The following is a 55,161-nucleotide window of genomic DNA, read 5'->3' on the forward strand; positions in this document are numbered from 1 at the left end:
GGGGGGCGCGTGACTGGGGGGGGGTGGGGGGCTCGTCCCCACCCCCCCCCGCGCCTCGCCTCAGCGCAGCGCGGGCTCCGCCGTGACCGGGGCGTCCCAGTCGATGACATGCCGCTGTTCGTCGGCGACGGTCTTCTCCGGGTCCATGGCCGTGCGCACCAGCAGCGGCATGAGCAGTGGCATCAGCGTCCGGGCGACCGGCCCGGGTGCCTTGGCGTGGTTGATCCGCGCCGCCCGGGCGGCGATCTTCTCGACCCGGGCGCGGCGCAGCCGCACGTACGCGGCAAACGCCGACTCCACGTCGGGCAGGTCACGCAGACAGCGGGCGAGCTGCACCCCGCTCTCGATGGCCAGCGACGCGCCCTGCCCGGAGCTGTTCGACGGCGCGTGCACGGCGTCGCCGACCAGCACCATCCGCCCCCGGTGCCAGTGCGGGACCGGCGGCATGATCTGCAACGAGCCGACCGCCTGGAGTTCGTCGGCCGTGCTGGTCGCCATCAACTGCCGGCCCGGATCGTCGTCGCCGTAGCTGGCGCGCAGCGTCTCCAGCCACTCGTCGGCCGGTACGGCCCGGGCCTCGACGAGGCTCATCGGCCGCTGCTGGGGCAGGTTGGCCCCCCACCGGGTGCCGCCGCCGGGCTCCGGCCAGTACAGGTAGTAGCCGCGTCGCCCGAACGCGAACGTCATCGTGCCCGGCTCGACGTCCACCTCGTGCCGGGCGACAGCCTCGAAGCTGAGCAGGCCGGTGAACCGGGGGCCGGGTGCGGACGGGTCGATGAGCCCGCGGACCGTGGACCGGATGCCGTCCGCGCCGACGAGGATGTCGGCGGAGGCGGTGCTGCCGTCCTCGAAACGGGCGGTCACCCCGCTGTCGGTCTGCTCGGCGCCGATCAGCCGGCTGCCGTACACGAAGGAGACGCCCTCGGCGCTCGCCCGGTCGTGCAGGACGCGGTGCAGGTCGGCCCGGTGCACCACCCGCAGCGGCGGTACTCCGGTCAGCGTGGGCAGGGCGATGCGCCGATTCCCGACGGCCATGGCGCTGCGGTGGATGGGGGTGGCGATCGCCGTCACCGCCTCGTGCGCGCCGACCGCGCGCAGGGCCGCCACGCCGTTGGGCGCGAGCGCGAGGGTGCCGCCGATGCCGCCGGCCCCGCTGGCGGTGGCCGGGTACGCCTCGTGGACGGTGGCGGTGATGCCGGCGCGGGTCAGCGCCAGCGCGGTCACCGGTCCGGCGATACCGCCGCCGATGACGATCGCGGTTCGTACCGTGGTCATGCTCTCTCCCTGGGTGTCGTTGTCCGCGCACGGGTGCGCGGACCTGACCTGGGAGGGGAGCCCGGTTATCCTCGTGGTTGCCGCTTCGGGCCGGGCGCCTTCCCAGGTGTCGGTTCGGGGTAAGGGCTCCGGCGGGGTGTTGGCGCACCCCGCCGGAGCCGTCCGTCAGTCGGTGGTGTCGGGGTCGCTGATGGTCCTCTCGGCCAGTTCGGTCAGTTCGGCGGGCATCACGCCGGTCTCGTGGAACGCCCGCCAGGTGTCCAGCCCCGGGTAGCTGCCCGAGGTCAGCTCGGCGAGCAGCCCCCGCAGCCAGGCGGCCTCCGCGTCGCGCATGGCGAGGTCGTACTCCGACTCGACAAGGAACAGCCGGGGGATGTCCCGCAGGTGCGTGTCGAGTGTTCCGCGGTCCTGGTGGATCGCGTCCTCCAGGCGGTCGAGCCGCTGCCGCAGCAGGTCGGTGGCCTCGTCGGGGTGCAGGGCGGCGAGGACGGACAGGCCGGCCCGGAAGCGGGGATGCTCCGGCATCGGCGTGGAGACCAGCTCGCGGGCCCAGTCGACCAGCTCGGCCCGCCCGACGTCGGTGATGCGGTAGACGGTGCGTTCGGGGCGTCGGCCCTCGCGGACGCTCTCCACGGCCTCGATCATGTGGTGTTTGTCCATGTTGCGGATGACCGTGTAGAAGGATCCCCACTTGAACTCCATGTCCTGGTCCTTGCCCCAGGAACGCAGTGCCGTGGCGATCTCGTACGGGTGCATCGGCCGCTGGACCAGGGCGGACAGCACGGCCAGCGCCAGTAGGTTGCCGACCTTGCGCCGTTTGCCCATGGGACACCTCCCGTCTACTCGTTGACGAGTATATGCCAACGAGTATCGGTGCGGCGACCCCGCACCTCCACGGCGGACGCCCGGCCTACGATCACGGGGTGGAGGAAGATATCCGGCGGATCGGGATCATGGGTGGCACCTTCGACCCGATCCACCACGGGCACCTCGTCGCGGCCAGCGAGGTGGCCGACCGGTTCGGCCTGGACGAGGTGGTCTTCGTCCCCACCGGCCAGCCCTGGCAGAAGGCCGACGAGCCGGTCAGCCCCGCCGAGGACCGGTACCTCATGACGGTCATCGCGACCGCCTCCAACCCCCGCTTCCAGGTCAGCCGGGTGGACATCGACCGCAGCGGCCCCACCTACACGGTCGACACCCTGCGCGACCTCCAGGCCGAGTACGGCCCCAAGGTGCAGCTCTTCTTCATCACCGGCGCGGACGCGCTGCAACGCATCCTGTCGTGGAAGGACCTGGACGAGATCTTCGAGCTGGCCCACTTCATCGGGGTGACCCGGCCCGGCTTCCAGCTGACCGACAAGCACCTGCCGGCGGACACGGTCAGCCTGATCCAGGTCCCGGCGATGTCGATCTCGTCGACCGACTGCCGTGCCCGGGTCGCCCGGGGTGAGCCGGTCTGGTACCTGGTGCCCGACGGTGTGGTGCAGTACATCGCCAAGCGGCGCCTCTATCAGCCCTGATCGCGCCCGGTATACACCGGATCGTGCCCCGGACCGACCAGAACTGACAGGTCGAGGCGTCGCCGGGTGTGAGACGCTTGGAGCATCGCACGGTTGATCGAAGGAGAACGGTGACAGTTTCCGAACGCGCTCACGAGCTGGCAATCGCGGCCGCCCAGGCCGCCGCCGACAAGAAGGCGCAGGACATCGCGATCATCGACGTCGGCGACCAGCTCGCCATCACCGACGCGTTCGTGCTCGCCGCCGCCCCCAACGAGCGTCAGGTGCTGGCCATCGTCGACGCCATCGAGGAGCGCCTGCTCGAGCTACCGGAGAAGGCCAAGCCGATCCGCCGCGAGGGCGAGCGTGGTGGCCGCTGGGTGCTGCTCGACTACGTCGACATCGTGGTGCACGTCCAGCACACCGAGGAGCGCGAGTTCTACGCGCTCGACCGGCTCTGGAAGGACTGCCCCACCATCCCGTTCGTCGACCGCGACCTTGTCGAGGCCGACGCCGGCGGGCCCGCCGCAGCCGAATGACCCGACTGATCGTCTGGCGGCACGGCAACACCGACTGGAACGCCGCCAACCGCGTCCAGGGGCAGACCGACGTACCCCTCAACGACCTGGGCCGCGACCAGGCTCGCGCCGCCGCGCCGCTGCTCGCGGCGCTGCGGCCCGACGCCATCGTGTCCAGCGACCTGAGCCGCGCCACGGAGACCGCGGCCGCGCTGGTCGCGCTGACCGGGCTACCGGTACGCACCGACGCCCGGCTCCGCGAGCGGCACTTCGGCCAGTGGCAGGGCCTGCACCTCACCGAGGTCGCCGAGCGCTTCCCCGAGGAGTACGCGCGCTGGCGGGCCGGCGACCCCGATCCGGGCGCGGATCTGGAGCCTCTGCACGACCTCGGCGAGCGGGTCGGCGCGGCGTTGCGGGAGGCGGCCGGCGCGGCACCGGGCGGCACCGTGGTGATCGCCACCCACGGTGGCGGCTCCCGGCAGGGCATCGGCCACCTGCTCGGTTGGGACACCAGCGTGCTGCGCACCATCGGCTCCCTGGCCAACTGCCACTGGAGCGAGCTGCGGCACGACGACCGCGCGCCGGACATCGGACGTCCGCAGGACGTCGGAGGCTGGCAGCTGCGGGCACACAATGTCGGCCTGGTCACCGCCCCGGTGGTCGTCGACGCGATCTGAACGCTTCCGCCTCGGCGTTCGACGCCTCGATCGGCTAGCGTGCCGGGCATGCCCGTCGCGGTTGTCATCGACTCCACCGCCTACCTTCCGCCCGAGCTGGTGCGGGCGCACCGGCTGACCGTCGTCCCGTTGACCGTCGTGCTCAACGGTGCGGAGGGGCTGGAGGGGGTGGAGACCCAGCCGGCCGACGCCACGCTGGCGTTGAGCGCCCGGCGGGTCACCGCCACCACCTCCCGGCCGGCACCCGAGCAGTTCGCCCGCACGTACCGTCGGCTGCTCGACGACGGCGCCGACGGCGTCGTCTCGGTGCACATCTCCGCCGCGCTGTCCGGCACGGTCGAGGCCGCGCGGCTCGCCGCCGCCGCCTTCGACGGCCGCGTCGAGGTCGTCGACAGCCGCTCCACAGGCATGGGCCTCGGCTTCCCGGCCATCGCGGCGGCCACCGCCGCCGAGGCCGGCGCCGACCTGACCGGGGTACGCGACGCCGCGCTGGCCGCCGTCGCCCGGACCACCGTCTGGTTCTACGTCGACACGCTGGAGTTCCTCCGCCGGGGCGGCCGGATCAACGCGGCCGAGGCGCTGCTCGGCACCGCGCTGTCCGTCAAGCCGATCATGCACATGCCGGACGGGGCGATCGTGCTGCGCGAGAAGGTCCGCACCGCCAGCCGGGGTGTGGCCCGGCTCGTCGACCTGGCCCTCGAGGCGGCCGGCGACGACGACGTCGACCTCGGCGTGCACCACCTGGCCGCGCCGCAACGGGCCGAGGCGCTGCTCGCCGCGCTGACCGAGCGGTTCGGTGACCGGCTGCACGACACGTACGTCTCCGAGGCGGGCGCGGTGGTCGCCGCGCACGCCGGCCCGGGGCTGGCCTCGGTGGTCGTCCACCGCAGGCCGGCCGGCTGAGCCGGTGTCCACCTCCTGCGTGGTCACCGGAGGCGGTCGTGGCATCGGACGGGCCGTGGTGCGACGGCTGGTGTCCACCGGGTCCACGGTCGTCGTCGTGGAGCGGGACGCGGACGCCGTCGACTGGCTGGCCGGGCACCCCGCCGCCGACCGGCTCGTTCCGGTGGTCGGCGACGCCGGTGACGAGCGGGTCGCCGAGCACGCCGCCGACCTGGCCGAACGGGCCGCCCCACTGACCGGCTGGGTCAACAACGCGGCGGTGTTCCGTGACGCCGCGCTGCACTCCGCGTCGGCCGACACGATCCTGGACCTGATCGGGCTGAACCTGCGTCCCGCCGTGGTGGGCGCCGCCGTCGCCGTGCGTCGCTTCCGCGCCGCCGGCACCGGCGGCGCGATCGTCAACGTCTCGTCGCACCAGGCCCGCCGGCCCGTGTCCGGCGCCCTGCCGTACGCCACCGCGAAGGCCGCCGTGGAGGGGCTGACCCGGGCGCTGGCCGTCGAATACGGGCGGCACGGCATCCGCGCCAACGCCGTCGCGCTCGGCTCGATCGCCACCGAACGGCACGCGGAGTTCCTCGCCGCCCAGGACCCCTCCCAGGCCGAGTGGATCGACGCCGAACTCAACCGGCTGCACCCGGTGGGCCGGATCGGGCGGACCGACGAGGTGGCGGAGGCCGTCGCGTACCTGCTGTCGCCGGCCGCGAGCTTCGTCAACGGCGTCATCCTGCCGGTGGACGGGGGACGGGCCGTTCTCGGCCTCGACCCGGAGGCCCGCTGACCCCGCCCCGCTAGCACAACGAGGCATGATCAGGGCGTTGTCCACAGTGGCGCTGTCGTCCACAGGACGCAGGTCTGCGCGCCCCGACGCGCCGTCCGCCGCCATAGCGTCGGGCCGTGTCGCACGACGAGGAGACAGAGGTACGCCAGCGGCTTCGCCGGCTGACGTCCCCACCGGTTGCCGTGCCGTCGCCCCGGGCCGCGGTGCTGTCGCCCCGGGCCGAGGCGCCGTCCCCACCGGTTGCCGTGCTGTCGCCCCGGGCCGAGGTGCCGTTCGCGGGCGTAGCGCCTGTCGACGTGCCGTCCGTCGAACCGGACGCGGGCGCGGGCGCGGCCCGGCTCGCGTCGCGGCTGCCCGGGCCCGGGGCGTTCGATCCGGGGCGGCGCGGGGTGCGGGCACTGGCAGTCGTCGCCGTGGTGGTGGTGCTGGCCGCGGCCGGTTGGGCCTGGCGCTCCCGGCCGCACGCCGAGCCGGTCGCCCCGCTGACCGACGCGGTCACGTCGACCGCCGAGGTGGTGGCCCCCGGCGCGGCCGAGCCGAGCGTCCCCGGCGCGTCCAGCACGGGTGAGGTGGTGGTGGCTGTCGCCGGCAAGGTCCGCAGACCCGGGCTGGTGCGACTGCCGGCTGGGTCGCGGCTCGCCGACGCGGTGCAGGCGGCCGGTGGTGCCCTGCCCGGCGTCGACGTGGCGCTGCTCAATCCCGCCCGCAGGGTCACCGATGGCGAGCTGATCGTCGTCGGGGTGACGCCACCGCCGGTGCCGGGCGGCGCGGCGGGCCCGGCGGCGGGCGGGGCGCCGACGGCCGCCGGGCCGCTGAACCTCAACACCGCCACCCTCGCCCAGCTCGACGCGCTGCCCGGGGTGGGCCCGGTGCTCGCCCAGCGCATCCTCACCCACCGCGAGCAGCACGGCGGGTTCAAGGCCGTCGGCGACCTGCGCCAGGTCGACGGGATCGGGGACGCCCGCTACGAGCAGCTGAAGGACCTGGTGACGGTGTGAACGACTCCGTCGCGCCAGCACCAGGAACCGAGGCCGAGCCCACGCCGCCGGACCTGCGGCTGGCCGGGCTGGCGGTGGGCGCCTGGCTCACCGCGCTCGCCGGCCTGCACGTCGGCACCCGCCCGCTGGTGGTGGTCACCGGGGCGGTGGCGACCGTGACGGCAGCGGGCGTCCTGCACCTGCTCGGCCGCTGCGGCCGGCCCCGGGCCGTGGTACGCCGCCACGGCTGGATCGTCGTCGCGGTCGGCCTCGGCGTGGTCTGCGGCGGGGCGGCCACCGCGGCCCGGCTCGCCGTACGGGACGCGCCGCCGATCCGCGCGCTGGCCGAGCAGCGCGCTCCGGTCAGCGCCGACCTGGTGGTCCGGGACGACCCGCGTCCGATCCGGAGCGCGGGCCGTCCCGGCATGCTGCTGGTGTCGACGGACCTGGTCCGGCTCACCGGTCCGGAGGGCCGACGGATCCACGCGCCGGTGCGGCTGCTCGTCCTGGCCACCGACCCGGCATGGCGGGGCCTGCTACCCGGGCAGCGCCTCACCGCCGAGGGGCGCCTCGGCGTTCCACGCGGTGGTGACCTGACCGGTGCGGTGCTCAGCACCAACGGCCCGCCCACCCGGCACGGGTCGCCGTCCTGGGCGCAACGCGCCGCCGGGACGCTCCGCGCCGGCCTGCAACGGGCCTGCACGCCGCTGCCCGACGACCCGGGCGGGCTGCTACCGGGGCTGGTCGTGGGGGACACCAGCCGGTTGCCGCCCGCCGTCGAAGAGGACTTCCGGGCCACCGGCATGACACACCTCAATGCCGTCTCGGGCAGCAACGTGGCGATTGTCGTGGGGGCGGTGCTGTTGCTGGCCCGCTGGACGCGCGCCGGTCCGTGGCTCGCCACCGGCCTCTGCGGGGTGGCGCTTGTCGGCTTCGTCATCCTGGTCCGCCCGTCGCCGAGTGTCGTACGGGCCGCCACGATGGGCGCGATCGGGCTCGCCGCGCTCGCCGCCGGTCGTCCCCGGGCCGCACTGCCCGCGCTGGCCGCGGCGATCACCGTGCTGGTCCTCGCCGACCCGGAGTTGGCGGGCGATGCCGGGTTCGCGCTGTCCGTGCTTGCCACCGGCGGCCTGCTGCTGCTCGCGCCGCGCTGGCGTGACGGGCTGCGCCGGCGCGGCGTTCCGCCGGGCCTGGCCGAGGCGCTGTCCGTGCCGGCGGCGGCGCAGCTGGCCTGCGGGCCTGTCGTCGCGGGCATCTCCGGCACCGTCAGCCTGGTGGCCGTACCGGCGAACCTGTTGGCGGTGCCGGCCATCGCGCCGGCGACCATTCTCGGCGTGGTGGCGGCGACGGTGTCGCCGCTGTGGCCGGCCGGCGCCGAGTTCGCCGCGTGGCTGGCGAGCTGGCCGGCGTGGTGGCTGGTCGTCATCGCCCGCCACGGTTCCCGGCTGCCGGGCGGCACCCTGCCCTGGCCGGGCGGAGCGTCGGGAGCCCTGCTGCTGGCCGCGTTGACCGTCGCGTTGCTGGTCGCGGTGCGCCGACGCCCCGTACGACGACTGGTGGCGGTGATCGGCGTCGCCGGGGTGCTGGGTGCCCTTCCGGTGCGGCTGGTTGCTGCCGGCTGGCCGCCGCCGGGCTGGGTGGTGGTGGCCTGCGCGGTGGGGCAGGGCGACGCCCTGGTCCTGTCCGTCGCGCCCGGACGGGCGGTGGTGGTGGACGCCGGACCGGAGCCGGGAGCGGTGGACGCCTGCCTGCGTCGGCTCGGCGTACGGGAGGTGCCGCTGCTGGTGGTCAGCCACTTCCACGCCGACCACGCGGGTGGGGTGGCCGGAGTGTTCCGGGGGCGGAGGGTGGGGGCCGTGCTGACTCCACCCTCGACGGATCCGGAGAGCGGTCGCGAGCTGGTCGTCCGGGAGGCTGCCGGTGGTCGGGCGGCGCTGCTGAGCACCGTGGCCGGTGCCCGCCATCCGGTCGGTGCCGTCGACCTGCTGGTGCTCGGCCCGCCGTACCCGCTCGCCGGCACCAGATCCGACCCGAACAACAACTCGCTGATGCTGCGTGCCACGGTCGCCGGGGTGCGGATCCTGCTGCCCGGCGACGCGGAGACCGAGGAGCAGCACGCGGTGCTGGCTCGGACGGCCCCCGGGCAGTTGCGGGCGGAGGTGTTGAAAGTCGCCCACCACGGTTCGGCGTACCAGGATCCGGGGTTCCTCGACGCCGTCCGTCCGGCCGTCGCGCTGGTGCCGGTCGGTGCCGGCAACACGTACGGGCATCCGAACCCGGGGCTGCTCGCCCGGCTGGGCAGGGGCGGCGCCCGGGTGCTGCGGACCGACACCGACGGTGACCTGGCGGTGATCCGCACCGGCTCCGGCCTGGGGGTGGCCCGCCGAGGGGTGCCGGCAGGGCGTCGGTCGTGAGCGGACCGTGGTTCCCGGTGGAAATTGCACGGCAGGGCCGGAAAGAACAGCACTATTGCCAATTAGATGGTGAATTACGGTGAATGTCTGGATTTGCACTGTGTGCGGGCTGCGCCGACTGAGCGCCGGATGAGCAGGCCCGATCGCGCCGTGGGGCGTGCGAACATGGGCGGCGTGACCCCCGCCAGCCTCGCCCCCATTCTGCTCGTCCTCGGCGACGAGGAGCTGCTCGCCACGCGCGCGGTCACCGAAGCTGTCGCGAAGGCCCGTGCCGTCGACCCCGAGGTGGACGTCCGCGAGTACCAGGCGAGCGCGCTCACCGTCGGCGAGATCGCCGAGATGCTCAGCCCGTCGCTGTTCGGCGGACGGCGGCTGCTGATCCTGCGCTCCGGTCAGGACGCCCGCAAGGACCTGGTCGCCGCCCTGCTGGCGTACGCGAAGAACCCCGACCCGGACGTGCAACTGCTGGTGCTGCACCTGGGCGCGGCCAAGGGCAAGGCGTTCGCCGACGGACTGCGGTCGGCCGGCGCGACGATCGTCCCGGCGGCCAAGCTCAAGGGGCACCGCGACCGGGTCGCCTTCGTCCGCGACGAGATCCGCCGGGCCGGCGGCCGGTGCGCCGACGACGCCGCCGAGGCGCTCATCGCGGCCGTCGGCAATGACCTGCGCGAACTGGCCGCCGCCTGCTCCCAACTAATCGCCGACACCGACGGGCGGATCAGCGCCGACACGGTCTCCCGCTACTACCGGGGTCGGGTCGAGGTGACCGGCTTCACGGTGGCGGACGCCACAATGGTCGGCGACGTGCCGGCAGCCCTGGAGGCGCTGCGGTGGGCCCTGCACGTCGGCGTCGACCCGGTGCCCATCGCCGACGCCCTGGCCGACGGGGTGCGGACGGTGGCGCGGGTGGCGTCGGCCGGGCGGGGCAACGCGTACCAGCTCGCCAGCAGCCTCGGAATGCCTGCGTGGAAGATCGAGCGCGCGCAGCGGCAGGGACGCGGCTGGACGCCCGAGGGCCTGGTCCGGGCCATGCAGGTCGCCGCCGAATGCAACGCGGCGGTCAAGGGCGGCTCCGACGACCGGGCGTACGCCCTGGAGCGTGCCGTCTTCTCGGTCGCGGCGGCCCGGCAGGGCAGCATCCGGTGACGGGGCCGAACCGTACGGCGTGGGCCACCATCCCCGCCGAGGAGGAGCGGTACCGGCCGCTGTACGCCAGACTCCTCGGCCTGCGGTTCGTCAACCCTGGGGGCGTGCTCTGCTTTCTCTTCTTCGAGGGCACCATCGCGCTGGCGGTGCTGCTGGCCCTCGCCGAGCTGGTCACCTGGTGGTCGGTGCTGGTGCTGCCCGCCGTGGTGGCGGCGATGGTCAAGCTCAACGACATGGTGGCCGCGACGGTCGTCCGTTCCGCCGCGCTCGTGCCCGAGCAGGAGCGGGACCGTTTCCGCAGGCAGATGGAGCCGGTCGTCGGTCGGGCCCGGGTCGAGTGGGTCAGGCACAGCGTGCCCGGGGTCGTCGTGACGATGGACGCGTCGGCCGCGCAATCCCACGCGCCGCAGAGCCCACCCACCCCCGGGTCGCAGTAGACCCTGGAGGGCAACCGCCCCTGCGGGGGGTACGGTCCCACGATCGCCGCCGAGTGCACCACGGGCCGCAGATATGCGGAAGCCCCGGACCGGAGTCCGGGGCTTTCCGAATTCAGTCTGACAGCGAGCGTCAGGCGGAGAGCGCAACCACGCGCTTGGCGATCGCGGACTTGCGGTTCGCGGCCTGGTTGGAGTGGATGACGCCCTTGCTGACGGCCTTGTCCAGCTTGCGCGAGGCCTCCTGCATCAGCGCGGTGGCCTTCTCGACGTCACCGGCCTCGGCGGCCTCGTTGAACTTCCGGACGGCGGTCTTCAGCGACGACTTGACCGACTTGTTGCGCAGCCGGGCCTTCTCGTTCTGCCGGTTGCGCTTGATCTGGGACTTGATGTTCGCCACGCGACAGCCTCGTCTTGATAGCTCGGGTTGGTCAGCTTAAGTGCGCGGGATGACGAACAGGCGTCAACGCTGCGCGAAGAGCCAGGTTACCAGGTCGCCCGGGACGAGCCAAAACGGCTCGACCACCGAGCGGCCGACCCCGGCTCGCCGGGCACCACGATACGCCCTCGGGCCTGCCGGTTGTGTCACCGCCAGCCCTGACGGCGGGCGAGCCAGTCGAGCGCCTGCCCGCCGCTGCGTCTCCGGTGCGCCGTCAGGTGCGGGGAGACCGTCGGCGGTGCCGCGTCCGCCCCGGTGAGGTAGTAGCCGGCCAGCGCGGCCAGGGTGACGTCCAGCGCGTCCGGGGGCGCGTCGGCGGTGCTCGGGTGCGTGGCGAAGAGCCGGTCGGTGTCCAGCCCGTCGGCGTACGCGGTGAGCAGCAACCCGGCCAGGTCGAACCAGGCCGGCCCGGCACACACCCACGTCCAGTCGCAGAACCAGGCCCGGCCGTCCCCGTCGACGAGGACGTTGTCGACCCGCAGGTCGCCGTGGATCAGGCCGGTCGACCCGGCGGCGTACCGGGGAAGGCGGGACTCCAGCTCCACCAGGTCGGGCAGCCGGTCCCGCACGGCCAGGGGCAGCGCCGGGGCGGGCTCCCGGCCGGCGGCGACCTCCTCCCACCACAGGATGTCCGAGCGGGCCAGGTCGGCGAGGTGCGGCAGGCCGAGCACCGTCAGCCCGGCCGGCGGGTCGGCGAGCGCGGCGGCGACCTCGGCGTACCCGGCGAGCGTGGCCTCCAGTTCGGTCGGCGTCCACGGCCGGTGTGGGGTGTGCCCGTCGACCGCGTCGGTGCCGAGCACGAACCAGCCGGCCTCGTACAGCGTCCACCGCAGGCGGGGCGCGGGCAGGCCCACCGGCAGCCGGTCGAGGATCGCGGCCTCCCGGGCGTACGAGTCGGCCAGGTGTGCCTGCCCCGCGCTGGCCGCCGCCTTGACGAAGACCCGGCCTCCCTCGGCGGTGTCGAGCACGGCGGCGAAACCCCCGGTGAAGCCGGCGGAGGCGACCCGGGCGGCGACCACCGGCGAGCCGAGGCGACCGGTGATCGCGTGCCGCAGCGCCGCGGGCAGCGCCGACCACGACGGGCGCGGCGCGCCCGCATGGTGCGCGGACGGCGGGGAGGACACCCCACCATGCTGCCCCGGGGTACGTGCGCGGCGCGCGGCGACACTGCCAGACTGCCAAGTCATGAGGACCGAGGACTTCTGGCAGCTGATCGACCAGGCGCGGGCCGGGGGCGGGGGAGAGCCCGGCCCGGTGGCCGCGCGGGCCGTCGCGCTGCTCGCCGAGCGTGACCCGGAGGACATCGTCGGGTACGCCCGGCACCAGACGCGGGTGCTGGCCGCCTCGCACAAGGCGGATCTGTGGGGCGCCGCATACCTGATCAACGGCGGTGCCTCGGCGGAAGGGTTCGAGCACTTCCGGGGCTGGCTGATGGCCCAGGGCCGGGCCGTATTCGCCTCCGCGGTCGCCGACCCGGACTCGCTCGCCGAGTTGCCGCAGGTGCGGGCGGCCTCGCTCAGCGGGGAGGAGTTCTCGGCCGAGCAGATGCTGTCGGTGCCCTGGGACGCGTACCGCAAGGCCACCGCTACCGAGTTGCCGGCGGACCGCGACCCGGTGCGGACCCCCGACCTCAACGACTTCTGGGACTTCGACGACGAGGAGGAGGCCCGCCGGAGGCTGCCCCGACTGGCCGCGCTCTTCGTCGAGCCGCCGCTGGAGTGAGGGTTCCTCGGGCCGATCCGTCGCCCGCGCAGCGGGGGTGCCCCGGCGGCGTGGGAACATGGAGGGGGTCGGCGGCGCGCCGGCCTGTTCACGTCAGCCGACCAGAACGGACCGCTGTGCCACCGAAGCTCGATCCCGGCGCGAACGCCCCTGGTGCCACCGACCCCGGTCGCATCCGGAACTTCGGCATCATCGCCCACATCGACCACGGGAAGTCGACCCTGGCCGACCGGATGTTGCAGCTCACCGGAGTGGTCGACCCGCGGCAGATGCGCGCCCAGTACCTGGACCGGATGGACATCGAGCGCGAGCGCGGCATCACCATCAAGAGCCAGGCCGTCCGCATGCCGTGGACCATCGCCGAGGGTGAGCGGGCCGGTGAGCACGCCGTCCTCAACATGATCGACACCCCGGGGCACGTGGACTTCACCTACGAGGTGTCCCGGTCGCTGGCCGCCTGCGAGGGCGCCGTGCTGCTTGTCGACGCCGCGCAGGGCATCGAGGCGCAGACCCTCGCCAACCTCTACCTGGCCCTCGAGAACGACCTGCGCATCATCCCGGTGCTCAACAAGATCGACCTGCCGGCCGCGCAGCCGGAGAAGTACGCCGAGGAGTTGGCTCACCTCATCGGCGGCGACCCGGCGGACTGCATCCGGGTCTCCGGCAAGACCGGCGAGGGGGTGCCGCACCTGCTCGACGAGATCGTCCGGCAGTTCATCCCGCCGGTCGGCGACGCCGAGGCGCCCGCCCGGGCGATGATCTTCGACTCGGTGTACGACGTGTACCGAGGCGTCGTCACGTACGTCCGGGTCATCGACGGGCGGATCAGCGCCCGCGAGCGGATCAAGATGATGTCCACCGGAGCGGTGCACGAGCTGCTGGAGATCGGCGTCATCTCACCCGAGATGGTCAAGGCCGACGCGCTCGGCGTCGGCGAGGTCGGCTACCTGATCACCGGCGTGAAGGACGTCCGCCAGTCCCGGGTCGGTGACACGGTCACCATCAACAGCCGGCCGGCCGCCGAGGCGCTGGGTGGCTACAAGGACCCGAAGCCGATGGTCTACTCCGGCCTCTATCCGATCGACGGGTCCGACTACCCCAACCTGCGTGAGGCTCTGGACAAGCTCAAGCTCAACGACGCCGCCCTGGACTACGAGCCGGAGACCTCGGGGGCGCTCGGCTTCGGTTTCCGCTGCGGCTTCCTCGGCCTGCTGCACCTGGAGATCATCCGGGAGCGCCTGGAGCGCGAGTACAACCTCGACCTCATCTCCACCGCACCCAACGTGGTCTACCGGGCCATCCAGGACGACGGCGTCGAGATCGTCGTGACGAACCCCAGCGAGTACCCGACCGGCAAGATCGCCGAGGTGTACGAGCCGGTGGTCCGGGCCACCGTGCTGACGCCGAACGACTACGTGGGCGCGGTCATGGAGCTGTGCCAGGGTCGACGCGGCACCCTGCTCGGCATGGACTACCTCTCCGCCGACCGGGTGGAGCTGCGGTACACGCTGCCCCTCGCGGAGATCATCTACGACTTCTTCGACCAGTTGAAGAGCCGTACCAAGGGCTACGCCTCGCTCGACTACGAGCCCTCCGGCGAGCAGGCGTCCGACCTGGTCAAGGTCGACATCCTGCTGCACGGCGAGCCGGTGGACGCGTTCAGCGCGATCGTGCACAAGGACAAGGCGTACAACTACGGCGTCACCATCGCCGCCAAGCTGCGCACCCTGATCCCGCGCCAGCAGTTCGAGGTGCCCATCCAGGCGGCCATCGGCAGCCGGGTCATCGCCCGGGAGACCATCCGGGCGATCCGCAAGGACGTGCTGGCCAAGTGCTACGGCGGTGACATCAGCCGTAAGCGCAAGCTGCTGGAGAAGCAGAAGGAAGGCAAGAAGCGGATGAAGATGGTCGGCCGGGTCGAGGTGCCGCAGGAGGCCTTCATCGCCGCCCTCTCCTCCGACTCCGGTGACGGCAAGGCCGCCGGAAAGAAGTAACCCGCCGGCGCCGGTGCGCCGCACCGGCCACCAGGATCCGCGCACTTTCGGGGACGGACCGCCTGCGCCGAGGCGCCGGTCTCCCCGACGTTGCGCGGATCCTGTCGGTTCCGGCAACGTCCCGCGCACCGGGCCGCCGCGCGGAGGTCGCGCGGTGAAGGTCCCGGGTGCCCGGGTGCCGGTCCCGGGTCCGGGGTGCCCGGGTCCGGGGTGCCCGGGTCCGGGGTGCCCGGGTCCGGGGTGTCGGGCGTGGGGCGCCGGGTCCCGGGTCCCGGGTTCCGGGTTCCGGGTTCCGGGTGCCCGGCGCCGGGTCCCGGTGCGGGTTTCGGGGTGCCGGCGTTCGCCGGCGTCGCCGGGGTGGAGAAATTTTTCGGCTACCGCCCGGGGGTTGGCGGGGCCGGCCAGAAGGCCTCCTACCTGTGTGGATGCGTGTGTCACCAACCGACGCAGCCCTTGGACATCGACGGCTGGCGCTGTCTTTTGCCGTGAGTCGGTTTGGATTTTCGACCCGTCGGGCACTTAGCGGTCACGACAGGAAGCACACACCTCGTGTGTCGGACATCTTTGAAGGAGGGCGACCGTGGAGCTCACCGTGTGGGGCATCATCACTGCGCTCGTTGTTGGTCTCATCGTCGGCGCGCTCGGCCGTCTGGTCGTCCCGGGCCGGCAGAACATGCCCATGTGGCTGCACATGCTGATCGGTGTCGGCGCCGCGCTGCTGGGCACCGTGCTGGCCCGTGCGATCGGCATCGCCACCGAGACCAGCGGCATCGACTGGGGCGAGCTGCTGGTGCAGGTTGTCGTGGCGGCCATCGCGGTCGCGCTGGTGGCCGGCGTGGGTCGCCGCCGCAGCGTCACCCACTGACACCCGCACCACAGGTAACACCGCGACACCTCCGATGGGCGCCCGACCGACAGGTCGGGCGCCCATCGGCGTTCGTACCGCGCGCCGACCTCCCGGAGCCGACGGGAACGGGAGGGCGGCAGGCGAGGACGCGACCCGGCGCGTACACCGCTCATGATCGTGCTGGATCCATGAAGTAGTGGCCTCGGTGGATGGACGAGGCCACTACTTCCGTGTTCGAGCGCGATCTTGGTCGGGGACCGCCCCGGACGGGGGCGAGCGCGAGCGGCCACCCGCGCGCGGGGCAGCGCGGAACCTGCCCAGGTATGCCAACTCGTGATCGTCTGGTGGACAAAGTCGGTTTGGATTTTCCACCGGTCGGGCACTTAGCGGTCACGACAGGAAGCACACACCTCGTGTGTCAGACATTCTTTTGAAGGAGGGCGACCGTGGAGCTCACCGTGTGGGGCATCATCACTGCGCTCGTTGTTGGTCTCATCGTCGGCGCGCTCGGCCGTCTGGTCGTCCCGGGCCGGCAGAACATGCCGATCTGGCTGCACCTGCTGATCGGCGTGGGCGCTGCCCTGCTGGGCACGGTGCTGGCGCGGGCGATGGGCATCGCCACCGAGACCAGCGGCATCGACTGGACCGAGCTGCTGGTACAGGTCGTCGTGGCGGCCATCGCGGTCGCGCTGGTGGCCGGTGTGGGTCGGCGTCGCCACGTCACCCGATAACAACCCGGTATCACCTGGTTCCATCGCACAGCTCACGAAAGAGCGCCCGGCCATCGGCCGGGCGCTCTTTCGTGCGGTGTTGCCCGACTTCGGCCCGGTGCCACGGCGGTCGGCGTCACGGGGCTGCGGTACGGTCGCGACACCTCCCACTGTCGTAAAGGAATTCTTCGTACTAAGGTGCGGCGGAGAAGGTTAGTTCCAAGCGGCGCGAGGGGAGAACTGGCGTGAACAGGTGGAAGCGGCTGGCCCCGGTCACCGCCATGGTGGCCTCGGCCGCGATGGTGCTGACCGGTTGCGGGGGCTCCGGTGACGAGGCGTCCGACGACAGCAAACTCACGGTCTGGATGATGGGCGAGGGCGGCGACGCCCAGAACAAGTTCCTCGACTCCGTCGAGACCGAGTTCCGCCAGAAGCACCCCGACACCGACGTGGTCGTGCAGTACATTCCCTGGCTCGAGGCGCCCAAGAAGTTCCAGGCCGCGCTCGCTGGCGGCGAGGGCCCGGACATCACCGAGCTGGGCAACACCGAGACGCAGGGCTGGGCTGCCCAGGAGGCGCTCGCCGACGTGAGCGGCCGGATGGGCGGCTGGGCCGACGGCAAGGACCTGCTGCCCGACCTGGTGAAGAACGCGCAGCTCGACGGCAAGCAGTACGGCGTGCCGTGGTACGCGGGCGTGCGGGCGATCTACTACCGCACCGACTGGTTCGCCGAGGCCGGCGTGCAGCCACCGAAGACCTGGGACGACCTGGTCACCGTCGCCAAGGCCGTGCAGGCGAAGAAGCCTGGCACGTACGGCATCGCGCTGCCGGGCAACTCCGAGCTGCCGTTCTACTCCTTCCTCTGGGGCGCCGGCGGTGAGATCGCCAGCAACCAGGGCGGCACCTGGAAGTCGGGCTACACGACTCCTGAGGCGCAGCGGGCCGTCAAGTTCTGGACCGACCTGGTGACGGTGCACAAGGTGGCCCCGCCGGCCGCCGCCGGCTGGAACGAGATCGACGCGCGTACCCAGTTCGCCACCGGCAAGGCCGCGATGGCGTTCGCCGGCAGCTGGCAGCAGGGCGCCATGAAGAAGGACAACCCCGAGATCGAGAAGGTCTGGGGTACGTTCCCGATCCCCGGTCCGGACGGCAAGGCCGCGCCCGGTTTCGCGGGCGGCTCGGACGTGGCGATCTGGAAGGACAGCGAGCGTCAGGACCTGGCCTGGGACTACCTGACCGTGCTGCTGAACAAGAAGAACTCGCAGGCCTTCGCGAGCAGCCTCGGCTTCTTCCCGGTCTACCAGGATCTGGTGGCCAGTGACACGTACGCCAACGACAAGGTGATGTCGGCGTTCGCCACCACCATGCAGAACACCAAGCTCACGCCGCTCAGCCCGAAGTGGGTGGAGGTCAGCCGGACCAAGACGGTGACCCAGGCGATGAACAGCTCGGTCATGAAGGGTCAGAAGACGGTCGAGAAGGCTACCGCCGACGCGGCCGGTGAGATGGAAAGCATCCTCAACGCCAAGTGACCACGCTGACCGAGGTGCCGGAGACGGCCGCCGCGCGGGAGAACCCCGCGCGGCGGCGTCGCCGGGTGGACCGCCTGCCCTACCTGCTGCTCCTACCCGCCCTGGTGATCATCGGGGTGTTGCTGCTCTGGCCGCTCGGTCAGGTCGTGGCGATGTCCTTCTACCGCCTCAACAGCGTCCGGCAACTGCGCGGCGACCGGGAGTGGCCGTGGGTGGGGCTCGGCAACTACACGGACATCCTGTCCGATCCGTTCTTCCTGACGGTGCTGCGCAACACGGTCCTGTTCGCCGCGGCGAACGTGCTGCTCACCATGGTCCTCGGCACCCTCGTCGGGTTGCTGCTCAACCGGCTGGGTCGCAAGATGGCCACCTTCGTGGCGAGTTGCGTGATGCTGGCCTGGGCCACCCCGGCGCTGACCGGAACGATCGTCTGGAAGTGGATTTTCGACGACACGAGCGGCCTGGTCACGTGGCTGTTCAACGCGTTGCCGGACGGGCTCTCCAACGGTCTGTTCGGCCGTAGCGACTGGACGGGCTACGGCTGGTTCAACTCGCCGCTGCTGTTCTTCGCCATCCTCACCCTGGTGGTGGTCTGGCACTCGTTCCCGTTCATCGCGGTGAGCGTGCTCGCCGGTCTCAAGAGCGTGCCGAGCGAGCTGCACGAGGCGGCCCGGATGGACGGCGCGGGCTCGTGGCGGGTCTTCTGGAAGATCACGTTCCCGCTGCTGCGCCCGGTCTTCGGGATCCTGATCGTGCTCTCCACCATCTGGGACTTCAAGGTCTTCACCCAGCAGTTCGTGCTGGCCGGCGGCACCCAGGACCGGCCGACGTTCATGCTCTCCATCTACTCGTACGCCGAAGCCTTCTCGCCGCCCCCGAAGTACGGGCTCGGCGCGGCCATCGCGGTGATCCTCACGCTGATCCTGCTGGTGGTCACCGGCTTCTACGTACGGATGGTGCTCAGGCAGGAGGACGAGTCGTGAAGAAGATCGCCCTCAACGGCGCCGGGCTGCTGGTCGCGCTCTTCGCGGCGTTTCCGGTCTACTGGATGATCTCCACTTCGCTCAAGCCGAGCAGGGAGATCTTCTCGTCGACCCCGCAGCCGGTGCCGGCGCACCCGACGCTCGAGCACTACCGGGAGATCCTGACCGGCAACCTGATCCCCGGCGTGAGTTTCCTCGACTTCTTCGTCAACAGCGCGATCGTCGCCGTCTGCACGGTGGTGCTCAGCGGCCTGGTGGCGCTGCTCGCCGCCACGGCGGTGGCCCGGTTCCGCTTCAAGCTGCGGACCAGCTTTCTGATCATGCTGCTCGTGGTGCAGATGATCCCGCTGGAGGCGCTTGTCATCCCGCTGTTCCTGATGATCCAGCGGCTCGGGCTCTACAACACGCTGCCCAGCCTGATCCTCACGTACCTCGGCTTCTCGCTGCCGTTCGCGGTCTGGATGCTGCGTGGCTTCGTGGCCGCGGTGCCGAAGGAACTGGAGGAGGCGGCGGCGATCGACGGGGCGAGTCGTGCCCAGACGTTCCGCCTGGTGCTGTTCCCGCTTGTCGCGCCGGGCCTGGTGGCGACGAGCATCTTCTCCTTCATCACGGCCTGGAACGAGCTGATCTTCGCGTTGACGTTCATCAACGACCAGGGCCGTTACACGTTGCCCGTGGCGATGACGTTCTTCTTCGGCCGCGACGACACCAACTGGGGGCCGGTGATGGCCGCGTCCACCCTGTTCACGCTGCCGGTCATCATCTTCTTCCTGCTGGTGCAGCGGCGGATGGTCTCCGGTCTGGTGGCCGGCGCCGTCAAGGGCTGAGTGCCGGGCCGCCACTAGGCTGGCCGTCATGACGGGCAGGGTGGCAGCGGTGAACCTCGGCATCGTGACCGAGGCGGAGTGGGCCGGCGACGCGAGCGGTCGCAGCGGCATCGACAAGCGGCCGGTCGACGGGCCGGTGCCGGTGCTCGCCGAGGGCCTCGCCGGCGACTTCATCGGCGAACGGGCCCACCACGGCGGGCCGGACAAGGCCGTCTACGCGTACGCCGAGGAGGACGCCGCGTGGTGGTCGACCGAGATCGGCCGGTCGATCCGCGCGGGGGGTTTCGGCGAGAACCTGACCACCTACGCGGTGGACGTGACCGGTGCGGTCATCGGCGAGCAGTGGGCGGTCGGCTCGGCGGTGCTCCAGGTGACGATGCCGCGTACCCCGTGTACGACGTTCGCCGGCTTCTGGGGCGTGCCGGACCTGATCCGGCGCTTCACCGTCCGTGCCACGCCGGGGGCGTACCTGCGGGTGCTGCGCGTGGGCGAGGTGGGCGCCGGTGACCCGGTCGAGGTGGTGGACCGCCCCGCGCACGGGGTGACGGTCGGCGAGGTGTTCCGGGCGACCAGTCTGGAGCCGGAGTTGCTGCCCCGCCTGCTCGACGTGGAGGACCTGCCGGAGAAGATCCGGGAGAAGGCCCGCCGCCGTCTCGCCGGTCACGCCTGAGACGCCAGGAAGGCCCCCGGCGGACCGGGGGCCTTCCTGGTGAGCGTCGGATCAGCGGAGCCAGGGGATGTTGCGGTCGAGCAGACCGCGCTCCTTGAGCTCCTTGCGCAGCGGGATCTCGTCGTCGACGTACCCGTCCCAGTTGATGCCCCAGTAGTTGGCGGTGTGGGTGCCCTCACCGATCAGCTGGCGCTGCACGGGCGTGCGGTTGCGGTACCACTCGCCGTTGAGGTCCGGGTGCAGCTCGTCGAGCGGGCGGATCCACCGGTAGGTGTAGCCGACGAACAGCATCTTGCGGGTGATCGTCGACAGGTTCGTCGAGCGGGAGTGCCACTGCCGGCGGTCGAAGATGAAGGCGTCACCCGGGTTGGCGGTGATCTCCACCGTGCCCTCCGGGTCGGGGTTGTGCACGCTGAGGTCCTTGGGCCGGTCCAGCGAGTTCCACAGGTGGCTGCCCGGGATGACCTTGGTGGCGCCGCGACCGGTCTCGGAGAGGTCGGACAGCACGTACGCGACCTTCAGCGAGAACATCGGCCGGGGCAGGTTCGGGTCCATCGTCTCCGGGTCGGAGTTCTGCCGGTACCCGTCCTGGTGCCAGCCCCAGTAGGGCTTCTCCGGCTCGGCGGCCGGCGGGGTGACGTCCAGGTGGTTGTGGTGGGTGTAGATGTTCCAGCCGGCCAGGCCCCACATGTACGGGAAGGCGATCGGGTGGGTCAGCAGCTCGCCGAAGAGCTCGTCGCGCTCCAGGAAGCCCAGCAGGTGCAGGGTGCCGTCCTTCTTGGTGGTGCCCTTGGCCTGCTCCTCCGCGTAGACGCGGTCGACCGCCGCCTCCAGCGCCGCCCGGTGGTCCTCCGTCAGGACGTTGCGCAGCAGGAGGAAGCCCTGCTCGTGGAACTCCTTGCGGTCAGTGTCGCTGATCGGTTCGTAGCCGGTCCGGTCGCCGTAATCGAACACCGCGTCGTACCCCTCCCCATGAGGTGAATCCTTTTCTGGCACAGGCCGCCGATCGTAACGCGACTGTCCAGACATCGGGGAGGTCCCGTGGCGCCGGTGGACCCGGGCCGGACCTTGTGCAGCGGCTCTACTGCGCAGAGTGATATCGGGATAACCAATTGGGCGTTAGGTAGATCTTTGCCCGATTGTGCGGTGACTGCCGGTTAAGAGATCCGGGCAGCTCACCCCTCGGCGAAGACCTCCGCCAACACCTGCCCGGCGGGGCCCCGCTCACCGTCCACCCGGCCCCACGTGCCGTCCCGGGCGGTCCACTCCAGGTCGCCGAAGCGGACCCGCTTCACGCCGTGGTCCTGGGCGTGCGAGACCAGCCAGTGCGCGTACCGCCAGCCGTCGCGCTGGTCGGCCGCCGGCACCGTCAACCCGGTCAGATCGGCCGCGTCGGTGCCGGACAACCCCCAGTCCAGGTTCAGGTTGCGGGTCAGCTGCGCGGCCGCGGCCGCCCCCCGCATCACCGGCGTACGCCCCACCGTGCAGGCGACCGCGCTGGTGGCCTCGCCCAGCAGGGCCCGGCTGAGCACCTCGGACTCGTCGGCCCACTTCTGGTACGCCTCGGGGAACGCCGAGCGCTGCACCCGCTGGGCGGCGTCGGTGACCCGCATCTCCTCCCAGCCGCGCACCTTCTTCAGCGCCGCGTAGAAGCGGTTCGCCGCGTACCGCGGGTCGCGGATCTGCGCCTGGGTGCCCCAACCCTGGCTCGGCCGTTGCTGGAACAGGCCGACCGAGTCCCGGTCGCCGTCGGCGAGGTTGCGCAGCCCCGACTCCTGGTACGCGGTCGCCAGCGCGACCACCACCGCCCGCTCGGGCATGCCCCGCTGCGCGCCGATGGCGGCGATGGTGGCCGCGTTCGCCATCTGGTCGGCGTCCAGCGCCACCCGGCCGTCGGCCTGGACTGTGCACTTGCGGGCCAGTGGCAGTTGCAGACGGTCCCCGGCCTGCCGTACGACAAGCCAGATTCCGATCACGGCGACAAGGATGAGCACCACTCCACCCGCCACGGCTGCCCGAGTTCGCACCCACACCCCCTGGTCGACACAGTTCGACAAGCGTACGTCCCGTTGGCGCCGTCCGGGTCGTCCGACCGGTTCGGGGCCGGCTCTGCCGGCGCGTACCCGATCGGAAAGTTCCCGGTTCAGCGCGGATCTCACCTCCCCGCCGGCCTGTCTCCCGCGTCACCGGACCCCTGGTCGCGGGAAGCCCGCGACCGGCCGACGGCTTAGGCGATTGACACGTCAACAGCCGGGAGTCGGCGACGGCTCCCGGACCGGCAGGGAGGGGTTTCAGATGGGCACGCTTGACGGCAAGGTGGTGCTGGTCACCGGCACCGGCGGTGGACTCGGCCGCGTCTCGGCGCTGGCCTTCGCCCGCGAGGGCGCCAAGGTCGTCGGGGCCGACCTCCAGGTCGACGGCAACAACGAGACGGTCGAACTCGTGCGGGCCGCCGGCGGCGAGATGACAGGCATCGCGCCTGTCGACCTCACCGATCCGGAGCAGGTACGCGGGCTCGTCGAGGACGCCGCCGCGACCTACGGCGGGCTCGACGTGGTCTACAACAACGCGGCCGCGCTGCGCTTCGGCCCGATGCCCGACTTCTCCGTCGAGGACTGGCGGTACACCATCACCGGGGAGCTCGACATCCCGTACTTCGTGTCGAAGTTCGCCTGGCCGCACCTGGTCCGGCGCGGCGGCGGCGTCATCATCAACGCCGCCTCGATGGCCGGGACGATCGCGGGTCAGGTCCCCCCGATGGTCGGCCACACCGCCGCGAACGCCGGCGTCATCGGCCTGACCCGGCAACTCGCGCTCGAGGGCGCGCCGCACGGGATCCGTTCGGTGGCGGTCAGCCCCGGGCCCATCCTCACCCCGGCCAGCGAACGCGACCTCGGCGACAACCAGGCGGCCCGGGACGCGATCACCGGCAAGACGCTCCTCAAGCGCTTCGCCCGCCCCGAGGAGGTCGCCGAACTGGTGGTCTTCCTGGCCTCCGACCGGGCGTCGTACATCACCGGAGCGAACTACCCGGTCGACGGCGGCGCGACCGCCTGGTGACCCGACAGGCGACCGGGACGCCACCGCTCGCGGCGGCGTCCCGGTCGGGCGGACGGCCTCGGTCCTAGCCGGCGTGATCGCCGTCCGGGGCGGGCACCCAGCTCGCCTGTCGCTTCTCCCGGAAGGCCATGATCCCCTCGCGCCCCTCGTCGGAGAGGAAGAAGCCGGTCGAGAGGGCGGAGAGGCGGGCCAGGTCGGCGCGCAGTTCGGCGGTGCCCGGCCGGCGCAGCAGCTCCTTCGCGCCGGCCAGCGCGGCGGGGGCGCCACGTACCAGCGAGTCACAGTAGCGCCGCACCGCGTCGTCCAGCCCGTCCGCCGGCACCGAGGCCGTGACCAGGCCGACCTCGGCGGCCCGCCGCCCGTCGAAGGTGTCGCCGGTCAGGTACAGCTCGGCGGCGGCACGCGGGTGCAGCCGGGGCAGCACGGTCGCCGAGATCACCGCCGGGATCACCCCGATCCGTACCTCGGTGAACGCGAACGTCGCCTCGTCGGCGCAGACCGCCAGGTCGGCGGCGGCGATCAGACCCAGCCCACCGGCCCGCGCCGGACCGCCCACCCGGGCCAGCACCGGCTTCGGGCAGTCCCACAGCGCGGCGAGCACGTCACCCAGCATCGCGGCGGGGACCGTTCCGCTGGCGTACGCGGCGGCGGTCTCCTTCAGGTCGGCCCCCGAGCAGAAGACCGGGCCGGCGTGGTCGAGCACGATCGCCCGGACCGCGTCGTCGGCGACTGCGTCGGCCAGCCCCGCCAGCAGTTGGGTCATCAGGGCCGTGGAGAGCGCGTTGCGGTTGTGCGGGCTGTCCAGGGTGAGCGTGGTCACCCCACGGGCCGTGGCGACCCGCACGAGGACGTCGGGAGAGGTCATGCCGGGCACACTAGTGGCCATGCCCGGCGTCCTTCCAGATGGTGAGACCGTCCCCGTCGACGGATCGCTGCCCGCCTCCGCCACCACGGCGGTCGGTGCGCGCGGTTTCGGCGTGTACGTCCACGTGCCGTTCTGCGCCAGCCGCTGCGGCTACTGCGACTTCAACACCTACACGGCCGCCGAGTTGGGTGGCGGCGCCAGCCGCGAGGGGTACGCCGACACGGTGCTGGCCGAGTTGGCCCTCGCCGCCCGGGTACTCGGCGACACCCCGCCGCCCCGGGTCGACACGGTCTTCGTCGGCGGTGGCACCCCCACCCTGCTCCCCGCCGACGACCTGGCCCGCATCCTCGACGGCATCGACCGCACCTGGGGGCTGGCAGCCGACGCCGAGGTGACCACCGAGGCCAACCCCGAGTCGGTCACCCCGGAGTCGTTGCGGCTGCTGCGGTCGGCCGGCTACACCCGGATCTCGCTGGGCATGCAGTCCGCCTCCCCGGGCGTGCTGGCGATCCTGGACCGCAAACACAGCGCCGGCCGGGCCACCGCCGCCGCCCTGGAGGCGCGCGACGCCGGGTTCGCGCACGTCAACCTGGACCTGATCTACGGCACGCCGGGGGAGCGGGCCGAGGACTTCGCGGCCTCGCTGGAGCAGGTCGTCGCCGCCGGGGTGGACCACGTCAGCGCGTACGCCCTGATCGTCGAGGACGGCACCCGGCTCGCCGCCCGGATGAAGCGCGGCGAGCTGGCGTACCCCAGTGACGACGTCGCCGCGGACCGCTACCTGGCCGCGGAGGCCGCGCTCGACGCGGCCGGCCTGTCCTGGTACGAGGTCTCCAACTGGGCAGGCGGCGAGGACGCCCGGTGCCGGCACAACCTGCTCTACTGGACCGGCGCGGACTGGTGGGGGCTGGGCCCGGGGGCGCACAGCCACGTCGGCGGGGTGCGCTGGTGGAACGTGAAGCACCCCTCGGCGTACGCCAAGCGGCTGGCCGACGGGACGTCTCCCGGCCTGGCCCGGGAGGTGCTCACCGCCGGCGAGGCGCACATGGAGGACGTCATGCTGCGGCTGCGGCTCGCCAGCGGGCTGCCGCTGGCGGTGCTCGACGCCACCGGTCGGGCCGGCGCGGAACGGGCGTTGGCCGACGGTCTGCTGGACGCCGGGAGGTACGCGGCCGGTTGGGCGGTGCTCACCCTGCGCGGCCGGCTGCTCGCCGACGCCGTCGTCCGCGACCTGCTGCCCTGAGCGGGCGCGCCGCCCCGACCGGTGGCGCCGGACCGGCCGGGGGAGCGGCCGGCCCGGGTCACTTGATGAAGCTGGCGGAGAGCGGGTAGCGGTAGAGCTGCCCCTCGTTGGCCTTGATGCCGGCGATGATGCCGAACACGGCGCCGAGGATCACGGCCGCCGCGACCGGGATGAACCCGATCACGATGCAGGACAGCACCCAGCCGACCAGGCCGATGATCGACCACAGGAGCTGGAAGTTGAGCGCCGCGGCGGCGTGCGCACGGACCGTGGGGGACTGGTTGCCCCGGGCCAGCAGCGCCACGAGCGGCCCGATCCAGCCGAGCACGCCACCGCTGAGGATCATGCCGGCGGCCCCGCCGAAGTGCGCGACGAGCGCCCAGGTCTTGTCCTCGTTGTTGGCGTAGCCGCCGCCGGGGCCGCCGTAGGCGCCGCCGGTCGGATATCCGCCTCCGGGATGACCTCCGGGCGGGGGATAGCCACCCGGCGGGTAGCCACCGGGCGGAGGGTAGCCGCCCGACGGCGGTTGGTCACCGGTGGGCGGCGGATAGCCACCGGGCGGGGGATAGCCGGCCGGGCCGGGTGCCCCGGACAGTGGTGCGGTGGGCGGCTCCGACGACGGGAACGGGCCCGGGGAGGTCGGCTCCGGCGGGTAGTTACCGGGGTCACCCGCGCCGGGAGGGCGAGGAGGTTCAGTCATGGGTGTCACGGTAGGTGCCGTTGGCAACGCGGCACCAGAGCGACACCGCCCGGCCGGCCGGACCGATCGGCCCGAGCGGGGTGGTACGGACCGCACCGACGAGCTGTCGTTGATCATCGCGCTCGCGGGGGCGCCGACGTAGACTGGCACTCGTTACAGTCGAGTGCCAGGACGGTCCGCCGGCTTGAGGTCGCGCCGGCGGCCGACGTGCGACAGGAGGTGCGGAGGATGGGTCTGGACGACCGCAAGCTCGCCGTGCTCCGCGCCATCGTCGAGGACTACGTCTCCACCCAGGAGCCGGTCGGCAGCAAGGCGCTGGTCGAGCGGCACCAGCTCGGCGTCTCCCCGGCCACGGTCCGCAACGACATGGCCGTGCTGGAGGAGGAGGGGTACATCCGGCAGCCGCACACCAGCGCCGGCCGGGTGCCCACCGACCGCGGCTACCGGCTCTTCGTCGACCGGCTGTCCCGGGTCAAGCCGCTCAGCCCGGCCGAGCGCCGGGCCATCGAGCGCTTCCTGGTCGGCGCGGTCGACCTCGACGACGTGGTGCACCGCACCGTACGGCTGCTCGCGCAGCTGACCCGGCAGGTGGCCGTCGTGCAGTACCCGAGCCTGGCCCGTTCCTCGGTGCGGCACCTGGAGCTGGTGCCGATCTCCACGACCCGGCTGATGCTCGTCATGATCGCCGACACCGGGCGGGTGGAGCAGCGACTCGTGGAGCTGCCCGGGCCGGTGCCCGCCGACGACGTCACCGACCTGCGCCGGCTGGTGAACGAGAAGCTCGCCGGCGCCCGACTGTCGGACACGCCGCCGCTGGTGCAGGCGCTGGTCGAGGACGCCCCGCCCACGCTGCGCCCCGCGATGACGACTCTCTCCACGGTCCTGCTGGAGACGCTCGTCGAGCGGCACGAGGAACGCATCGCGCTGGCCGGCACCGCCAACCTCACCCGGGGCGGCCTGCTCGACTTCCAGGGTTCGCTGCGGCCCATCCTGGAGGCGCTGGAGGAGGAGGTCGTGCTCCTGAAGCTGATCGGCGAGACCGAGCCGAGCACGACCCGGGTGCTGATCGGCGACGAGAACGAGTTCGACAACCTGCGCGCCGCCTCGGTGGTCAGCACCGGGTACGGCCCGGGCGCCACCATCGTGGGCGGCCTGGGGGTGCTGGGGCCGACCCGGATGGACTACCCCGGCAATATCGCCATGGTGCGCGCCGTGGCACGCTACGTGGGCGAGCTGCTGGCCCAGAACTGACCAGTCAGGGCCGACGGCCGGCTACGGCCGCCGGTCGGCGTAACGCGAGACGAACATGAGGACACGGAACGCAGTGGCCAGGGACTACTACGGCATCCTCGGTGTCAGCCGGGAAGCCTCCGATGACGAGATCAAGCGCGCCTACCGCAAGTTGGCGCGCCAGTTCCACCCGGACGTCAATCCGGACCCGGAGGCTCAGGAGAAGTTCAAGGACATCAACGCCGCGTACGAGGTCCTCTCGGACGACCGCAAGCGGCAGATCGTCGACCTGGGTGGCGACCCGCTCGCCCCCGGTGGCGGTGGCGCCGGCGGTCCGGGTGGTCCCGGTGGGGCCGGCCCGTTCGTCGGCTTCCAGGACATCATGGACGCGTTCTTCGGCGGTGCCGCCGGAGGCGCGCGTGGTCCGCGTCCGCGTACCCGGCCGGGCGCCGACGCGATCCTGCGACTCGAGCTGGACCTGCACGAGACGGCGTTCGGCGTCGAGGCGCCGATCACCGTCGACACCGCGGTGCTCTGCACCACCTGCTCGGGCGCCGGCACGGCCGCCGGCACCCACCTGGCCACCTGCGAGGCGTGCGGCGGTCGGGGCGAGGTGCAGTCGGTGCAGCGCACCTTCCTCGGCCAGGTCGTCTCCGCCCGGCCGTGCACCGTGTGCCAGGGCTACGGCACCACCATCCCGCACCCCTGCCCGACCTGCGCCGGCGACGGCCGGGTGCGTACCCGCCGGTCGCTGACCGTCAAGATCCCGGCCGGCGTCGAGGACGGCATGCGGATCCGGCTGGCCCAGCAGGGCGAGGTCGGCCCGGGTGGCGGCACCGCCGGCGACCTCTACGTGGAGATCCACGAGCGTCCGCACGACGTGTACTCCCGCAAGGGCGACGACCTGCACTGCCGGGTCACCGTGCCGATGACCGCGGCGGCGCTGGGCACCCGACTCACCATCAAGACGCTGGACAGCGAGGAGACCGTCGACGTCAAGGCCGGCACCCAGCCGGCCAGCACGCTGCGCCTGCGCGCCCGGGGCGTGCCGCACCTGCGCGGCACCGGCCGGGGCGACCTCTACGTGCACCTGGACGTCCGCACGCCCACCAAGCTCGACCCGGACCAGGAGAAGATGCTGCGCGACTTCGCCAAGACCCGTGGTGAGGAGGTCGCCGAGCTGTCCAAGCAGGGCGGCTTCTTCTCCCGGATGCGCGACGCGTTCAACGGGCACGCCTGAGGTGTCCGCGCCGCTGTTCCTGGTCGAGGCGCTGCCCACCGGCGACGCACTGACTTTGGACGGCCCGGAGGGGCACCACGCCGCCACCGTGCAACGACTGCGGGTCGGCGAGGAGCTGCTGCTCGCCGACGGCCGGGGTGGCACGGCCGCCGCCGTGGTTACCGCCGTCGGCCGGGGCAGCCTGGAGGTCGGCATCACCTCCCGGGGGTACGCGGACGCGCCCGTACCCCGGATCGTCGCCGTGCAGGGCATCGCCAAGGGCGACCGGGGCGAGCTGGCCGTGCAGGCGATGACCGAGGTCGGGGTCGACGAGATCGTGCCCTGGGCGGCGTCCCGCTCGGTGACCCAGTGGCGCGGTGACCGGGGCGTACGCGCCCGGGAGAAGTGGGTGGCCACCGCCCGGGAGGCCGCGAAGCAGGCCCGCCGGCCGTGGCTGCCGGTGGTGGCCGGCGCGCCCGACGAGTCCACCACGACAGTGGCCCGCCGGATCGCCGGTGCCGCCGCCGCGTTCGTGCTGCACGAGGAGGCCGAGGAGCGGCTGACCACCGCCGAGCTGCCCACCGCCGGCGAGATCGTCCTGGTGGTCGGCCCGGAGGGTGGCATCGCCCCGGCCGAGCTGACCGCCTTCCGCGAGGCCGGTGGCCGGCCGGTACGCCTCGGGCCGGCGGTGCTGCGGACCTCGACGGCCGGGGTGGCGGCGCTGAGCGTGCTCGCCACCCGCCTCGGCCGCTGGTGACCGTTCAGGGCCTCGGGAACACCGGTACGACCTCCTCCTCCGGCCCCAGGTCCAGTCCGGCCGGCCCGATGATCTGCGGGTCTGGTGTGCCGACCACCTCGGGGTCCTTGCCGGTGTAGTCGAAGCGGTGCAGCACGTGCCGCATCGCCTCCAGGCGGGCCCGCTTCTTGTCGTTGCTCTTCACCACCGTCCACGGCGCGTCGGCCGTGTCGGTCCAGAAGAACATCGCCTCCTTGGCCTCGGTGTACTCGTCCCACCGGTCGAGCGAGGCGATGTCCATCGGGGACAGCTTCCACTGCCGGACCGGGTCGACCTGGCGGATCGCGAACCGGGTGCGCTGCTCGTTCTGCGACACCGAGAACCAGAACTTCACAAGCCGGATGCCCGAGCGCACCAGCATCCGCTCCAACTCCGGGGCCTGGCGCAGGAACTCCAGGTACTCCTTGCGGGTGCAGAAGCCCATCACCCGCTCGACGCCGGCCCGGTTGTACCAGGACCTGTCGAACAGCACCATCTCACCGGCCGCCGGCAGGTGCGCCATCCACCGCTGGAAGTACCACTGGCCGGCCTCGCGCTCGTCCGGCTTGGCCAGCGCCACCACCGACGCGCCGCGCGGGTTCAGATGTTCCATGAACCGCTTGATGGTGCCGCCCTTGCCGGCCGCGTCCCGGCCCTCGAACAGGATCACCAGCCGCTCACCGGACTCCTTGATCCAGTCCTGGAGCTTGAGCAGCTCGATCTGGAGCAGCCGCTTGTGGTGGTCGTACTCGTCGCGGTCCATCCGCTCGTCGTACGGGTAGTCCTCACGCCACGTCTCGACGGGGGTGCCGTCGGGGCGGAGCAGGACCGGATCGTCGTCGTGCCCGTCGACCACCCGGTAGTCGGCGGCGAGGTCCAGCAGCGTGGAGTCGGCCATGCCACAGACACTTACCCGCCGGCGGGCGGCGACACCCTCGAAGCGCCGGTGATTCCGGTCAACTCCGCAGGTAGGAGGCGCCGTTGAGGTCGACGATGGTGCCCGAGGCCCACTCGGCCTGCGGCGAGGCCAGCCAGTGCACGGCGGCGGCGATCTCCTCCGGCCGGGCCACCCGGTCGAACGGGCTCTGCGCCCGGATCGCCGCGCCCTGCTCGCCGCGCAGGTGCTCGGTGACCATGTCGGTCGCCACGAAGCCCGGCGCGACGGTGGCCACCGCGATGCCGTACGGCGCGAGCGCCACCGCGAGGGACTGGCCCAGCGCGTTCAGTCCCGCCTTGCTGGCCCCGTACGCGGGCTGCTCCGGCTCGCCCCGGAAGGCGCCCCGGGACGAGACGTTGACGATCCGCCCGCCGCGCCCGCGCATGTGCTGCGCGGCGCACCAGGTGACGTTGCCGGCGCCGGTCAGGTTGGTCTCCAGCACCTGCCGCCAGCGCCGCTGCCACTCCTCGTAGGTGGCGCCGAAGATCGGGTGCGGGTCGTCCCGATCGCCGTACATCCCGGCGTTGTTGACGAGCACGTCGAGCCCGCCGAGCAGTTCGGCGGCCCGGTCGACCATCGTGCGGACCGCGTCCGGGTCGGTGAGGTCCGCGCGGACCACGACGTGCCCGGTGCCGGGCAGGTGGGCGCGGACCTGCTCGGCCGCGTCGGCGGAGTCGCGGTGGTGGATCGCCACCCGGTCCCCGCTGGCCGCGAACGCCTCCGCCACCGCCCGGCCGATGCCGCGCGAAGCTCCGGTCACGAGTACCGCTCGATCCGTCATGCCGGCCATCCTGCCGTAGCCCTCTTCTCCTTACACTGCCCGGATGGGATCCGACTGCCTGTTCTGCCGCATCGTCGCCGGGGAGATCCCGGCCACCGTGGTCCGGGAGACCGCCACCACCCTCGCCTTCCGCGACATCACCCCGAAGGCCCCGGTGCACGTCCTGGTCATTCCGAAGGAGCACTACGCGGACGTCGCCACCCTCGCCCAGGCCGACCCGGGGCTGGCCGGTGAGGTGCTGGCCACGGCCGCCGTCGTCGCGGACGACGAGGGGCTGCTCGGCGACGGGTTCCGGCTGATGTTCAACACCGGGGCGTACGGCGGTCAGGAGGTGTTCCACGTGCACGCGCACCTGCTCGGTGGCGCGCCGCTCGGTCCGATGCTCGCCCGGGACCTGGCGTGACGGCCGGCCCCGACCGGTTGGAACGGCTGGTCCGCCGGGTGCAGGCCGACGCCCGCGTGCCGGCGGTGTCGGCGGCTCTGCACCGGGCCGACCGGCCGTTGTGGAGCTGCACCGTCGGCGACACCGGCACCGACCACACGCTGGGGCCCGGCACCCGGTTCCGGATCGGCTCGGTCACCAAGACCTTCACCGCGGTGCTCACCCTCCAGTGCCGCGACGACGGTCTGCTGGACCTGGACGACCCGGTGGGTCGGCACCTGGACCTGCCGGCGCACGGCGAGCTGACCGTGCGCCGCCTGCTGTCGCACACCGCCGGCCTGCAACGCGAGCCGTTCGGCGACGTGTGGGACTCCCTGAGCGCGCCGGACGACGCCCGGTTGGTGGCGGAACTGGACCGGGCCGAGCGGGTGCTGCCGCCGGGCCGCCGGTTCCACTACTCCAACCTCGGCATGGCCGTGCTCGGGCAACTGGTGGCCCGGCTGCGCGGCGGCACCTGGGCGCAGGCACTCGACGAGCGGGTCCTGACGCCGCTGGGGCTGGCCGACACCACCGTGCACCCCGGGCCGGGCGCGGCCACCGGCTATCTGGTCGACGCGTACTCCGACGAGGCGCACGCCGAGCCGCCGACCGACTTCGGCGCGGTCGGCCCGGCCGCCCAGCTGTGGAGCACGGCGACGGACATGGCCCGCTGGGCCGCGTTCCTGGCCGACCCGCAGGCACTGGACCCGGCCGGCGCGGTGCTCGCCCCGGCCACCCTGGACGAGATGCGCTGGCCGGTGACCACCGCCGACGAGACGCTCTGGGGGGCCGGCTTCGGGCTCGGGCTGATCCTCGTTCCGCAGGGCGAGCGGGTGATGCACGTGGGGCACGACGGCGCGATGCCCGGTTTCCTCGCCGGCGTGTACGGCCGGCGGGGCGGCGACGGCACGGCCGGCGCGATGGGCGCGGCGGTGCTCGGCTCCTCCGGTACGGCGGCCGAGCTGTTCGAGCTGCCGCACCGGCTGCTGGCCGAGGCGGTCGAACACGACCCGGCCGAGATCGCACCGTGGCGTCCCGGCGCCCCGGCCCCGGCCGCCCTGCGGGGCATGCTCGGCCGCTGGTGGGGCGAGGGCACCGAGTACGTCTTCTCCTGGCACGACGGCACGCTCCAGGCGCGCGCGGAACGGGACCCGGTCGGGCGCCCGCCGGCGGTCTTCGCCGCACTGCCGGACCGCGCGGACGTGTACCGCACGGTCTCCGGCCGGGAGGTCGGCGAGCTGCTGCGGCTGACCCGGGACGACGCCGGCACGGTGATCAGGATGCACTGGGCGACGTACCGGTTCACCCGCCACCAGGAAACGTTCGACAGGTACGACTTCCGGGCCGGGAGTTGATCGCGGCCAGCGGAAATGGGCGCGATGCGGCCCGCGTTGAAACGATACGATGGGTGTAACGTCCGCACGCCGTGCCAGCAGGGCCGGCGCCGAGATCGAGAGCAGGTGGCGCAGGGCCCTTCGGCCCGACCTATGACCGGCACCCCACCTCCCGGCCCGCCCCGGGTGCAGACCAGGATCACCGTGCCCGACTCGAAGATCATGGTCAACCTCCTCGGCGCGGGTGACGAGATCCTGCGACTCGTCGAACGCTCGGTCACCAGTGACGTGCACGTCCGTGGCAACGAGATCACGATCACCGGCGCCCCGGCGGACAACGCCCTCGCCGAGCGGCTCTTCAGTGAGCTGCTCGAACTCATCGAGAAAGGCGAGACCCTGACCACTGACGCCGTCCGGCGTACCGTCGGCATGCTCGAGCAGGGCAGCGCCGAGCGTCCCGCCGAGGTCCTGACGCTCAACATCCTCTCCCGTCGCGGCCGCACCATCCGCCCCAAGACCCTCGGGCAGAAGCGGTACGTCGACGCGATCGACTCGAACACCATCGTCTTCGGCATCGGCCCGGCCGGTACCGGCAAGACGTACCTGGCGATGGCGAAGGCCGTCCAGGCGTTGCAGGCCAAGCAGGTCAACCGGATCATCCTGACCCGGCCGGCCGTGGAGGCCGGCGAGCGGCTGGGCTTCCTGCCCGGCACCCTGAACGAGAAGATCGACCCGTACCTGCGTCCGCTCTACGACGCGCTGCACGAGATGCTCGACCCGGAGACGATCCCGAAGCTGATGGCCCAGGGGACGATCGAGGTCGCCCCGCTGGCGTACATGCGGGGCCGGACGCTCTCCGACGCGTTCATCATCCTGGACGAGGCGCAGAACACGACGCCCGAGCAGATGAAGATGTTCCTCACCCGGCTCGGCTTCAACTCCAAGATCGTCGTCACCGGTGACGTCACCCAGGTGGACCTTCCCGGCGGGACGACGAGCGGTCTGCGGGTCGTCCGGGAGATCCTGGAGAACGTCGAGGACGTGCACTTCGCCCAGTTGTCCAGCTCCGACGTGGTCCGCCACCGGCTGGTCGGGGAGATCGTCGACGCGTACGCCCGCTGGGACGCCGAGCGGGAGACCCAGCAGGCGCAGGGCGTCCACGCCGTACCCGGGCGACCCGCCCAGGGCGGCCGGGCCGGCCGCCGCCGCTAAAGCAGAGGAAAGCAGTTGTCCATCGAGATCGCCAACGAGTCCGGTGTCGACGTCGACACCGACGCCGTGCTCGCCGTCGCCCGGCACGCACTCGACGAGATGGGGGTCAACCCCCTCGCCGAGCTGTCCGTGCTGCTTGTCGACATCGACTACATGACCGAGCTGAATCACCGTTGGATGGGCGGCGACGGCCCGACCGACGTCCTCGCGTTCCCCATGGACGAGGGCAGCGTCGACCACGGCCCCGGCGAGAGCGCCCCGGCCGGCGGTGAGCCGGCCCTGCTCGGCGACATCGTGCTGTGCCCCGAGGTGGCGGCCAAGCAGGCGGCCGCCGCCGGGCACACCCCGGCCGACGAGCTGCACCTGCTCACCGTGCACGGCGTGCTGCACCTGCTCGGCTACGACCACGCGGAGCCGGAGGAGGAGCGGGAGATGTTCGCGCTCCAGGCCCGGTTGCTGTCGAGCTGGCGGTCGACCCGCACCCAGTGATGTCCACTCCTCCGTTACTCGCGGCCGGCCCCACCGCCGGCCTCCCCGATGTGCAGCTGGTCGTCTTCGCCGCCGGTCTGGTGGTGCTGGCCGGTGTGATCGCGATGACCGAGGCGGCGCTCGCCGCGGTCTCCCCGGCCCGTGCCGCCGAGCTGGCCCGGGACGGCGTACGCGGCGCCCGGACCCTCCAGGTCGTGGCCGGCGACGTGGTCCGGCACCTCAACCTGCTCCTGCTGTTGCGGCTGCTCGCCGAACTGACCGCCACCACGCTCGTGGCGCTCGTCGCGGTGGACAGCTTCGGCGCCGGCTGGCGGGCCGCGCTGGTCACCGCCGGCGCGATGACCGTGGTCAGCTTCGTGGTGGTCGGTGTCGCCCCGCGCACCATCGGCCGGCAGCACGCGTACGCCGTGGGGCGGGCGGTGGCGCCGCTGGTCCGCTGGCTGGGCCGGGCGCTCAACCCCCTCGCCTCGCTGCTGATCCTCATCGGCAACGCGGTCACACCGGGCCGTGGCTTCCGGGAGGGCCCGTTCGCCACCCAGGTCGAGCTGCGGGAGCTGGTCGACCTGGCCGAGCAGCGCGGCGTGGTCGAGCACGGCGAACGCCAGATGATCCACTCGGTCTTCGCGCTCGGCGACACCATCGCCCGTGAGGTGATGGTGCCGCGTACGGAGATGGTGTGGATCGAGGAGGGCAAGACGCTCGCGCAGGCGCTGGCGCTCTTCCTGCGGTCCGGCTTCTCCCGCATCCCGGTGATCGGCGAGAGCGTCGACGACGTGCTGGGCGTCCTCTACCTCAAGGACCTGATCCGGCGCTCCCGCGGCGGTGACCCGTCGGCCGAGCAGTTGCCGGTGGCCGAGCTGATGCGCCCGGCGACCTTCGTACCGGAGTCCAAGCCGGTCGACGACCTCCTGTCCGAGATGCAGGCGGCCCGCAACCACCTGGTCATCGTGGTCGACGAGTACGGCGGCACCGGCGGCCTCGTCACCATCGAGGACATCCTGGAGGAGATCGTCGGCGAGATCACCGACGAGTACGATGTCGAACGCCCGCCGGTCGAACGCCTGCCCGACTCCTCGGTGCGGGTCACCGCCCGCCTGCCGGTGGAGAACCTGGGCGAGCTGTTCGACACCGACCTGCCCACCGACGAGGTGGAGACGGTCGGCGGTCTGCTCGCCCAGTCCCTCGGGCGGGTGCCGATCCCCGGCGCGGAAGCCGAGGTCGCCGGTCTCCGACTGGTCGCCGAGGGCACCACCGGCCGGCGCAACCGGATCGACACGGTCCTGGTCAGCCGGGCCGAGCCGGGCGACGAGCAGGACACCGCGGGGCACACCGGCCCCGGAGACGACCAGGGTCACAACCGAGACGACGAGAGGCAACCCGCCGATGCCTGACACGCCCACCGCGCCCGCCGCCCAGCCCACCCCCACCGCGCCGGCCCCGCTGAGCGCCGAGGACGCCAAGCTGGTCGTCCTCGCCCGGGGAGCTCGCGGGCGGGTCGCCGCGGTGGAGGGGGCCGCCGTCCGGGACCAGGACGGCCGGACGTACGCGGCGGCCAGCGTCGCCCTGCCCTCGCTGACCCTCACCGCGTTGCAGTTGGCGGTGGCCTCGGCGGTGGCGGCCGGGGCGAGCCGGTTGGAGGCGGCGGTCGTGGTGACCGAGGCGTCGACGCTCGACGGCGCCGGCCACGCGGCGGTTCGGGACCTCGCCGCGGACGCGCCGATCCACGTGGCCGCCCCGGACGGCTCGGTCCTCGGCACGGTGACCGAGTGAGTCCGGTGCAGGACCCGCAGGCGCGTCCGTACCGGGCCGGGTTCGGCTGCTTCGTCGGCCGTCCCAACGCCGGCAAGTCCACGCTCACCAACGCCATCGTCGGCACCAAGATCGCGATCACCTCGAACAAGCCGCAGACCACCCGGCACGTGATCCGGGCCGTGCTGCACCGTCCCGACTCGCAGCTGGTCCTGGTCGACACGCCGGGCCTGCACCGCCCCCGTACGCTGCTCGGCGAACGCCTCAACGACCTGGTCCGGTCGACCTGGACCGAGGTCGACGTGATCGGCCTCTGCATCCCGGCCGACGAGCCGGTCGGGCGCGGGGACCGCTTCATCTCCGGCGAGCTGGCCGAGTTGAAGGCGACGGTGCTGGCGGTGGTCACCAAGACCGACCTGGTGGACAAGCGCCGGCTCGCCGAGCAGTTGCTCGCGGTCAGCGAGATGGGGGAGTTCGCCGAGATCGTGCCGGTGAGCGCCGTCTCCGGGCACCAGGTGGACACGCTCGTCGACGTGATGACCAAGTACCTGCCGCCGTCCCCGCAGCTCTACCCGGACGACATGCTGACCGACGACCCGGAGCAGGTGCTGGTCGCGGAGCTGATCCGGGAGGCCGCGCTGGAGGGTGTCCGCGACGAGCTGCCGCACTCGATCGCGGTGGTCGTCGAGGAGATGGTTCCCGAGGGTCAGGTCATGAAGATCTACGCCGACCTGTACGTGGAACGGCCGAGCCAGAAGGCGATCGTGCTCGGTCACAAGGCGAGCCGGCTCAAGGAGGTGGGCACCACCGCCCGCCGCCAGATCGAGGAGCTGCTGGGCACCCGGGTCTACCTGGACCTGCACGTGCGGGTGGCGAAGGACTGGCAGCGCGACCCGAAGCAACTGCGCAAGCTGGGCTTCTGATCCACCTCGTGGGCCCGGCCGGACGGGTCCATGATCTTTTCCGGTCGTACCGATGGCCGGGCTCACGTTTGGTCGGGGTGCCGGCCGTTTGGCGTCGGTGCCGCGCAGGGTAGGGGAAGTACACCCCCGCGCCCCCGACCCAGATGCAGGCTGATGCGCAACAGGTACCTCGATCTGCTCCGCTTCCTGGCCATTGTCCGAGTGGTCGTCTACCACGTCACCGGGTGGGCGACCCTGACCCTCGTCTTCCCCGCCATGTCGGTGATGTTCGCGCTGGCCGGCTCGTTGATGGCCGCGTCGCTCACCCGGTCCGGACCGGCCGCGGTCGGTCGCCGGCTGCGCCGGCTGCTGCCGTCACTGTGGGTACTGGCGGCGGTCTTCGTCCCGGCCATGCTGTTCAGCGGGCTGGCCGTCAGCCCTCGCCTGCTGCTGTGGCTGTTCCCGATCGCCGACCCGCCGGCCAACAACTGGGGCGCCCTGGCACTGAGCATCATCTGGTACCTGCGCGACTACCTGTGGTTCGTGCTCGCCTCACCCGTCGCGTTCTGGCTGTTCCGCAGGGCGCCGCTGCCCACCCTGCTGGCCCCGTACCTCCTGCTGGTGGCCATCGAGGTGGGCATCTACCCGGCGCCGCCGGTGCTGCGGGAGTTCGGCCTGTACTTCGGTGCGTGGCTGCTCGGCTTCGCCCACCACGCCGGGATGCTGCGCCGACTCGCGGGCCGGGTGCTGTACCCGCTGGCGCTGGCGCTCGCGGTGGGCGGCGGCGCGTGGATCGTCGCGCATCCCGGCCCGCGCGGGTACGACCTCAACGACAACCAGCTCGGCAACGCCCTCTGGTCGACGGCGTTCATCCTGGTCGTGCTCGGCCGGGCGCCGGCCGGGATCCCCTGGCTGGAGCGCAGCCGGCTGGCCGACCGCGCGGTCACCGTGCTCAACCGACGCGCGTTGACGGTCTACCTCTGGCACATGCCGTTCGTGGTGGCGCTCACCCCGCTCGTCGACGTGGTCGGCTGGTCGCACCAGAACCTGGTGGGGTTGGCCATCCGGATTCTGCTCGTCTTCGCGCTGGTCGGGATCGTCACCCTGGCCGTCGGGTGGGTCGAGGACGTCGCCGCCCGGCGGCCACCGGAGCTGATCCCGGGTGCCCCGCCCGTGCCGACCGGGTCGGCTTCCCGGCCGGGTGCCGTGCCGGCCGGGTCGGCTGCCCGGTCCGCTGCCGCGCCGGCCGGACCGACTTCCCGGCCGGGTGCCGCGCCGGTCGGCTCGGCTGCCCGGTCCGGTGTGCCGCCGCCGGCCGGCGGAACGGGTGCCGCGCCGGCCGGCGGACCGGCCCTCGTGCCCGCGCAGCGGGTGCCCGGGAAAGCGACGACCGTCGACCTCAACGCTGGCTGATCGTGACGTTGCCGCTGCCGGCCGACCCGTCGAGCACCAGGGACGCGGCCGGATCGTCGGCGACTGTCACCTTGGCGTCGCCGGAACCGGTGCTGGAACGAACCTGGTAGCTGCCCTGCGGCACCAGCAGCGTCACGTCGCCGCTGGACGCGTGCGCGCGTGCCGCCGCCGGCGTGTCCAGTTCGACTGTGACGTTCCCGGAGCCGGCCTCGGCGTCCGTCGAACCACCCAGCCGTCGCGCCGTGATGTCACCGGACCCGGCGCGCAGACGGACCGCCCCGCTGGCCTCACTGACCTCGATGTTGCCGGAGCCGGTCTCCACACCGACCGCTCCCGTGGCGCCGGTGATCCGCACGTCCCCCGACCCCAGCCGGAGATCGACCGTACCGATCTTGCTCAGTTCGACGTCCCCGGAACCGGACTCGCCCTGCACGGTCACGCCCTCCGGCACGGTCACCTCGTAGGAGACGCTGCACCGGTTGCCGCAGTCGCTGTCCAGGATCAGCTCACTGCCCTTGATCTCGTACCGGGCCTTGGGCTCGCCCCCCTGGTACCGCACCACCCGCTTGATCCGCGCCTCACCGGCCGGGCCGGTGCCCCGCACCACCATGTCGCCGGAGCCCCCCAGCATCCGGATCGTGGTGATCTTCACCATCTCGGTGTCGTCGTAGTCGAGCCGGCGGAACGAGAGGTTGTCGCACCCGGCGAGGAAGATGAGGGCGGTGGTCATCCCCAGCGCGACGGGGGCCGCGGCGCGACGGCGGACGGCTGCGGTGGTTTCGAGCAGTGCCATGGCCAGCACGCTACGGCCGGGCAGGCGCGCGGCGCATCGGGGTTCCTCCGCGCGTCCACCCCGAACCGACCCTGATTTCACACCCCGAGGGAGAATGGCCCGATGGCCGGGTATCGCCGACAGCTCTACCGCGACGACGCGGTGGTGCTGCGTGTGCAGAAACTCGGCGAGTCCGACCGGATCATCACGCTGCTCACCCGCCGACACGGCCGGCTGCGCGCGGTGGCCCGCGGGATCCGCCGCACCACAAGCAAGTTCGGCGCCCGGTTGGAGCCGTTCGGCCACGTCGACCTCCAACTCGCCGGCGACCCGAAGGGCAACCACGGCAGCTCGCTGCACACGGTCAGCCAGGTCGAGGGCATCGACCTGTACGGCAAGCGGTTCCTCGGCGACTACCCGCGCTACACGGCGGCGAGCGCGATCGCCGAAACCGCCGAGCGGCTCACCCCGGTCGAGCGGGAGCCGTCGCTGCGGCTGTTCCAGCTCACCGTCGGCGCGCTCAAGGCGCTGTCCCGCGGCGAGCACGACACCACCCTGGTCCTCGACGCGTACCTGCTGCGCGGCATGGCCCTCGCCGGCTGGGCGCCCGCGCTCATCGCGTGCGCGGTCTGCGGCACCCCCGGGCGGCACCGGGCGTTCTCCGTACCGGCCGGCGGCGCCGTCTGCCCGGACTGCCGCCCACCCGGCGCGGCCCACCCCGCCCCGGCCACCATCGACCTGATGTCCGCGCTGACCACCGGCGACTGGGTGATCGCCGACGCCACCGACACCGGCGTACGACGGGAGTGCAGTGGGCTGGTCGCGGCGCACCTGCAGTGGCACCTCGAGCGCGCGCTACGCTCGCTGCCGCTGGTCGACCGGGGTCCCTCGGTCGCCGGCACGGCCCCGCCGCCCGGCGGTGGTGGGGCGGCGATGCTCCGGCCGCGCGGCGGCGACGTCGAGGCCGGAGCGGACGGTGCGAGCAGGGAGAGAGCCGAGTGATCCGACGATCCACCAGGGCCAGCCGGCGTGAGCCGACGCCACCGACACCCCACCCGTCCGGCGCCCGGCCACCGGCCCTGCCCAGCGAGGCGGTGCCGCGGCACGTGGCGGTGGTGATGGACGGCAACGGGCGGTGGGCCAAGGACCGCGGGCTGCCCCGCACCAAGGGTCACGAGGCGGGGGAGCACAGCCTCTTCGACACCATCGAAGGCGCCATCGAGATGGGCATCCCCTACCTGTCGGCGTACGCGTTCTCCACCGAGAACTGGCGGCGTTCGCCGGACGAGGTCCGGTTCCTGATGGGCTTCAACCGGGACGTCATCCGCCGCCGCCGCGACCAACTCGTCGACCTCGGCGTCCGGGTGGTCTGGTCGGGTCGGCCCGGACGACTGTGGAAGAGCGTCATCTCCGAGCTGCAGACCGCCGAGGAGATGTCCCAGGGCAACTCGACGCTCACCCTCCAGTTCTGCGTCAACTACGGCGGTCAGGCCGAGATCGGTGACGCTGCCGCCGCGATCGCCCGGGACGTGGCGGCTGGCCGACTGGACCCGGCGAAGGTCACCGAGAAGACCGTGGCGAAGTACCTCTACCACCCGGAGATCCCCGAGGTGGACCTGTTCCTGCGCCCGTCGGGGGAGGAACGGATCTCCAACTTCCTGCTCTGGCAGACCGCGTACGCCGAGCTGGTCTTCCTCGACACGCTCTGGCCCGACTTCGACCGCCGCCATCTCTGGTACGCGTGCGAGCTGTACGCCCAGCGCGACCGGCGGTTCGGCGGTGCGCTGCCCAACCCGGTGGCCCCCACGGTCTGAGGCTTACCAACCGGTCACCCTGGGTACCAGAGATGTCAGAAGCCACTGACGGAGGTGAACCCACATGATCCAGAAGCGCATTGCCCAGTGGGCGGTGATGGCGGTCGCAGTTCCCCTGGCCGCCGCCGGCGCCCGCAGGCTCAGCCACACCCTGGAGGCCCGGCGTGGTCCCTCCGGGGCGACCCGGCTGCTGACCAGGGGTGCGGACATGATCCGCCCCCAGAAGGCCAAGCGCCGCCGATTCTTCTGACCCAACCCCGCCCGAGACACCCAGCGCCGCCCCGCACGCAAAGTGCGGGGCGGCGCTGCCGTCGTGCCCGGTCGCGCTGCCGTCGTGCCCGGTCGCGCTGCCCGTCGTGCCCGGTCGCGCTGCCCGTCGTGCCCGGTCGCGCTGCCCGTCGTGCTCCGTCGGGCTCCCTTGGTACTCCGGTCGTGCTCCCGTCGCGCCGCCGTGGTGCTCCCGTCGTGCTCCGGTCGCGCCCCCGTCGTGCCCCGTCCCCGTTCTGCCCTTCGCCCCCGCCCTCCCCGGCCCCGCCCGGTTGATCATGGAGTGGTGGTCGTCGGCTTGGTCGCTTTCGCTACTTTCGTCACCACCACAATTCCTTGATCGACGGCGAGGGGGCGCGGGGTGGGACGCGGCGAGGCGGCGCGGGGTGGGACGCGGCGAGGCGGCACCGGGCGGGCGGGGAGGGCGGGGAGCGGAGCGGGGTACGGGTGCGGGCGGGATGGGGTGGCGGGGTGCGGGCGGGATGGGGTGGCGGGGTGTGGGCGGGGGTTGGTTGTTCGAGGGCTGGAGAGGTGGGGGCGGCGGTAGGGTCCGGAGGTGGTGGCACTCGGTGGTGGGGGTAGGTGTGCGGGATCTCCGGTACAAGATGATCATGGCGTTGAACGCGGCGGATCTGGGTGACCCCATCTGCGAGCAGGTGGCCGACATCTGCGCCGAGATCGCCGAGCAGCACTGTGCCGAGTTCGGCCACACGCCCCAGGTGCGTACCGGTGAGATCGCCGAGCTGGCCACCGGCGAGCCGGCGCTGACCTGGGCGCCATCCACCCCCGACTCCGGGCGGCGTGCCTGGTGACCGCCCCCGCTCCGGCGGTCGACGTACGTCGTGCCGACGACCGGTTCGCCACCCGGATCTCGTGGCTGGATTCCAAGCACTCCTTCTCGTTCTCCCGGCACTACGACCCGGCGAACACCCACCACGGGCTGCTGCTGGTCAACAACGACGACGTGGTCCGGCCGGGTGCCGGCTTCGAGACCCACCCGCATGAGGACATGGAGATCGTCACCTGGGTGCTGCGGGGCTCGCTGGTGCACCAGGACTCCACAGGCCACTCGGGGGTGATCTACCCGGGGCTGGCCCAGCGGATGAGCGCCGGCACCGGCATCCTGCACTCGGAGAAAAACGACGCCTGGCGGCTCAACAACCAGGAGCCGCACAGCGACCCGGTGCACTTCGTGCAGATGTGGGTGCTGCCCGACGAGCAGGGTGTCGACCCCGGCTACGAGCAGTTGGAGATCGAGGACGAACTGCTCCGCGGCGGGCTGGTGCCGATCGCCTCCGGGATGGAACGGTACGACGGCGCGTCCGCGATCCGGATCCGCAACCGGTACGCGACCCTGCACGCCGCGAGGCTCGCACCCGGCGACGAGGTCACCATTCCGGACGCGCCCTTCGTGCACCTGTACGTGCCCAACGGCACGGTGACCCTGGAGGGCAGCGGCCCGCTCGGCACCGGCGACGCGGCCCGGCTCACCATGACCGGCGGCCGGCGGGTCACCGCCGACGAGCCGGCCGAGATCCTGGTCTGGGAGATGCACGCCACCGTCGCCTGACGCCGGCGCGTCGTCGCCTCCCATGATCTCGCTCGAACAGGGATGTAGTGGCCTCCCGACAACGGGAGGCCACTACATCCAGGATCAAGCACGATCTTGCGGTGCGCGGTGCGCGGTGCGCGGTGCGCGGTGGGGCACCTCGTGTGTGCGGCGCGCCGGTCCGCGGGTGTGGCGTCAGGCGGGGGATTCGGTGCGGTCGCCGGCCCAGGTGGTGTGGAACGTGCCCTCGCGGTCGACCCGCTGGTAGGTGTGCGCGCCGAAGTTGTCCCGCAGACCCTGGATCAGCGCGGCGGGCAGCCGCTCCGCGCGGAGTGCGTCGAAGTACGCAAGCGACGACGAGAACGCCGGCGTCGGCACTCCGGCTCGCGCCGCGTCGGCCACGACCCGTCGCCAGCTCGGTACGCCGGCGCCGACCGCCTCGGCGAAGTAGGGCGCCACCAGCAGCGTCGGCAGGTCCGGCTGCTCGTCGTACGCCTCACGGATCCGGTCGAGGAAGCGGGCCCGGATGATGCAGCCGCCCCGCCAGATCGTCGCCGTGCCGCCGAGGTCGATGTCCCAGTCGTACTCCTGGCTGCCGGCGCGGATGTGGTCGAAGCCCTGGGCGTACGCGACGATCTTGGAGGCGAGCAGCGCCCGGCGGACGTCCTCGACGAACGCGTCCCGGTCGGCGACCTGCCATTTCTCACCGGCGTCCGGGAATGCCCGGCGGGCCGCCTCGCGCTGGTCGACGTGCCCGGAGAGCGAGCGGGCGAAGGTCGCCTCGGCGATCCCGGTGATCGGGATGCCCAGGTCCAGCGCGCTCTGCACGGTCCACCGGCCGGTGCCCTTCTGCTCGGCCCGGTCCTGCACGACGTCGACGAACGCCCGGCCGGTCGCCGCGTCGGTGTGTGCCAGCACGTCGGCGGTGATCTCGATGAGGAACGACTCCAGCTCGCCGTCGTTCCAGTCCCGGAAGATCTCCGCGATCTCGGCCGGCGTCGCGTCCAGGCCGGCCCGCAGCAGGTCGTACGCCTCGGCGATGAGCTGCATGTCGGCGTACTCGATGCCGTTGTGCACCATCTTCACGAAGTGCCCGGCGCCGTCCGGTCCGACGTGGGTGCAGCACGGCACGCCGTCCACGTGCGCGGCGATCTTCTCGAACATCGGCCCGAGCTTGGCGTACGACTCGGCGGAGCCACCCGGCATGATGCTCGGTCCCAGCAGCGCGCCCTCCTCGCCGCCGGAGACGCCGGTGCCGCTGAAGTGCAGCCCCTGCGCGCGCAGTGCCTCCTCGCGGCGGCGGGTGTCGGCGAAGTGGGCGTTGCCGCAGTCGACGATGATGTCGCCCTCGTCGAGCAGCGGCACCAACTCGTCGATCACCGCGTCGGTGGGCGCACCGGCCTTGACCATGACGATCACCGCGCGTGGTCGTTCCAGCGACGCCACGAAGTCGGCCATCGTCTCGCCGGGCACGAACGTGCCCTCGTCGCCGTGCTCGGCGATCAGGCTGCGGGTGCGCTCCGGTGACCGGTTGTGCACCGCCACCGTGAAGCCGTTGCGGGCCAGGTTGCGGGCCAGGTTGCGGCCCATCACCGCCAACCCGGTCACACCGATCTGCGCCGTCGCCTGCTCAGCCATCCGTGCCGCCACCTTTCACCGCCGCTATTGACCCGAACCTATCGCGGTACGCGCCAGTACGTACCGGTGATCCACATAGCGATACTCGGCGTGGCCGCCGTGCTGCCCACAGTGGCCGATCAGCCCTCGGCGAGGCGGGCCTCGATCCGGGCGACCTTCCCGGCGAGGGCATCGGTGACCCCGGGCCGGACGTCGGCCTTGAGCACCACACTCACCCGGGGCGCCTGCGCTGCCACCACGTCGACCGCCCGCTTCACCACCGCCATCACCTCGTCCCACTCGCCCTCGACGGTGGTGAACATGGCGTCGGTCCGGTTGGGCAGGCCGGACTCGCGGACCACCCGTACCGCCTCCGCGACGAGGTCACCCACGGAGTCACCGCCGCCGAGCGGGGTGATCGAGAACGCGACAAGCATGTGCCGATCGTGCCAGTAATTCGGGTGCGCGTCCGCCGGGCGGTGGTTACCGTACGGGCATGCGCAACTGACGCCCCATCTTCCGAGCCGGTCCGCCGCCCCGCGTCGCGGTCCGTGCGCTCCCGGGCGTCCCGCGTTCTCCACCCGCCGTGCGGCGGTGCTGGCGCTGTCGATCCCGGTGAGCAGTCCCTTCCCGATTCGACTGTCGCGGCCGCGACGGTCACCAGTCGAGCCGACCGGCCCCGGAGCGCGGGACCGGCAGTGACGGTCGGCACCGAAGGAGGCCCGGATGCCCGCGAAGCGCACACCGAAGAGGTCCCGTACCGCCACACCGACGCCCGCCGGCACGGACCCGGCGGCCGGCCATGACGCGCTCCTACCAACCCGCCCCGACGTGGATCACGCGGTCGAGCCGGCGCTCCTGGTCGAGCCGGCACTTCCGGCAGCGTTGGGTGAGCCGGTGCTGGTCGAGCCGCCGCTGTCGGCGGTGCTGAACCGGTCGGCTCTGCCGGCGGCGGTGCCGGGTGAGCTGGCGCCGCAGGTCGACGTGCCGGCAGTGGTCGACGCGCCGGTGGTGGCAGAGCTGCCGAAGGCGGCCGGTCGACCGAAGGCACCGACGGCCGGCCCGCCGCAGGGTGGCGGGACGCGCTCGACCGGCGGGCGTGGCCGACAGGCTGGCCAGAGCCGCCGCTACGCGTTCCGGCGCAGCTGACCGACCCCGCACCCACCCGGCCGCGCTGTTCCGGCGGTGAGGCTGCACCATGCTCGTGGTGCAGCCTCACCGCCCAGCGAAGCAGCACCATCCGCGATGCGGTGCGGATCATCCCGGCGTGGCGGTGAGGCGCGCCGGTCGGCGCGCCGCAGGAAAGCGGGCGACTCAGCCGATCAGCGGCCGGAAGGCGCCGGTGAGGATGCTCGTGGTGAGGGCCGCGCCGGCCAGGGCGACCGACCCGGCGATCAGGAGGGCGTCGGCGCGGGTGAACGGCTGGCGGCGGGCGACCGTTCGTGGTGTGCCGGCGTCGAAGCCGCGTGCGTCCATGGCCACCGCGAGCCGTGTGCCGCGACGGATCGCCCCGACCAGCAGGGCGAATGCGGTGGAGGTGAACAGCCGTAGCTTCGCCAGCGGGTTGCGTCCGGCGTCGACGCCGCGCGCCCGCCGCGCCATGCTGATCATCTGCCACTCCTGTCCGAGCAGTGGCACGAGCCGGAACGCGGCGAGCGCCCCGATGGCGAACCGCGCCGGTGCCTTGGCGTTCTGGATCAGTGCGTCGGCCAGGTCGGTGGGGTCGGTGGTGGCGAAGACGATCACGCCGGGTAGGGCCACCGCGAACACCCGTAGTACCAGCCCGAGCGCGGTGAGCAGCACGCCGGTGCTCACCAGGACCGGCCCGACGTCGAGGAGGACCCGGCCGGACCGGTCGGCGGCGAACAGCACCAGGGTGACCAGGATGCCGGCGGCGCTGAGCAGCAGCGGCAGTGCCCGGCGGGCCAGCATCCGGTAGCGGATGCCGAACAGGGGCAGCAGGGCGAGTTCGAACGCGATGGCGATGGCCGGGGCGACCGGGTCCAGGGTGGCCAGCAGGATGAACGAGAAGGCCAGCGCGGCGGCCACCTTCGCCACCGGGTTGCGGCGGGCCAGGGGCGCGTCGGGCGCGGCGATCGGTTCGATGCTGATCATCGGTTGCCGTCCGGGGGCGGGTGCAGGGTGACGGTGCGGTCGGCGAGCGCGGTGACGAAATCCGCGTCGTGGGTGACGGTGACCACGCCGTGCCCGGCGTCGCGCAGATCGGCGAGGAGATCCACCAGCTCCCGCCAGGTCCGCCGGTCCTGGCCGAAGGTGGGTTCGTCGCAGATCAGCAGGCGGGGCGCGGTGGCCAGGGCGGTCGCGACGCTCAGCCGCCGCGCCTCCCCACCGGAGAGGGTGTACGGGTTGGCTGCCGCGAGCCGGTCCAGTCGCAGCCGCTCCAGCAGCCCTGCCACGGTGTCCTTGACGGCTGTCTCGGGTTGACCGGTGCGGCGAGGGCCGAGGGCCAGCTCGTCGAAGACCGTGCCGGTCACGAACTGGTGCTCCGGGTCCTGGAAGACCGAGCCGATCCGCCGGGCCAGCGCGGGCGCTCGCCAGCGGTGCGGGGGAGTGCGGTGGTCCGACCCGGCCAGCTCGACGGACGCGGTGACCCGGCCGGCGCCCGGTCGCAGCAGACCGCCGAGCAGCAGGGCCAGGGTCGACTTGCCGGCGCCGTTGGGCCCCTGGACGGCGAGGGCTTCTCCGGCGCGTACCGCCAGGTCGGTGGCGCCCAGCCGGGGCGGCAGGCCGAGCCTGTCGGCGGTGAGCAACAGCTCTCCGGGGCCGGCGGTGGCCGGTCGGGGCGCGATGGGGTGACCGGGCACCCAGACGCCCTCGGCGGCGAGGGCGGCGCCGTGCGCCGCGAAGACCGCCTCGGGGGTACCGTCCGCGCGGACGCCCCCACCCGGCTCCAGGACGATCACCCGGTCGACCAGCGGCAACGCCTCGGCGACCCGGTGTTCGACCAGGATCAGGGTGGTGTCGGCGTTCAGCGCGCCGGCCACCGCCTGTCGGACGAGGGTGGCGCCGGCCGGGTCCAGGTTCGCGGTCGGTTCGTCGAGCAGCAGCAGGCCGGGTCGCAGGGCCAGCGCTCCCGCCAGGGCGAGGCGTTGCTGCTCACCGCCGGAGAGCGCGGCCGTGTTGCGGTTTCGGGGGTACGGGAAGCCGACGCGGCGCAGCGCCTCGTCGACCCGGGGCCAGATCTCGTCGGTGGGTACGCCCCGGTTCTCCAACCCGAACGCCACGTCGTCGCCGCTGCGGGCCATCACCAGTTGCGTCTCGGGGTCCTGGAAGACGATGCCGACCCGTTCCCGCGCCTTGCGGGGGTCGAGCCCGTCGATCTCGACGGTGCCCTCCTGTTCGCCGGAATCGTCGGGCAGCAGCCCGGCCAGGGCGCTGAGCAGTGTGCTCTTGCCGGCTCCGGAGGGGCCGAGCAGCAGAACCCGTTCGCCGTCCTCCACCCGCAGGTCGACGCCGCGCAGAGCCCAGGCCCGCCGCCCGGCGTGCCGCCACCCGAACCCCCGCAATACCACCCCGCCGCCCATCAACCCACCCCCCTACTCCTTCTCCTCCACCAGCAGCAGCCCGCATCTCCCCGTTGATCAAGAGGTTCGCGTCAGAAGAGCGCACCCTGGTGACGCGAATCTCTTGATCACCGCGAGCCACCGCAGCCGGCGGGTCAGATCAGGGCGCGTTCCTGGGCCACCGGGAAACGATCCAGGGCGCCGGTGTTGGCCAGGGCGCGAGTGAGCAGCCAGCCGCCGGCGCCCGCGATCACGGTGGCGCTGACGACGGTCAGCAGCGCGTACGGGATGCGGTAGTCGGCAAGCGCGTAGTCGACGTTCCAGACGAAGAAGTCGAACAGCGCGGCGCTCAGACCGGTCAGCGCACCGGCCAGGACGGCGGTCGGCAGGCGGAACGACCGGTACCGGAAGGCGGCGAACGCCAGCTCGGCGCCGATGCCCTGCACGATGCCCTGCGGGATCACCGTGCCGGCCCACTGGCTGCCCAACAGGGCGGAGAGGACCGCCGCCACCGTCTCGCAGTACAGCGCGGCGCCGGGCTTGCGGATGACCAGGCCGCCGATGACGGCCGGCATCAGCCAGACGCCGTAGAGCAGGGTCTGCGCCGGCGGGAAGAAGGCGAACGCCCCCTCGGTGGCGCTCCACACCAGGCCCCAGGCCCAGAAGATGACGCCGAAGGCCACCGCGATCACCGAGGCGACCACGATGTCGATGGTCCGCCAACGGTTTGTGGTGTTGTCCATGCTGTGCTCCCAGTTCACGAAAGAGAACCAGGCAAGACGCACGCCGCGTCCGGTGGCACCGGACTGCGGCGCGGCTGGAGGTCGACCGAACTCCCTGCGCTGGCATTACCCAGATCAGGTTCGAGGGTCTGCGGGCGTACCCGCACTCTCAGCGCTGTGCGCTCCCCTGTCGGATGTGAAGTTGTCTCGCTGACGCTAGCACCGACAAGGCGTACCAGCCCAGCAGGGCGTCGGCTGGGTAGGGTGACGATCATGCGGGTAGACGCACGAGGTCTCACGTTCGAGGTACGCGCCGGTGGACCGCCGGACGGTGAACCCGTCCTGCTGCTGCACGGCTTCCCCCAGCACAGCGGCGAGTGGGACGACGTCGTCCCGGCGCTGCACGCGGCGGGACTGCGCACGTACGCGCTGGACCAGCGGGGCTACTCGCCGGGCGCCCGGCCGGAGGCGGTTGCCGAGTACCGGATCCCCGAACTGGTCGCCGACGTGGTGGCGGTGCTCGACGCGCTCGGCCTGGACGCCGTGCACCTGGTCGGTCACGACTGGGGCGCGGTGGTGGCCTGGGCGGTGGCCGCCGGGCATCCGGAGCGGGTCCGTACGCTCACCGCGGTGTCGGTGCCGCATCCCGCCGCCATGGCGCACGCCCTGCGTACCGACCGGCAGCAGAAGGCCCGCTCGTCGTACATGGCGCTGTTCCGGATGCCGGGCAAGGCGGAGAAGGTGCTGCTGGCCCTCAACGCGACGGCCCTGCGCAAGATGCTCGGTGGCGTCGGCGACAGCTCCCGGGTGGACCGCTACGCCGACCCGATGCGGGAGCCGGGCGCGCTCACCGCCGCGCTGAACTGGTATCGGGCGATGTCCGGGTCCGACCTGGCCGGCGTCGGCCCGGTCGGCGTGCCCACCACGTACGTGTGGAGCGACCGGGACGTCGCGATCGGCCGTGCCGCCGCCGACGCGTGCGCCGCCAACGTGACCGGCGACTACCGCTTCGTACCCCTGACCGGGGTGACCCACTGGATCCCGGACGCCGCCCCCGGCCCGCTCGCCGAGGCGATCCTGGCCCGGGTCAACGGAACGGCCTGAGCCGGCCGCAACCAGACGACGGAGGACGCATGACGGTAAGTGCCGAGGACTACCTGGCCGTGGTGACCGAGACGATCGGCCGGGTGGCCGCGAGTCAGCGGGAGGCGGTGGGACGCGCCGCCGACCTGATCGCCGACGCGGTCCGTGCCGACGGGGTGGTGCACGCGTTCGGCACCGGCCACTCGGAGGCCCTCGCCATGGAGATCGCCGGACGGGCGGGCGGGCTGGTGCCGACCAACCGGATCGCCCTGCGCGACCTGGTGCTGCGCGGCGGCGAACCGGCCGACCGGCTCGGCCCGCTGCTGGAGCGGGACCCGGCGGTGGCGCACCGGCTGTACGAGTTGACCCCGGTGCGGCCCACCGACGTGTTCGTGCTTGCCTCGAACTCGGGGGTCAACGGCGCGATTGTGGAGTTCGCCGCGCTGGTGAAGGAGCGCGGCCACGCCCTGGTGGCGATCACCTCCGCGCAGCACTCCGGCCGGATGACCTCCCGGCACCCGTCCGGCCGCAAACTGGCCGACGTCGCCGACGTGGTGCTCGACAACGGCGCCCCGTACGGCGACGCGACGCTGCCGCTGCCCGGCGGCGGTGCGGTCGGCGCGGTCTCCTCGATCACGGCGGCGCTGCTGGCCCAGCAGGTCACCGTGGAGGTGGTGGCCCGGTTGCTGGCGGCGGGGGAGCGGCCCCCGGTCTACCTGTCGGCGAACATCCCGGACGGCGACGCGCACAACAACGCGCTGGAGGCCCGGTACGCGGGCCGGATCCGGCGCGGCTCCTGAGTATGTCCGGCAGGTGGCCGGGAGGTGTCGTGAACCTGTTTCACGCTCGGCCGGGTGGGGCATTGGCGTTGCTGCCGACGGCTGGAGCCGTCGGCAGTAGCGTCTCACCGGAGGTAGCGCGTGTCGAAGGAGACCGAGAAGCAGCGTTGGCAGCGCAACTTCGCCGACCTGTTGCAGGAGTTGCGGGTCGCCCAGACCGGCGTGCAGATCCTCTTCGCCTTTCTGCTCACCCTCCCGTTCAGCAACGGGTTCACCCGCACCAGCGAGTTCCAGCGTGACGTCTACATCGTGGCGTTGCTCGCGGCGGCCGCCGCCACCGCGATGATCATCTCACCGGTCGCGTTCCACCGGGCGCTGTTCCGGCAGGGACGCAAGCCGGAGCTGGTCCGCTTCGCCCACCGGATGGCCACCGGTGGCCTCGCCTTCATGTTGATCGCCATGGTCAGCGCGGTGCTGCTGATCACCGACTTCGTGTTGGACCGGCCGATCGCCTTCCTGCTCAGCGCCCTGACCGGGCTGTGGTTCCTCATGTTCTGGATGATCCTGCCGTTCGCCCGCCGCAACTGGGGTGAGGACGACATCGACGACGAGGACGACGACCCGGAAACCCTCACCGATCGCTGATCGCGCGACGATCCGCACGCGGCGCTACCCCTGGGTAACAACCGGGGGTAGCGTGGCGGGTAGTCGCGCACGTCGATGCAGCCGCACCGAGTTTCGAGGGGGCAGCCGTGACCACGACGCACAACGGCCGACCGGCACCGGACGGCCCCGACTCCGAAACCACCACGGGTGCCGCCTCGGCGCTGCCCGCCGAGGCCGGGCAGGTCACCGAGAAGGAGGCCCGGCAGGTCGCCGAGGCCGCCCGCGAGTCCACCTGGGACCGACCCAGCTTCGGCAAGGAGCTGTTCCTCGGCCGTTTCCGGCTCGACCTCATCGACCCGTGGCCCCGCTCCGACCCGGACGACGTGGCGCGCGCCGAGGAGTTCCTCGGCCGGTTCCGCGCCTTCCTCGCCTCCGAGGTGGACGGCGCGGCGATAGAGCGCGACGCGTCCATTCCGGATTCCGTGTACCACGGCCTGGCCGACCTCGGCGCGTTCGGCATGAAGATCGACAGGCAGTACGGCGGGCTGGGGTTGAGCAACCTGCACTACTGCCGGGCGTTGATGCTGGCCGGCTCGGTCAGCCCGGCGATCGGCGCGCTGCTCTCCGCGCACCAGTCGATCGGGGTGCCGCAGCCACTGAAGATGTTCGGCACCGCCGAGCAGAAGCAACGCTTCCTGCCCCGGCTCGCCGCCGGCGAGGTCTCCGCGTTCCTGCTCACCGAGCCCGACGTCGGCTCCGACCCGGCCCGCCTGGCCACCACCGCCGAACCGACCGAGGACGGCACCGGTTACCGGCTCAACGGCGTGAAGCTCTGGGCCACCAACGGCATCGTCGCCACCCTGCTGGTGGTGATGGCCCGGGTGCCGGCCCGTGAGGGACGACGCGGTGGGATCACCGCGTTCGTGGTGGACGGCGACAGCGCCGGCATCACGGTGGAACGGCGCAACGAGTTCGTCGGCCTGCGCGGCCTGGAGAACAGCCTCACCCGGTTCCACGACGTCTTCGTGCCCGCCGAGAACGTCATCGGCGGCGAGGGCAAGGGCCTCAAGATCGCCCTGACGACCCTGAACACCGGTCGGCTCTCGCTGCCGGCGATGTGCGTGGGCGCCGGCAAGTGGGCGTTGAACGTGGCCCGGGAGTGGGCCGCCGACCGGGTCCAGTGGGGTCGACCGGTGGGCGAGCACGAGGCGGTCGCCCAGAAACTCTCCTTCATCGCCGCCACCACGTACGGCATGGAGACCATGCTGGACCTGTGCTGCCTGCTCGCCGACGACGACCGCAACGACATCCGGATCGAGGCGGCGCTGGTCAAGCTGTACGCCAGCGAGATGGCCTGGAAGATCGCCGACGAGCTCATCCAGATCCGGGGCGGACGAGGGTACGAGACGGCCGACTCGCTGGCCGCCCGCGGCGAACGCCCGGCCGCCGTCGAACAGATGCTCCGCGACCTGCGGATCAACCGGATCTTCGAGGGCTCGACCGAGATCATGCACCTGCTGATCGCCCGGGAGGCCGTCGACGCCCACCTGTCGGTCGCCGGCGACATCATCGACCCGGACGCGGGGCTCGGCCGCAAGGCCCGCGCGGGTGCCCGCGCCGGTGCCTTCTACGCGAAGTGGCTGCCCACCCTCGCGGTCGGTCGAGGTCAGAGCCCGTCGGCGTACGGCGAGTTCGGGCCGCTGGCCGCGCACCTGCGCCAGGTGGAACGGTCGTCGCGCAAGCTGGCCCGGTCGACGTTCTACGCGATGTCGCGTTGGCAGGGGAAGATGGAACGCAAGCAGGCGTTCCTCGGCCGCGTGGTGGACATCGGCGCGGAGTTGTTCGCGATGTCGGCGGTCTGCGTGCGGGCCTACGCCGAACGGGACACCCGTCCGGAGAACGTCGAGCTGGCCGACCTGTTCTGCCGGCAGGCCCGGGTGCGGGTGGACGCCCTGTTCACCGCCCTGTGGGACAACACCGACTCGGTCGACGTCGCCGCCGCGAAGCGGATCCTCGCCGGCCGCTATTCGGCGCTGGAGGAGGGGGTCATCACCCCGTCGGACGAGCTGCCCTGGGTGGCCCGCTGGTCGCCCGGTCCGTCCACCGCCGAGGACGTCCGCCGCCGCATCCCGCCCAGGCCGTGACCGTGTGCCGCCCGGCGCTCGCCGGCCGGGCGGGCCGGTCCGCAGCCGACGGGGCCGCTCAGCGGGCGACCGCCCAGGCCAGCACCGCCGCCAGGATCAGGCCGTTGAGCACCGCCAGACCCAGGTACGCCGCGGGCGGGATCTTCCTGCCCCGTCGGACGAAGGAGACCAGGACGGCGGCGTAGCCGAGCAGCAGGACGGCGATGACGACCAGGAAGTAGAACACCCGAAGACCTTAGCGGCCACGACTGCGCAGACCGAGTTGGCGCAGCTCCAGCGCGGCCAGGGCGTCGACGGTCTCGTCGTCGCCGCGCCGCCACGCCTCGGCGACGTCGGGCGCGATCCGGGTCAGCCGGCCCAGCGGCTGGGTCGCCAGCGCGCGCAGGGCGAGCAGGTCCCGACCGGCCGGCCCGGCGGCCAACTTCGCGGCCGATCCGGCCCGGCGCATCCAGCGCACCCGCAGCGGCAGCCACCCGAACAGCACCAGGCCGAGCGGGAAGATCAGGACCGCGATGGCGAGCGCCAGGGCGAGCTGATCGACGAGGTGCTGCTGGTCGCGGCCGGCGTCGGCGAGCCCACGGGCGGCGTCGGCGGCCCGCCGGAAGGGCGCGGTCAACTCGTCACCGACCAGCGGCACCCGGCCGACCTTGCTGCCGGCGTCGCCCAGGTTGTCGGCGAGCCCGCTGCCGGCGCCCTCCAGCTTCTGCCCCGGTACGGCGAGCTTCTGGACCAGGTCGTGCAGCCACAGCGCACCACGGATCGCGACGTACACCCAGGCGACGACGAGCAGGTCGGTGAGCAACTGGCGGGCGGCGGTCGGAAACCGATCGGCGTAAATCTTCACGCCGGACAGCGTGTCACGAACGGGCCCGGTGGGGCACCCGCACAAAACCGTCAGCGGACGCAGGCCGGGCAGGTGCCGAAGATTTCCAGGGTGTGGCTGACGTCGGCGTAGCCGTGCTGCTCGGCGACCCGGTCGGCCCAGCTCTCCACGGCCGGGCCGGCCACCTCGACGGTACGGCCGCAGGCCCGGCAGACCAGGTGGTGGTGGTGTCCCTGGCTGCACCGGCGGTAGAGGTGCTCGCCGCCGGGCGGGCGCATCACGTCGATCTCGCCCGCGTCCGCCAACCCCTGCAGGGTGCGGTAGACGGTGGTGAGGCCGACCCGCTCACCGCGCTGGCGCAGCATCGCGTGCAGGTCCTGGGCGCTGTGGAAGCCCTCCATCTCGCCGAGCAACGCGCTCACCGCCGAGCGCTGCCGGGTGTTGCGCAGCGCGGCGCCGCTCTCGCTCATGATCCCTCCCCGGCGTGGCTGACCGCGTCCGCCACGATGTGCGCGACGTGCTCGTCGACGAGGCTGTACGCGATTTCCCGACCTCGGCGCGAGCCCCGGACGACGCCCGCGCCCCGCAGCACCCGCAGGTGCTGGGAGACCAGCGGCTGCGCGGCGCCCAGCTTCTCCACCAGCTCGTGGACGCACCGCTCGCCGTCGGCCAGCTCGCTGACGATCGCCAACCGGATGGGCGCCGACAGGGCGCGGAGCAGTTCGCTGGCCCCGTCGAAAGCCTCATAGCCCGCTGTGCCGGTCATCCCGCAACGGTAACCAACAT

Annotated in this window: 60 protein-coding genes and 1 riboswitch; of the genes, 40 read left to right on the forward strand and 20 right to left on the reverse strand. The window is 72.5% G+C overall.

All coding sequences use genetic code 11. The annotated features are described in order from the left end of the window. Positions 1-60: 60 nt before the first annotated feature. Together ABZS77_RS27125 and ABZS77_RS27130 are read right to left on the reverse strand one after the other, a co-directional pair. Entirely contained in the window at positions 61-1,275 is a 1,215-nt protein-coding gene (locus tag ABZS77_RS27125) for an FAD-dependent monooxygenase (protein WP_354828438.1), read from the reverse strand. 165 nt (positions 1,276-1,440) lie between these two features. Beyond that, positions 1,441-2,100 carry a PadR family transcriptional regulator gene (locus tag ABZS77_RS27130; protein ID WP_354828440.1) on the reverse strand — a complete coding sequence of 220 codons (660 nt, stop codon included), beginning with the start codon at positions 2,098-2,100 and terminating at the stop codon, positions 1,441-1,443. A 98-nt stretch (positions 2,101-2,198) separates the two neighbouring features. Here ABZS77_RS27130 and nadD point away from each other — a divergent pair, with 98 nt between their 5' ends. The 9 genes from nadD (at position 2,199) to ABZS77_RS27175 (ending at position 10,624) form a co-directional block, all read left to right on the forward strand. Further along, the gene (gene nadD, locus ABZS77_RS27135; protein ID WP_354828442.1) at positions 2,199-2,795 is read left to right on the forward strand and encodes a nicotinate-nucleotide adenylyltransferase; all 597 of its coding nucleotides are present in this window, start codon (positions 2,199-2,201) and stop codon (positions 2,793-2,795) included. Positions 2,796-2,905: 110 nt separating this feature from the next. Further along, positions 2,906-3,313: a ribosome silencing factor gene (gene rsfS, locus ABZS77_RS27140; RefSeq protein WP_354828445.1), complete on the forward strand. Its 408-nt coding sequence runs from the start codon at positions 2,906-2,908 to the stop codon at positions 3,311-3,313. After that, entirely contained in the window at positions 3,310-3,969 is a 660-nt protein-coding gene (locus tag ABZS77_RS27145; RefSeq protein WP_354828447.1) for a histidine phosphatase family protein, read from the forward strand. The genes rsfS and ABZS77_RS27145 overlap by 4 nt, the downstream gene beginning before the upstream one ends. A gap of 48 nt (positions 3,970-4,017) precedes the next feature. After that, complete coding sequence (locus ABZS77_RS27150) at positions 4,018-4,872, forward strand: DegV family protein (protein ID WP_354828450.1); 855 nt, start codon at positions 4,018-4,020, stop codon at positions 4,870-4,872. Between the two features lie 4 nt (positions 4,873-4,876). Next, the gene (locus tag ABZS77_RS27155) at positions 4,877-5,650 is read left to right on the forward strand and encodes an SDR family oxidoreductase (RefSeq protein WP_354828453.1); all 774 of its coding nucleotides are present in this window, start codon (positions 4,877-4,879) and stop codon (positions 5,648-5,650) included. A 116-nt stretch (positions 5,651-5,766) separates the two neighbouring features. Further along, positions 5,767-6,648 carry a helix-hairpin-helix domain-containing protein gene (locus ABZS77_RS27160; protein ID WP_354828456.1) on the forward strand — a complete coding sequence of 294 codons (882 nt, stop codon included), beginning with the start codon at positions 5,767-5,769 and terminating at the stop codon, positions 6,646-6,648. Further along, positions 6,645-9,041: a ComEC/Rec2 family competence protein gene (locus ABZS77_RS27165; protein ID WP_354828459.1), complete on the forward strand. Its 2,397-nt coding sequence runs from the start codon at positions 6,645-6,647 to the stop codon at positions 9,039-9,041. The genes ABZS77_RS27160 and ABZS77_RS27165 overlap by 4 nt, the downstream gene beginning before the upstream one ends. A gap of 165 nt (positions 9,042-9,206) precedes the next feature. Continuing rightward, positions 9,207-10,187, forward strand: coding sequence for a DNA polymerase III subunit delta (holA, locus tag ABZS77_RS27170; RefSeq protein ID WP_354828606.1), 981 nt, complete (start codon positions 9,207-9,209; stop codon positions 10,185-10,187). After that, entirely contained in the window at positions 10,184-10,624 is a 441-nt protein-coding gene (locus ABZS77_RS27175) for a hypothetical protein (RefSeq protein ID WP_354828462.1), read from the forward strand. The genes holA and ABZS77_RS27175 overlap by 4 nt, the downstream gene beginning before the upstream one ends. A 130-nt stretch (positions 10,625-10,754) precedes the next feature. Here the strand turns inward: ABZS77_RS27175 and rpsT are convergent, their stop codons facing one another. Both rpsT and ABZS77_RS27185 read right to left on the reverse strand, forming a co-directional pair. Beyond that, a complete protein-coding gene (rpsT, locus tag ABZS77_RS27180) occupies positions 10,755-11,021 on the reverse strand; it encodes a 30S ribosomal protein S20 (RefSeq protein WP_053656074.1) in 267 nt (88 codons plus the stop codon). A gap of 185 nt (positions 11,022-11,206) precedes the next feature. Beyond that, a complete protein-coding gene (locus ABZS77_RS27185; protein ID WP_354828464.1) occupies positions 11,207-12,184 on the reverse strand; it encodes a phosphotransferase in 978 nt (325 codons plus the stop codon). Positions 12,185-12,245: 61 nt separating this feature from the next. On the opposite strand from ABZS77_RS27185, the gene ABZS77_RS27190 reads away from it, so the two are divergent. The 8 genes from ABZS77_RS27190 to ABZS77_RS27225 all read left to right on the forward strand — a co-directional run bounded on the left by ABZS77_RS27190 (position 12,246) and on the right by ABZS77_RS27225 (position 20,345). After that, positions 12,246-12,782 carry a DUF4240 domain-containing protein gene (locus ABZS77_RS27190; RefSeq protein WP_354828466.1) on the forward strand — a complete coding sequence of 179 codons (537 nt, stop codon included), beginning with the start codon at positions 12,246-12,248 and terminating at the stop codon, positions 12,780-12,782. A 116-nt stretch (positions 12,783-12,898) separates the two neighbouring features. Further along, positions 12,899-14,776, forward strand: coding sequence for a translation elongation factor 4 (lepA, locus tag ABZS77_RS27195; protein ID WP_354828469.1), 1,878 nt, complete (start codon positions 12,899-12,901; stop codon positions 14,774-14,776). 580 nt (positions 14,777-15,356) lie between these two features. Continuing rightward, entirely contained in the window at positions 15,357-15,641 is a 285-nt protein-coding gene (locus ABZS77_RS27200; protein ID WP_354828472.1) for a GlsB/YeaQ/YmgE family stress response membrane protein, read from the forward strand. A 428-nt stretch (positions 15,642-16,069) separates the two neighbouring features. Beyond that, positions 16,070-16,354: a GlsB/YeaQ/YmgE family stress response membrane protein gene (locus ABZS77_RS27205; protein WP_354828474.1), complete on the forward strand. Its 285-nt coding sequence runs from the start codon at positions 16,070-16,072 to the stop codon at positions 16,352-16,354. A gap of 224 nt (positions 16,355-16,578) precedes the next feature. Further along, a complete protein-coding gene (locus ABZS77_RS27210) occupies positions 16,579-17,865 on the forward strand; it encodes a sugar ABC transporter substrate-binding protein (protein WP_354828476.1) in 1,287 nt (428 codons plus the stop codon). Continuing rightward, a complete protein-coding gene (locus ABZS77_RS27215; RefSeq protein WP_354828479.1) occupies positions 17,862-18,848 on the forward strand; it encodes a sugar ABC transporter permease in 987 nt (328 codons plus the stop codon). The genes ABZS77_RS27210 and ABZS77_RS27215 overlap by 4 nt, the downstream gene beginning before the upstream one ends. Continuing rightward, positions 18,845-19,675 carry a carbohydrate ABC transporter permease gene (locus ABZS77_RS27220; protein ID WP_354828482.1) on the forward strand — a complete coding sequence of 277 codons (831 nt, stop codon included), beginning with the start codon at positions 18,845-18,847 and terminating at the stop codon, positions 19,673-19,675. The genes ABZS77_RS27215 and ABZS77_RS27220 overlap by 4 nt, the downstream gene beginning before the upstream one ends. Positions 19,676-19,703: 28 nt before the next feature. Further along, positions 19,704-20,345 carry an MOSC domain-containing protein gene (locus tag ABZS77_RS27225; RefSeq protein WP_354828485.1) on the forward strand — a complete coding sequence of 214 codons (642 nt, stop codon included), beginning with the start codon at positions 19,704-19,706 and terminating at the stop codon, positions 20,343-20,345. Positions 20,346-20,396: 51 nt separating this feature from the next. On the opposite strand, the gene ABZS77_RS27230 is transcribed toward ABZS77_RS27225, so the two are convergent. Next, positions 20,397-21,299, reverse strand: coding sequence for a phytanoyl-CoA dioxygenase family protein (locus tag ABZS77_RS27230; RefSeq protein WP_354828488.1), 903 nt, complete (start codon positions 21,297-21,299; stop codon positions 20,397-20,399). A 221-nt stretch (positions 21,300-21,520) separates the two neighbouring features. Beyond that, positions 21,521-22,378: a hypothetical protein gene (locus ABZS77_RS27235; protein ID WP_354828491.1), complete on the reverse strand. Its 858-nt coding sequence runs from the start codon at positions 22,376-22,378 to the stop codon at positions 21,521-21,523. Between the two features lie 262 nt (positions 22,379-22,640). On the opposite strand from ABZS77_RS27235, the gene ABZS77_RS27240 reads away from it, so the two are divergent. Further along, the gene (locus ABZS77_RS27240; RefSeq protein WP_354828494.1) at positions 22,641-23,405 is read left to right on the forward strand and encodes an SDR family NAD(P)-dependent oxidoreductase; all 765 of its coding nucleotides are present in this window, start codon (positions 22,641-22,643) and stop codon (positions 23,403-23,405) included. A gap of 64 nt (positions 23,406-23,469) precedes the next feature. Here the strand turns inward: ABZS77_RS27240 and ABZS77_RS27245 are convergent, their stop codons facing one another. Further along, on the reverse strand, positions 23,470-24,270 hold the full coding sequence (locus ABZS77_RS27245) for an enoyl-CoA hydratase-related protein (protein ID WP_354828497.1): 801 nt from the start codon (positions 24,268-24,270) through the stop codon (positions 23,470-23,472). A 19-nt stretch (positions 24,271-24,289) separates the two neighbouring features. Between ABZS77_RS27245 and hemW the strand changes: the two genes are divergently transcribed. Then, positions 24,290-25,513, forward strand: a complete 1,224-nt coding sequence (gene hemW, locus ABZS77_RS27250) for a radical SAM family heme chaperone HemW (RefSeq protein WP_354828609.1) — start codon at positions 24,290-24,292, stop codon at positions 25,511-25,513. Positions 25,514-25,571: 58 nt separating this feature from the next. Here the strand turns inward: hemW and ABZS77_RS27255 are convergent, their stop codons facing one another. Beyond that, positions 25,572-26,213 carry a DUF4870 domain-containing protein gene (locus ABZS77_RS27255; RefSeq protein WP_354828499.1) on the reverse strand — a complete coding sequence of 214 codons (642 nt, stop codon included), beginning with the start codon at positions 26,211-26,213 and terminating at the stop codon, positions 25,572-25,574. A gap of 228 nt (positions 26,214-26,441) precedes the next feature. Between ABZS77_RS27255 and hrcA the strand changes: the two genes are divergently transcribed. The 3 genes from hrcA to ABZS77_RS27270 all read left to right on the forward strand — a co-directional run bounded on the left by hrcA (position 26,442) and on the right by ABZS77_RS27270 (position 29,419). Continuing rightward, positions 26,442-27,464 carry a heat-inducible transcriptional repressor HrcA gene (gene hrcA / locus ABZS77_RS27260; protein WP_354828502.1) on the forward strand — a complete coding sequence of 341 codons (1,023 nt, stop codon included), beginning with the start codon at positions 26,442-26,444 and terminating at the stop codon, positions 27,462-27,464. A 73-nt stretch (positions 27,465-27,537) separates the two neighbouring features. Beyond that, positions 27,538-28,683, forward strand: coding sequence for a molecular chaperone DnaJ (dnaJ, locus tag ABZS77_RS27265; RefSeq protein ID WP_192580165.1), 1,146 nt, complete (start codon positions 27,538-27,540; stop codon positions 28,681-28,683). A 1-nt stretch (position 28,684) separates the two neighbouring features. Continuing rightward, positions 28,685-29,419, forward strand: coding sequence for a 16S rRNA (uracil(1498)-N(3))-methyltransferase (locus ABZS77_RS27270; protein ID WP_354828505.1), 735 nt, complete (start codon positions 28,685-28,687; stop codon positions 29,417-29,419). Positions 29,420-29,423: 4 nt separating this feature from the next. Here ABZS77_RS27270 and ppk2 read toward each other — a convergent pair whose 3' ends face one another. Next, positions 29,424-30,335: a polyphosphate kinase 2 gene (ppk2, locus tag ABZS77_RS27275; protein WP_354828507.1), complete on the reverse strand. Its 912-nt coding sequence runs from the start codon at positions 30,333-30,335 to the stop codon at positions 29,424-29,426. 58 nt (positions 30,336-30,393) lie between these two features. Next, positions 30,394-31,155: an SDR family oxidoreductase gene (locus ABZS77_RS27280; RefSeq protein WP_354828510.1), complete on the reverse strand. Its 762-nt coding sequence runs from the start codon at positions 31,153-31,155 to the stop codon at positions 30,394-30,396. A 43-nt stretch (positions 31,156-31,198) separates the two neighbouring features. Between ABZS77_RS27280 and ABZS77_RS27285 the strand changes: the two genes are divergently transcribed. The 8 genes from ABZS77_RS27285 (at position 31,199) to ABZS77_RS27320 (ending at position 38,675) form a co-directional block, all read left to right on the forward strand. Further along, positions 31,199-31,558 (forward strand): histidine triad nucleotide-binding protein, encoded by a 360-nt coding sequence (locus tag ABZS77_RS27285; protein WP_354828513.1) that lies wholly within the window; start codon positions 31,199-31,201, stop codon positions 31,556-31,558. After that, positions 31,555-32,931 (forward strand): serine hydrolase domain-containing protein, encoded by a 1,377-nt coding sequence (locus ABZS77_RS27290; protein ID WP_354828515.1) that lies wholly within the window; start codon positions 31,555-31,557, stop codon positions 32,929-32,931. Before ABZS77_RS27285 ends, ABZS77_RS27290 begins: the two co-directional genes overlap by 4 nt. Positions 32,932-33,063: 132 nt before the next feature. Next, complete coding sequence (locus tag ABZS77_RS27295) at positions 33,064-34,122, forward strand: PhoH family protein (RefSeq protein ID WP_354828518.1); 1,059 nt, start codon at positions 33,064-33,066, stop codon at positions 34,120-34,122. Between the two features lie 15 nt (positions 34,123-34,137). Further along, positions 34,138-34,611: an rRNA maturation RNase YbeY gene (ybeY, locus tag ABZS77_RS27300; RefSeq protein WP_354828521.1), complete on the forward strand. Its 474-nt coding sequence runs from the start codon at positions 34,138-34,140 to the stop codon at positions 34,609-34,611. Next, positions 34,587-36,002 (forward strand): hemolysin family protein, encoded by a 1,416-nt coding sequence (locus ABZS77_RS27305; RefSeq protein ID WP_354828612.1) that lies wholly within the window; start codon positions 34,587-34,589, stop codon positions 36,000-36,002. The genes ybeY and ABZS77_RS27305 overlap by 25 nt, the downstream gene beginning before the upstream one ends. Next, the gene (locus ABZS77_RS27310) at positions 35,995-36,381 is read left to right on the forward strand and encodes a cytidine deaminase (RefSeq protein WP_354828524.1); all 387 of its coding nucleotides are present in this window, start codon (positions 35,995-35,997) and stop codon (positions 36,379-36,381) included. The genes ABZS77_RS27305 and ABZS77_RS27310 overlap by 8 nt, the downstream gene beginning before the upstream one ends. Then, complete coding sequence (gene era, locus ABZS77_RS27315; RefSeq protein ID WP_354828527.1) at positions 36,378-37,283, forward strand: GTPase Era; 906 nt, start codon at positions 36,378-36,380, stop codon at positions 37,281-37,283. Before ABZS77_RS27310 ends, era begins: the two co-directional genes overlap by 4 nt. Before the next feature lie 153 nt (positions 37,284-37,436). After that, entirely contained in the window at positions 37,437-38,675 is a 1,239-nt protein-coding gene (locus tag ABZS77_RS27320; RefSeq protein ID WP_354828530.1) for an acyltransferase, read from the forward strand. On the opposite strand, the gene ABZS77_RS27325 is transcribed toward ABZS77_RS27320, so the two are convergent. After that, positions 38,662-39,468: a DUF4097 family beta strand repeat-containing protein gene (locus ABZS77_RS27325; protein ID WP_354828533.1), complete on the reverse strand. Its 807-nt coding sequence runs from the start codon at positions 39,466-39,468 to the stop codon at positions 38,662-38,664. The two genes, ABZS77_RS27320 and ABZS77_RS27325, sit on opposite strands and share 14 nt — an antisense overlap. A 102-nt stretch (positions 39,469-39,570) precedes the next feature. Here ABZS77_RS27325 and recO point away from each other — a divergent pair, with 102 nt between their 5' ends. The 5 genes from recO (at position 39,571) to ABZS77_RS27350 (ending at position 43,098) form a co-directional block, all read left to right on the forward strand. After that, on the forward strand, positions 39,571-40,449 hold the full coding sequence (recO, locus tag ABZS77_RS27330) for a DNA repair protein RecO (RefSeq protein WP_354828536.1): 879 nt from the start codon (positions 39,571-39,573) through the stop codon (positions 40,447-40,449). Further along, positions 40,449-41,261, forward strand: coding sequence for an isoprenyl transferase (locus ABZS77_RS27335; protein WP_354828615.1), 813 nt, complete (start codon positions 40,449-40,451; stop codon positions 41,259-41,261). Before recO ends, ABZS77_RS27335 begins: the two co-directional genes overlap by 1 nt. A 64-nt stretch (positions 41,262-41,325) precedes the next feature. Continuing rightward, a complete protein-coding gene (locus ABZS77_RS27340; protein ID WP_354828539.1) occupies positions 41,326-41,511 on the forward strand; it encodes a hypothetical protein in 186 nt (61 codons plus the stop codon). Positions 41,512-42,112: 601 nt separating this feature from the next. Beyond that, positions 42,113-42,340: a thioredoxin reductase gene (locus ABZS77_RS27345; RefSeq protein ID WP_354828542.1), complete on the forward strand. Its 228-nt coding sequence runs from the start codon at positions 42,113-42,115 to the stop codon at positions 42,338-42,340. Next, positions 42,337-43,098, forward strand: a complete 762-nt coding sequence (locus ABZS77_RS27350; protein ID WP_354828545.1) for a pirin family protein — start codon at positions 42,337-42,339, stop codon at positions 43,096-43,098. The genes ABZS77_RS27345 and ABZS77_RS27350 overlap by 4 nt, the downstream gene beginning before the upstream one ends. 174 nt (positions 43,099-43,272) lie before the next feature. On the opposite strand, the gene gndA is transcribed toward ABZS77_RS27350, so the two are convergent. Beyond that, complete coding sequence (gndA, locus tag ABZS77_RS27355) at positions 43,273-44,715, reverse strand: NADP-dependent phosphogluconate dehydrogenase (protein ID WP_354828548.1); 1,443 nt, start codon at positions 44,713-44,715, stop codon at positions 43,273-43,275. 119 nt (positions 44,716-44,834) lie between these two features. Next, the gene (locus ABZS77_RS27360; RefSeq protein ID WP_354828550.1) at positions 44,835-45,131 is read right to left on the reverse strand and encodes an MTH1187 family thiamine-binding protein; all 297 of its coding nucleotides are present in this window, start codon (positions 45,129-45,131) and stop codon (positions 44,835-44,837) included. A 289-nt stretch (positions 45,132-45,420) separates the two neighbouring features. On the opposite strand from ABZS77_RS27360, the gene ABZS77_RS27365 reads away from it, so the two are divergent. Continuing rightward, positions 45,421-45,843, forward strand: a complete 423-nt coding sequence (locus tag ABZS77_RS27365; protein ID WP_354828553.1) for a hypothetical protein — start codon at positions 45,421-45,423, stop codon at positions 45,841-45,843. A 165-nt stretch (positions 45,844-46,008) separates the two neighbouring features. Here ABZS77_RS27365 and ABZS77_RS27370 read toward each other — a convergent pair whose 3' ends face one another. The 3 genes from ABZS77_RS27370 to ABZS77_RS27380 all read right to left on the reverse strand — a co-directional run bounded on the left by ABZS77_RS27370 (position 46,009) and on the right by ABZS77_RS27380 (position 48,961). Next, positions 46,009-46,809, reverse strand: a complete 801-nt coding sequence (locus tag ABZS77_RS27370) for an energy-coupling factor transporter transmembrane component T (RefSeq protein ID WP_354828556.1) — start codon at positions 46,807-46,809, stop codon at positions 46,009-46,011. Continuing rightward, complete coding sequence (locus ABZS77_RS27375) at positions 46,806-48,239, reverse strand: ABC transporter ATP-binding protein (protein ID WP_354828559.1); 1,434 nt, start codon at positions 48,237-48,239, stop codon at positions 46,806-46,808. The genes ABZS77_RS27370 and ABZS77_RS27375 overlap by 4 nt, the downstream gene beginning before the upstream one ends. 134 nt (positions 48,240-48,373) lie before the next feature. Then, complete coding sequence (locus tag ABZS77_RS27380; RefSeq protein ID WP_354828562.1) at positions 48,374-48,961, reverse strand: ECF transporter S component; 588 nt, start codon at positions 48,959-48,961, stop codon at positions 48,374-48,376. A gap of 73 nt (positions 48,962-49,034) precedes the next feature. Further along, positions 49,035-49,139: riboswitch (TPP riboswitch) on the reverse strand. Between the two features lie 74 nt (positions 49,140-49,213). Here ABZS77_RS27380 and ABZS77_RS27385 point away from each other — a divergent pair. The 4 genes from ABZS77_RS27385 (at position 49,214) to ABZS77_RS27400 (ending at position 53,552) form a co-directional block, all read left to right on the forward strand. Further along, entirely contained in the window at positions 49,214-50,044 is an 831-nt protein-coding gene (locus tag ABZS77_RS27385; protein WP_354828565.1) for an alpha/beta fold hydrolase, read from the forward strand. 29 nt (positions 50,045-50,073) lie between these two features. Beyond that, a complete protein-coding gene (locus ABZS77_RS27390) occupies positions 50,074-50,823 on the forward strand; it encodes an SIS domain-containing protein (RefSeq protein ID WP_354828567.1) in 750 nt (249 codons plus the stop codon). A gap of 120 nt (positions 50,824-50,943) precedes the next feature. Continuing rightward, the gene (locus ABZS77_RS27395; RefSeq protein ID WP_354828569.1) at positions 50,944-51,447 is read left to right on the forward strand and encodes a DUF6328 family protein; all 504 of its coding nucleotides are present in this window, start codon (positions 50,944-50,946) and stop codon (positions 51,445-51,447) included. Between the two features lie 107 nt (positions 51,448-51,554). Further along, a complete protein-coding gene (locus ABZS77_RS27400; RefSeq protein ID WP_354828572.1) occupies positions 51,555-53,552 on the forward strand; it encodes an acyl-CoA dehydrogenase family protein in 1,998 nt (665 codons plus the stop codon). Between the two features lie 58 nt (positions 53,553-53,610). Here the strand turns inward: ABZS77_RS27400 and ABZS77_RS27405 are convergent, their stop codons facing one another. Genes ABZS77_RS27405 through ABZS77_RS27420 form a run of 4 tightly spaced genes read right to left on the reverse strand, consistent with a single transcriptional unit; the run spans position 53,611 to position 55,141 of the window. Next, positions 53,611-53,778 (reverse strand): hypothetical protein, encoded by a 168-nt coding sequence (locus ABZS77_RS27405; protein ID WP_167517539.1) that lies wholly within the window; start codon positions 53,776-53,778, stop codon positions 53,611-53,613. A 9-nt stretch (positions 53,779-53,787) separates the two neighbouring features. Further along, positions 53,788-54,396 (reverse strand): hypothetical protein, encoded by a 609-nt coding sequence (locus ABZS77_RS27410; RefSeq protein ID WP_354828576.1) that lies wholly within the window; start codon positions 54,394-54,396, stop codon positions 53,788-53,790. Between the two features lie 50 nt (positions 54,397-54,446). Beyond that, entirely contained in the window at positions 54,447-54,845 is a 399-nt protein-coding gene (locus tag ABZS77_RS27415; RefSeq protein WP_354828579.1) for a Fur family transcriptional regulator, read from the reverse strand. Beyond that, positions 54,842-55,141, reverse strand: a complete 300-nt coding sequence (locus ABZS77_RS27420; RefSeq protein WP_354828582.1) for a metalloregulator ArsR/SmtB family transcription factor — start codon at positions 55,139-55,141, stop codon at positions 54,842-54,844. Before ABZS77_RS27420 ends, ABZS77_RS27415 begins: the two co-directional genes overlap by 4 nt. Positions 55,142-55,161 lie beyond the last annotated feature (20 nt).

Origin of the sequence: Micromonospora sp. NPDC005298, assembly GCF_040607375.1 — a bacterium.
Taxonomy (GTDB): Bacteria; Actinomycetota; Actinomycetes; order Mycobacteriales; family Micromonosporaceae; genus Micromonospora.

Bases quoted from the DNA above. Each gene is read 5' to 3' on its own strand.
- ABZS77_RS27125 (WP_354828438.1), bottom strand. From the start codon at position 1,275: ATGACCACGGTACGAACCGCGATCGTCATCGGCGGCGGTATCGCCGGA.
- ABZS77_RS27130 (WP_354828440.1), bottom strand. From the start codon at position 2,100: ATGGGCAAACGGCGCAAGGTCGGCAACCTACTGGCGCTGGCCGTGCTG.
- ABZS77_RS27145 (WP_354828447.1), top strand. From the start codon at position 3,310: ATGACCCGACTGATCGTCTGGCGGCACGGCAACACCGACTGGAACGCC.
- ABZS77_RS27150 (WP_354828450.1), top strand. From the start codon at position 4,018: ATGCCCGTCGCGGTTGTCATCGACTCCACCGCCTACCTTCCGCCCGAG.
- holA (WP_354828606.1), top strand. From the start codon at position 9,207: ATGGGCGGCGTGACCCCCGCCAGCCTCGCCCCCATTCTGCTCGTCCTC.
- ABZS77_RS27190 (WP_354828466.1), top strand. From the start codon at position 12,246: ATGAGGACCGAGGACTTCTGGCAGCTGATCGACCAGGCGCGGGCCGGG.
- ABZS77_RS27225 (WP_354828485.1), top strand. From the start codon at position 19,704: ATGACGGGCAGGGTGGCAGCGGTGAACCTCGGCATCGTGACCGAGGCG.
- ABZS77_RS27240 (WP_354828494.1), top strand. From the start codon at position 22,641: ATGGGCACGCTTGACGGCAAGGTGGTGCTGGTCACCGGCACCGGCGGT.
- ABZS77_RS27245 (WP_354828497.1), bottom strand. From the start codon at position 24,270: ATGACCTCTCCCGACGTCCTCGTGCGGGTCGCCACGGCCCGTGGGGTG.
- hemW (WP_354828609.1), top strand. From the start codon at position 24,290: ATGCCCGGCGTCCTTCCAGATGGTGAGACCGTCCCCGTCGACGGATCG.
- ABZS77_RS27255 (WP_354828499.1), bottom strand. From the start codon at position 26,213: ATGACTGAACCTCCTCGCCCTCCCGGCGCGGGTGACCCCGGTAACTAC.
- hrcA (WP_354828502.1), top strand. From the start codon at position 26,442: ATGGGTCTGGACGACCGCAAGCTCGCCGTGCTCCGCGCCATCGTCGAG.
- ppk2 (WP_354828507.1), bottom strand. From the start codon at position 30,335: ATGGCCGACTCCACGCTGCTGGACCTCGCCGCCGACTACCGGGTGGTC.
- ABZS77_RS27280 (WP_354828510.1), bottom strand. From the start codon at position 31,155: ATGACGGATCGAGCGGTACTCGTGACCGGAGCTTCGCGCGGCATCGGC.
- ABZS77_RS27285 (WP_354828513.1), top strand. From the start codon at position 31,199: ATGGGATCCGACTGCCTGTTCTGCCGCATCGTCGCCGGGGAGATCCCG.
- ABZS77_RS27295 (WP_354828518.1), top strand. From the start codon at position 33,064: ATGACCGGCACCCCACCTCCCGGCCCGCCCCGGGTGCAGACCAGGATC.
- ABZS77_RS27310 (WP_354828524.1), top strand. From the start codon at position 35,995: ATGCCTGACACGCCCACCGCGCCCGCCGCCCAGCCCACCCCCACCGCG.
- ABZS77_RS27320 (WP_354828530.1), top strand. From the start codon at position 37,437: ATGCGCAACAGGTACCTCGATCTGCTCCGCTTCCTGGCCATTGTCCGA.
- ABZS77_RS27325 (WP_354828533.1), bottom strand. From the start codon at position 39,468: ATGGCACTGCTCGAAACCACCGCAGCCGTCCGCCGTCGCGCCGCGGCC.
- recO (WP_354828536.1), top strand. From the start codon at position 39,571: ATGGCCGGGTATCGCCGACAGCTCTACCGCGACGACGCGGTGGTGCTG.
- ABZS77_RS27340 (WP_354828539.1), top strand. From the start codon at position 41,326: ATGATCCAGAAGCGCATTGCCCAGTGGGCGGTGATGGCGGTCGCAGTT.
- gndA (WP_354828548.1), bottom strand. From the start codon at position 44,715: ATGGCTGAGCAGGCGACGGCGCAGATCGGTGTGACCGGGTTGGCGGTG.
- ABZS77_RS27360 (WP_354828550.1), bottom strand. From the start codon at position 45,131: ATGCTTGTCGCGTTCTCGATCACCCCGCTCGGCGGCGGTGACTCCGTG.
- ABZS77_RS27365 (WP_354828553.1), top strand. From the start codon at position 45,421: ATGCCCGCGAAGCGCACACCGAAGAGGTCCCGTACCGCCACACCGACG.
- ABZS77_RS27370 (WP_354828556.1), bottom strand. From the start codon at position 46,809: ATGATCAGCATCGAACCGATCGCCGCGCCCGACGCGCCCCTGGCCCGC.
- ABZS77_RS27375 (WP_354828559.1), bottom strand. From the start codon at position 48,239: ATGGGCGGCGGGGTGGTATTGCGGGGGTTCGGGTGGCGGCACGCCGGG.
- ABZS77_RS27380 (WP_354828562.1), bottom strand. From the start codon at position 48,961: ATGGACAACACCACAAACCGTTGGCGGACCATCGACATCGTGGTCGCC.
- ABZS77_RS27385 (WP_354828565.1), top strand. From the start codon at position 49,214: ATGCGGGTAGACGCACGAGGTCTCACGTTCGAGGTACGCGCCGGTGGA.
- ABZS77_RS27390 (WP_354828567.1), top strand. From the start codon at position 50,074: ATGACGGTAAGTGCCGAGGACTACCTGGCCGTGGTGACCGAGACGATC.
- ABZS77_RS27415 (WP_354828579.1), bottom strand. From the start codon at position 54,845: ATGAGCGAGAGCGGCGCCGCGCTGCGCAACACCCGGCAGCGCTCGGCG.
- ABZS77_RS27420 (WP_354828582.1), bottom strand. From the start codon at position 55,141: ATGACCGGCACAGCGGGCTATGAGGCTTTCGACGGGGCCAGCGAACTG.